The following is a 53,896-nucleotide window of genomic DNA, read 5'->3' on the forward strand; positions in this document are numbered from 1 at the left end:
CCCTGGACAAGCGTCTGCGGGAGCAGATGCAGCTGGAGATCAAGCAGCTGCACGAGACGATGGGCATCACCATCGTCTACGTCACCCACGACCAGAGCGAGGCGCTGACCATGTCGGACCGCATCGCCGTCTTCAACGACGGCATCGTGCAGCAGATCGACAGGCCCGATGCGCTGTACGAGCATCCGGTGAACAGTTTCGTTGCCCACTTCATCGGCGAGAACAATGTGCTGGCCGGCACCGTCGAGACCATCGACAAGGACTATTGCCGCGTCGCGCTGGCCGGCGGCGGCGCCGTGACCGCACGGGCGGTCAATGTCTCTGGCGCGGGCGCATTGACCTCGCTGTCGGTGCGGCCGGAGCGTGTCGCCATTGCCCCGGATGGCAGCTCCAGCGAAGGACCGAACCGGCTGCCGGCGAAAGTGCAGAACACCATCTATCTCGGCGATCACGCGCTGGCCGTGCTGGATGTCTCGGGGAATGCCGACTTCATGGTCAAGCTTCAACCGGGAGCGCATCACAGTCTCACACCTGGCGAAGGCGTGTTCGTCACCTTTCGGCCCGAGGATTGCCTGGCCCTCGATCCCGTCTGATCCAGACCTGCATCGATCAACTTCAACGTAACGCACAGGTAGAAGGAACAAGGACCATGCTGAAGCGCAAGATTGGCAAGATCGCTCTGGGTTTCGCCGCGGCACTGGGCGCCGGCGCTGCGCTGGCCACGGTCGCAGAGGCGCGTGACCTCACCGTCGTGTCGTGGGGCGGCGCCTATCAGGATGCCCAGAAGAAGGTCTATTTCGAGCCGTTCAAGAAGGCGTCCGGCGTTGCCATGAACGACGAATCCTGGGACGGCGGCGTCGGCGTGTTGCGCGCCAAGGTGCAGGGAGGCGCCGCAACCTGGGACGTCGTCCAGGTCGAGAGCGACGAACTGGCGGTCGGCTGTGAGGAAGGCCTGTTCGAGAAGCTCGACTATTCCAGGATCGGCGGTGAGGCCGCCTATATCCCGCCGTCGGTCAATCCTTGCGGCGTCGGCGCCATCCTCTACGATTTCGTTCTCGGCTACGACAGGGACAAGCTGAAGGAAGCACCAAGCGGCTGGGCCGACTTCTTCGACACCAAGAAGATTCCCGGCAAGCGCGCGCTGCGTCAGGGCCCGAAGACCACGCTGGAGATCGCGCTGATGGCCGACGGCGTCGCGCCGAAGGACGTCTACAAGGTGCTGGCGACCGACGAGGGCGTCGATCGCGCGTTCAGGAAGCTCGACACCATCAAGGGCGACATCGTGTGGTGGAAGGCCGGCGCCCAGCCGCCGCAATTGCTCGCCTCCGGCGAGGTGGCGATGACCTCGGTCTACAATGGCCGCATCGATACCGCGAACAAGAACGAGAAGAAGAACTTCGGCATGGTGTGGGATGGCGCGCTCTTCACCCTCGACAGCTGGGTCATCCTGAAGGGCAGCCCGAACAAGGATGCGGCCTACAAGTTCCTCGACTTCGCAGGCAAGGCGGAGAACCAGTCCAAACTGTCGGAGAACATTGCCTATGGCACCTCGAACAAGGACGCAGCCGCTCTGCTCGCGCCCGCCGTTCTGAAGGATCTGCCGACGGCGCCCGACAACATCAAGAACGCGGTCGAGATCAACGTGGCCTTCTGGCTCGAGAACATCGATCGCCTGACCGAGCGCTTCAACAAATGGGCCGCGAAATAGCGCGCGACAGCACCGCGGTGCGGCGCAGGCGGAAAGAAAGGTGGCTGATAGCTCCCCGCAGCGCGCCCGCCTGTGGCGGGCCCTCAGGATGAGGTCTGAGTCTGTGGCAGCGACTTTACAGACACTGATGTCGAGGAGCCTCATCCTGAGGAGACCGCGAAGCGGTCGTCTCGAAGGGCGAGGCGCGCGCTCAGGTCGCTATACCATTGCCCGCGCCGAAATGCCGAGGTACGTCCGGTCAAAGAGGTTCGCGCCATGACAATGGCGTCCCTGAGTGAGGCCGAGGTACCGCTCAAGCGCCGATTGAGGCGGGCGGAGCGGATGCGCCAGGTCAAGGCATTGGCGCTGGTCATGCCGCTGCTCGTCTTCCTGCTCTTCACCTTCGCAGGCCCCATCGCCGGCATGCTGTGGCGCGCGGTCGATGACCGCGAGGTGCGCCAGGTCCTGCCGCAAACCATCGCCGCTCTCGCCGACTGGGACGGTAGGGACCTGCCGGATGAAAAGGCCTATGCGGCGCTGGTCAGCGACATCCTGGCGGCGCGCACCGCGGGCACCATTGCGATTGCGGCCAAACGGCTCAATTACGCGCTGAACGGTTTTCGCACGATCCTCACCAGCACGGCGCGCAATCTGAAGTCGGCGCCGGAGCCTGGGACGGCCAAGGAGACGCTGGGCAAGATCAATCCGGCCTGGCGCGAACGCACGACCTGGACGACGATCAAGGACGCCAGCGGCCCGGTGACCGGCTTCTATCTTCTGGCAGCGCTCGACCTGACGCGGAACGCGGACGGCGCGATCGTCGCGGCTCCGCCGGACCAGGCCATCTATCGCGATATTTTCGTCCGCACCTTCCTCATCAGCCTCGGTGTCACGGCCCTCTGCCTGATCCTCGGTTTTCCGGTGGCTTACCTCCTGGCGACGCTGCCGCCGGGCCGGTCGAACCTCTTGATGATCTTCGTACTGCTACCGTTCTGGACGTCGCTTCTGGTCCGCACCTGCGCCTGGATCGTCCTCTTGCAGAGCAAGGGCGTCGTGAACGACAGCCTGCACTGGCTCGGCATCATCGACGAGCCGTTGCGCCTGATCTACAACCGCTTCGGTGTCTGCGTGGCCATGACCCACGTTCTGCTGCCGTTCATGATCCTGCCGCTGTACAGCAGCATGCAGGCGATCTCGCCCGCCTATATGCGCGCCGCGGCCTCGCTCGGTGCCCCGCCTCTCGCCGCCTTCCTGCGCATCTACCTGCCGCAGACGCTGCCCGGCATCGGGGCGGGAAGCCTGCTCGTTTTCATCCTGGCGCTCGGCTACTACATCACACCGGCGCTCGTCGGCGGCGCCGCCGACCAGATGATCAGCTATTTCATCGCGCTCTACACCACCGAGACGGCCAATTGGGGCCTTGCTTCGGCGCTCGGTGCGGTGCTGCTGCTGGCCACCGTTCTGCTTGCCCTCGTCTACGGCAAGCTGGTGCAGGGGCAGCAGGTCACGGGAGGCATGAAGAATTGAGCGACAATTCTTCTCTCCGCACGCCCAGCCAGCGCATCGCCTGGAGCGCGACCATCGTTCTCTCGACGCTGGTGTTCGTCTTCCTGATCGCGCCGATCCTTGCGATCATGCCGCTGTCCTTCAGCTCGGGCTCCTACCTGACCTATCCGCTGCCGGGTCTTTCCTTGCGCTGGTACGACGACTTCTTCACTTCGCCGCGCTGGATCAATTCGCTGAAGAACAGCATGATCATCGGCATCGCCTCGACCCTGCTGTCCATGGTCCTGGGCACGCTGGCCGCGCTGGGGCTCGCGCAGTGGAAGAGCCGGTTCAAGCCGCTCGTGCTGGCTTTCGTGCTGTCGCCGGTCGTCGTGCCCGGCGTCATCACTGCGGTCGGCCTGTATTTCTTCTTCGCGCCGATCGGCCTTACCGGCAGCTATCTCGGCCTGATCCTGGCCCACACCGCGCTGGCGACGCCCTTCGTGGTGATCACGGTCGGCGCGACGCTGCAGAGCTTCGACACCAATCTGGCGCGCGCCGCCGCCTCGCTCGGCGCCTCGCCGCTGCAGGCGTTCCGCCGCGTGATCCTGCCGCTGATCCTTCCGGGCCTCGCCTCGGGCGCGCTGTTCGCCTTCGCGACCAGCTTCGACGAGGTGGTGATCGTGCTGTTCATGGCAGGTCCGGAGCAGCGCACTTTGCCCCGCGAGATGTTCAGCGGCATCCGCGAGAACATCAGCCCGACGATCACGGCAGCGGCGGTGATCCTGACGACCGTGTCGGTCATCCTCCTCGCGACGCTGGAAGCCTTGCGCAGGCGCAACGAACGGCTCAAGGCGGGCGGGGGCTGATGACTTCCCTCTCCCCGCCTGCGGGGAGAGGCGAAGGGAACACCGCCCGCCCCTTCCGATTTTGCATTCCGCTATGCCGCGCGCCGCTTAGCTGCCGCGGCCGATAGCCGCTACAACGGTCCCCGCAAACAACGCCCGAACAACAAAACCCAGGGAGAAAACAACATGCAAAAACTCATCGCTGCCGTCGCGGCCGGCATCGCGCTCGCCGCCACGTCAGGTGCCGCGCAGGCACAGATTTCCGACGATGTCGTCAAGATCGGCGTGCTCACTGACATGTCGAGCCTCTATGCGGATGCGACCGGCAAGGGCTCGCTCGCCGCCGTCGAGATGGCGGTGGCCGATTACGGCGCCAAGGTCGCGGGCAAGCCCGTTCAGGTGGTCGCCGCCGATCACCAGAACAAGCCCGACGTCGGCGTCAACATCGCCCGCAACTGGTACGACAACGACAAGGTCGACGCGATCTTCGACGTGCCGACATCGTCGGTGGCGCTGCCGATCTCGGCGCTGACGCGCGAGAAGAACAAGATCAACATCAATTCGGGCGGCGGCTCCTCCGACATCACCGGCGTCGCCTGCTCACCCAATACCGTGCACTGGACCTACGACACCTACGCGCTGTCCAACGTCGCCGGCAAGGCGATGGTCAAGCGCGGCGAGGACACCTGGTTCTTCGTCACCGCCGACTACGCCTTCGGCATGGCGCTGCAGCGCGACGCCGCGAACGTCGTCAAGGAAAGCGGCGGCAAGGTGCTCGGCGAGGTCCGCCATCCCCTCAACTCGTCCGATTTCTCCTCGTTCCTGCTGCAGGCCCAGGCCTCCAAGGCCAAGGTGGTCGCGCTGGCCAACGCCGGCGGCGACACCACCAACGCGCTGAAGCAGGCGGCCGAGTTTGGCCTGACCCAGGGCGGCCAGAAAATGATCGCGCTCTTGCAGGAGATCACCGACACCCATTCGCTCGGCATCAAGGCGACGCAGGGCCTGATCGTCACCGACGCCTTCTACTGGGACATGAACGACGAGACGCGCGCCTTCTCCAAGCGCTTCAACGAGAAGGCAGGCCACATGCCGACCATGATCCAGGCCGGCCTCTATTCGGCCACCATGCACTATCTGAAGGCGATCGAGGCCATCAACACCGACCAGGCGCCGAAGGTGATGGAGCAGATGCGCAAGACGCCGGTCAACGACTTCTTTGCGAAGAACGGCAAGATCCGCATCGACGGCCGCATGGTCCACGACATGTATCTGTTCGAGGTCAAGAAGCCCGAGGAGTCCAAGGGCGAGTGGGACCTCTACAAGCTGATCGCCACCGTGCCCGGCGACGAGGCCTTCCGTCCGCTCGACAAGGGCGGCTGCCCGCTGGTGACGCACTAGTCTCCGTTGCGAGCGCGCGAAGCAATCCAGAATCCCTCCACGGCGACAGTCTGGATTGCGTCGTTGCAAGAGCTCCTCGCAATGACGAAGACGCGACGGCGCGCCGGGTGAAAACCAGGCGCGCCTCGCTCAGCCGATCAGAGCCGCATTACTCCGAGTACTTGAACTCGGGCATGTTCTTCAGCTCGTCCTTGCTCGCATTGAACACGGCGTGGTCCGGATACCACTTCGACGTGGACGACGTCGTGGTCGCCGCAGGCCTGTCGGTGCCGGTCGCAGCGCCCGTCGTCGTCGTCGCGGCGGGCTTGGCGCCCGGGTTCGTGCTGGCGCCGGTATAGGCCACGGCCTCGTTGACGAACTTCAGCTTCTCGTAGGGAACGGCGACCAGATGCTCGCCCATGCCGAGGAAGCCGCCGACGCCGATCACGGCGATCTTGACGGCGCCGCTCTTGTCCATCAGCAGGTCGTTGATCGAGCCGATGTTTTCGTTGGCATCGTTGTAGACCTTCAGGCCCGACATTTTCGAGACACGCCATTCACCGGACGCCGCGGTGGTCGTCGTTGTCGCGCTGGCCGCCTTGTCGGCGGTAGCCGTCGGGTTTTGCGCGAACGCAACGGTTGCAAGCAGTGCGGTGCCGGCGAGGCCGGCAGCGATCGATTTCATCAGCATGTTGTCCTCTCCTTCAAACAAGAAACCTTGTGCGGAGAAAACAGCGCCGAACATCAGCAGTTCCGAGCGCGGGGCAATTTCGTCGCGCGATACGCGAGGTGAACGTGCTCGGCGAATGTTCCTGAGTCACCCAGGAACATTTTGCGGCGCACTGTTCCCCCCGGCGATCATGCGCCCGCGTCACCAATCTGGTCGAGAGCGCGGTGCGCTTCGGCGCCGAGGTCACGATCCGCCTCGACATATCCGGCACCAGGCTCGTCATCGACGTCGAGGATGACGGCCCGGCATTTCGGATGCGCAAGCAGGAGATGCTGGAGCCGTTCGTGCGCGGCGACGACGCGCGCACCATGGGCGAGTCCACTGGCTTCAGCCTCGGCCCCTCGATCGCGCGCGCGATCGAGGCAATTTACGCCGCGAGCGGCGGATGCTCGATCGCGTGCTCATCGAAGATCGCGATCGCCTCGAAGCGGTAGCCGCAGGCCTGGCACTTCCAGAGATAGGAAACGCGCCCCTCACCCGGCTCGATCCAGTCCGGGAACGGGATCGGCGTGCCACATTGTGCGCACGGGTTCTGCATGGGGATGTCGCCGATGTCTGCTCGGGTCATGGACGTCCTCCCAAATGCTGGCTTTGAATCGCACATTTTGGGCGGATGCGCGAATGGACAGACCTGCTGTCGCGCAAGGCGCTCCGCCAGCTCGAAGCTTAACCCAGGTTTGAGTCGTAAAAGCGACAGGCCGGCGAAAATCCCCGCTGGTGACATTTCGCCACATCATCGCCTTGTTCCCACGGCCTAACGCGCGGGGGCGGGCCCGTTCTGCCGAGGAAATATTTCGATGAAAATTTTGCGTATTGCCGTGCTTGCTGCAGCAGGGCTGATGATGACGCAGGCGGCGAATGCCGGCGAAGCCGAATATGCCGAGATGGTCGCGATGCATGCCCGCGCCAATGGCGTGCCGGAGGCGCTGGTGCATCGCGTCATCATGCGCGAAAGCCGCTATCAGCCCGGCCTCGTCGGACGTGGCGGCACCATCGGGCTGATGCAGATCAAGCTCGCGACCGCCCGCGGCGTCGGTTACACCGGCGATGCCGCCGGCCTGCGCGATCCCAACACCAATCTCACTTATGCGGTGAAGTACCTCGCCGGCGCCTATCGCGCCGCCAATGGCGACCACGCGCGAGCTGTGCGTTATTTCGCGGGCGGCTATTACTACGCTGCAAAGCGCCAGCGCCAGGAAGCCATGCAGGTCGCCAATGCGGGCGAGACCTGGCTCGAGCCGAACGGCAATCCGCAGCCGATGTTCGGCACAGTGCCGCACAGGAAGCTGGCGCCAGGCGTGCGCAACGCGCGGGCGCAGGCCGTGGGGTTCCGGGCCAAGCGTTGACCACCCCGCCTCCCTGGCATACATTAGAGGCGTTCCGAGGGGTGCTCCGAGGAGGAGCTGAGATACCGCTAAATGGGCAAGGCCGCCCAAGATCGGCTGCCCAAGTCCGCGGTGACCCTTTGAACCTGATCCGGGTCATGCCGGCGAAGGGACAGGGATGTTGCAGACCATCAAGCGGCCGGATTCACCGGTATCCATCATCGGCGCAGGCATTGCCGGCGCCTGGCAAGCCTTGTTGTTCGCGCAGGCCGGCCACACCGTGACGCTGCACGAGCGCGGTGATGCCGCCGTGACCTGTTCCACCAGCCACTGGGCCGGCGGCATGCTGGCGCCCTATTGCGAGGCCGAGGTCGCCGAACCCATCATCTCCCGCCTGGGCCTGCGCTCCCTCGACATCTGGCGGCGCGAATTGCCGGACACCCCCTTCAACGGCTCCCTCGTCGTCGCCCATCCGCGCGAGCGCAACGATTTCGAGCGCTTTGCCCGCATGACCGAAGGCCATCGCCGGCTCGATGCCGCCGCTCTCGCCGAGCTCGAGCCCTCGCTGGAGGGCCGCTTCCGCGATGCGCTGTTCTTCCCGGCCGAGGGCCATGTCGAGCCTCGCCGCGTGCTGCCGAAGCTGCACGAGCGCATCAAGGCTGCCGGCGGCACCATCAAGTTCGACAGCGACGTTTCCGCAAAAGATCTCGCAAACCTTGATCCTAAAAGCATCGTGATCGACTGCCGCGGCCTCGGTGCACGCGAGGAGCAGCCCGGCTTGCGCGGCGTCAAGGGCGAGATGATCCTGATCGAGACCAACGAGGTGCAGCTCGCACGCCCCGTGCGGCTGATCCATCCGCGCTGGCCACTCTACGTGATCCCGCGCGAGCAGAACCTGTTCATGCTGGGCGCGACCTCGATCGAGGCCGAGGACACCGGCGTCAGCGTCCGCTCGGCGCTGGAGCTGCTGGGCGCGGCCTACGCGGTGCATCCCGCCTTCGGCGAAGCCCGCATCGTCGAGTTCGGCTCGGGCCTTCGTCCCGCCTACCCCGACAATCTGCCGCGCATCGGCATCCGTGGCGAGACCATCGCCGTCAACGGCCTCTACCGCCACGGCTTCCTGATCGCGCCGGCGCTCGCCGAGCTGACGCTTGCCTATGTCCAGCGCGGCCAGATCGACAATGAGGTGATGCAATGCGCGTGATCATCAACGGCGAACAACGCGAGGTGAACGCGGCCAGCGTCGGCGCGCTGCTCTCCGAGCTCGACTACGAGGGCACCCATTTCGCCATCGCGCTGAACTACGACGTCGTGCCGAAAAGCCGCTGGGCCGAAACGAGCCTGAAGGCCGGCGACGAGATCGAGATCATCACCCCGCGGCAGGGAGGGTGATGATGATGAATGAAGCTGTCGCCTTCCTTCGCCTCTCGCCGCCTGCGGGGAGAGGCCGGAATTTGCAAAGCAAATTCCGGGTGAGGGGGACTCTCCGCGAGTCCAACTCTCACCGTCCCCGCGGAGGCTCCCCCTCACCCCAACCTTCTCCCCGCAAGCGGGGCGAGGGAGCACACTGAATGCGAGGAGACGCCTCACACATGGTGACCTTCTACGGCAAGACCTTCGCCTCGCGCCTGCTCATCGGCAGCGCGCTCTATCCTTCGCCCGCGATCATGCAGGAGGCGATCCGCGCCTCCGGCTCGAACATCGTCACGGTGTCGCTGCGGCGAGAGGCCGCCGGCGGCAAGACTGGCGACGCGTTCTGGAAGCTGATCCGCGAGCTCGACGTCACCGTGCTGCCGAACACCGCCGGCTGCCGCACCGTGCGCGAGGCGGTGACCACCGCAAAGCTCGCGCGCGAATTGTTCGGCACGAGCTGGATCAAGCTCGAGGTCATCGCCGACAACGACACGCTGCAGCCCGACGTCGTCGGTCTCGTCGAAGCAGCAAGCATCCTGATCAAGGACGGCTTCGAGGTGTTCCCCTATTGCACCGAGGACCTCTCGGTCGCCAACCGCCTGGTCGACGCCGGCTGCAAGGTGGTGATGCCATGGGCCGCCCCCATCGGCAGCGCCAAGGGCATCACGAACCGCGACGCCCTGAAGCTCCTGCGCGAGCGCCTGCCGGACGTCACGCTGGTGGTCGACGCCGGCTTGGGCGCGCCCAGCCACGCCGCGCAGGCGCTCGAGCTCGGCTACGACGCCGTGCTGCTCAACACGGCGATCGCCAAGGCCGCCGATCCCGTCGCGATGGCCAATGCCTTCCGCCTCGGCTGTGAGGCCGGCCGCACCGCATACGAAGCCGGGCTCATGAACGCCCGCGACTTCGCCTCCCCCTCCACCCCTGTCGTTGGGACCCCGTTCTGGCATGCCGTATCCTGATCGCTTCTATCCCGTCGTCGACAGCCTCAACTGGGTCGAGCGACTGACAAAGCTCGGCGTCGGCACCATTCAGCTCCGTGCGAAGGAGCTGCACGACGCCGACGCGCTGCAGATCGTCGCCGACGCTTTGGCGATCACCAAAGGCACGCAGGCCAAGCTGGTCGTGAACGACTACTGGCGCGCGGCGATCGTCGCCGGCGCGAAATATCTGCATCTCGGCCAGGAGGATCTGGCGGATGCCGACCTCAAGGCCATCCGCGAGGCCGGCCTGTCGCTCGGCATCTCCACCCATGACGATGCCGAGCTTGAAACCGCGCTCGCGGCCAAGCCCGACTACGTCGCGCTAGGCCCGATCTTCTTCACCACGCTCAAATCGATGCGCTTCGAGCCGCAGGGCATCGCGAAGATCACGGAATGGAAGAAGCGCATCGGCAACATCCCGCTGGTCGCGATCGGCGGCATCAAGTTCGAGCACGCAGCGGAGATCTTTGCGGCGGGCGCGGATTCCATCGCCGTCGTCAGCGACGTCACCCAGAATGCCGACCCCGACGCACGCGTGCGGCAGTGGCTCGGCGAGTCGAAGGAGGCGGCATGACCGAAACCCTCCCCGCTCCTCATTGCGAGCGAAGCGAAGCAATCCAGAATCTCTCCGGAGAGGCAGTCTGGATTGCTTCGTCGCAAGAGCTCCTCGCAATGACGGAGCAAGAATTCACCGCCGTCGCTCAAACGTACGCACCACAGAATTAACCGGAGGATCCCATGAACATCCGCTCCAACCCCGAAAAGACCGTCCCCGCCGTCACCACCGGCCCGCTGCCCTCCTCGCGAAAAATCTTCGCGACGCCCGATGCCGCGCCAGACATCCGCGTCCCCTTGCGCGAGATCATCCTGTCCGAAGGCGCCGGCGAGCCGAACCTGCCGGTCTACGACACCTCGGGTCCCTATACCGATCCGTCCGTCACCATCGACGTCAACGCCGGCCTTGCCCGCAACCGCAAGCAATGGGTGCTGGAGCGCGGCGGCGTCGAGGAATATGAGGGCCGGCAGATCAAGCCGGAAGACAATGGCAGCGTCTCGACCGACAAGGCCGCGCGCGCCTTCTCGGCCTATCACAAGCCTTTACGCGGCCTCGACGGCCACAAGGTGACGCAGCTCGAATTCGCCCGCGCCGGCATCATCACCAAGGAGATGATCTACGTCGCCGCCCGCGAAAACCTCGGCCGCAAGCAGCAGCTCGAGCGCGCGGAAGCAGCGCTCGCTGACGGCGAGAGCTTCGGCGCATCGGTCCCCGCCTTCATCACCCCGGAGTTCGTGCGCGACGAGATCGCGCGCGGCCGCGCCATCATCCCCTCCAACATCAACCACTCCGAGCTCGAGCCGATGATCATCGGCCGCAACTTCCTGACCAAGATCAACGCCAATATCGGCAACTCGGCGGTGACCTCGTCGGTCGAGGAAGAGGTCGAGAAGATGGTGTGGGCGATCCGCTGGGGCGCCGACACCGTGATGGACCTGTCGACCGGCCGCAACATCCACACCACGCGTGAGTGGATCCTGCGCAACTCGCCGGTTCCGATCGGCACCGTGCCGATCTACCAGGCGCTGGAGAAGTGCAACGGGGATCCGGTCAAGCTGACCTGGGAGCTCTACAAGGACACGCTGATCGAGCAGTGCGAGCAGGGCGTCGACTATTTCACCATCCACGCCGGCGTGCGCCTGCAATACATCCACCTCACCGCCAACCGCGTCACCGGCATCGTCTCGCGCGGCGGCTCGATCATGGCGAAGTGGTGCCTCGCGCATCACAAGGAAAGCTTCCTCTATACGCATTTCGACGAGATCTGCGACCTCATGCGCAAGTATGACGTCTCGTTCTCGCTCGGCGACGGCCTGCGTCCGGGGTCGATCGCCGACGCGAACGACCGCGCACAGTTTGCCGAGCTCGAAACGCTCGGCGAACTGACAAAAATCGCGTGGGACAAGGGCTGCCAGGTCATGATCGAAGGCCCCGGCCACGTGCCGATGCACAAGATCAAGATCAACATGGACAAGCAGCTCAAGGAGTGTGGCGAAGCCCCGTTCTACACGCTTGGACCGCTGACCACCGACATCGCGCCGGGCTACGACCACATCACGTCGGGCATCGGCGCCGCCATGATCGGCTGGTTCGGTTGCGCCATGCTCTGCTACGTCACGCCGAAGGAGCATCTTGGGCTACCCGACCGCAACGACGTCAAGACCGGCGTCATCACCTACAAGATCGCCGCCCACGCCGCCGACCTCGCCAAGGGCCACCCCGCCGCGCAATTGCGCGACGACGCCCTCTCCCGTGCCCGTTTCGAATTCCGCTGGACCGACCAGTTCAACCTCGGCCTCGATCCGGACACGGCGAAGAACTTCCACGACGAGACCCTGCCGAAGGAAGCCCACAAGGTCGCCCATTTCTGCTCGATGTGCGGCCCGAAGTTCTGCTCGATGAAGATCACGCAGGACGTGCGGGATTACGCGGCGACGCTGAATGATCCGAACAGCGTGGGCATGTCGATCAGCGGCACCGCCGAGGACGGCATGGCCAGGATGAGCGCGAAGTTCAAGGAGATGGGCTCAAGCGTTTATCTGGATGCGGAGAAGGTGAAGGAGAGCAACAAGGTGCTGTGAGGGGCCGGCTCCAGAGATCTCATTGCAAGCAAGGCCGGGCCCATGCCCGGCCTTGCCACTAGGTATCATTCCTCGAACAACTCCTTGAACAGCCTCTTCGCGCGTTCGAGCCCCTCCTCCGTGAACACCACGGACTTCACCTTGCCGACGGGATCATCAATCATTCCCTTGTGATGAAGCCGGCCGAGCACCTCCCAGTCGAATCCCTTCCATGCCCGGTAACCATTGTGCAGTGTCAGATAGAGCAAGGGCAACGCCGCGTCATCGAACTCCTCCTTGTTGACCGCCATCTTGATCTCCCACTACCGGCCGCGCAGGATTGCGTTCACGAGCAAGAAGGCGGCGCCCCATTGCGTCCACCACCACACCCCTGCATGCTGGCCCCGCCAACGGAGGAGCCGCCCCATGCTGACGCTCTATTCCTACCCGGAACTGTTCGGCGTTGCCGACAACAACGGCTACGGCCTCAAGGTCTACGCCTTCCTGAAGCTCGCGGGCGTGCCGTTCGTGCACGAGCACATCTTCGATGCCTCCGCGGCGCCGCGCGGGCAGTTGCCTTACACCGTCGACGACGGCGAGACCATCGGCGACAGCGAGACCATCATCGCGCATGCGACCAGCAAGTATCGCCTGACCATCGATGCCGCGCTCTCAAGCGAGCAGCGGCGCACCAATCATCTCGTCACGCGCATGCTCGACGATCTCTACTGGGTGATGTCGTATTCGCGCTGGAAGGACGAGCGCTTCTATCCCGCGTTCCGCGACGGTTTCATCGCGCAGCATCCGCAAGTGAGTGCCGAGGGGTTCGAGAAGGCGAAGGCGTACAACGCGCAGCGCTATCACTACCAGGGCATCGGCCGCTACGCGCCCGAACAGGCCTATGCGCGGGGGCTCGCCGACCTGCAGGTGCTGGCGGAGATCGTGCCGGCCAAGGGCTTCGTGCACGGCGCCGCGCCGACCAGCTGTGATGCCGGGATCTACGGCTTCGTCGCCAACATCTATTATTTTCCGATCCCGACGCCGCTGAAGGCCTTCGTCGATGCGCACGCAAACCTCGTCGCGCATTGCAAGCGGATTCATGCGGCGGTGACGGGAGCGTAGCCCGGATGAGCAAAAGCGACATCCGGGACTGAGACTTGCCCGCATGTCGCTGGCGCTCATGCGAGCTACGAAGTGAGGCGAAAGCTGCCTACCGCATCGTGATCGCAAGACCACTGAGATCCGCATTTGCCATCAGGCCGACCTGCGTGCCGGTCAGCTCCAGCACCGCGCCCTTCTGGTTGGTGAGCACGATGGCGCGGGCGCCGCGGCCGACCGCAAGGCCCGCTCCGGCCGCGCCATAGACGCCGGCGACGTCGGAGGGACGGTTGATGTTGGAGACGCGGCCGCGCAGCACGGTCTTGGATCCCCCGAACACGAGGCCGTAGTCGAGCCCGCCGGTCGAGAGCCCGTAGGAGCGGCCGTGGAAGTTCAGCACGCCGCTCCCGCCGGAGCCGCCGATGATCCAGCCCGCCTTGTAGATCGTCAGCACCACGGTGCCGCCGTCGGCCAGCGCCGAGGTCGAAGGGCCGGCGAGCGCGGCAACGGCGACCAACGCGGCGCGAAGGGTGCTAGCGATCTTCATGTAAGGCTCCGGGGCTATTTTTTGGAGGGAAACGAATCAGACGCGGCCAATCTATCCGATCGATCGCGGCGGCAACATGATGGCAGGGCGTTTCCGCAAGTACGGTGGCGGCTAGACTCGTGGAAGGTGCCTCATTCTCCGTCATTGCGAGCGCAGCGAAGCAACCCAGAGTCCCTCCACGGAAAGACGCTGGATTGCTTCGCTGCGCTCGCAATACGGGGTGGATGCATTCCGGCCTCGCCTGCCAGCGGCTGCATGCGGGGAGAGGCGGACCACTGCGCTCGCAGACAACCGTCTCCATCGTGCCATTCTGCCCCTGTTTTGCCCGACGGAGCAAGCGATTGTTTCGGACTTGCCGAATCTCAAAAGAGCCCGATGTTTTCGGCCTGACCTCTACTGTGCATGGGCTTGTTTTCGCATTTTTGTTTTTGCCCACCCGATTGCAACTCCCCCGCATCCCGCTACGCTCCTGCTCCCGACACGCCCCGAGAGGTGATCCCATGCCGATCCAGCATTTCGCAGCCCCGCCGCACGTCAAGGCGCCGCCGCTGTCCTTTGCGACGCGCGTCGGCGACTTGCTGTTCGTCTCGGGCATTCCCGGCTTCGATGCCCACGGCGCGCTGCCTGATGGCTTCGAGGCGCAGTTCGCCAATGTCGTCGTCAACATCAGGCGCGTGCTGGACGAGGCCGGAGCTGGTATCCGCGACCTCGCCAAGGTCAACGTGCTCTTGACCCGCGCCTCGGACGTTGCCGCCATGAACGCGCTCTATGCCGGCGCGTTCGGCCCGCCGCCTTACCCCGCGCGCACCACATGCGTGGTGCAGGCGCTACCCGATCCGAAGATGCTGATCGAAATCGAGGCGGTCGCGTCGCTGGCGAAATGAGCACGTGTGGCTTGCCGGGCACGCTCTAGGCTTGACGCGACAGATCGGATTGAAAAGGGCGCGTCGCCCTGGCGGGACGCGGCCTCACGCGTCCTTGTGCGCGCCGGGATGGATCAGGACGTCGCGCGCGGCAGCGAGGTCGATGAAGGCTTGCGCGGTGCCGCCCTGGTCGGGATGCATGCCCTTGGCGGCGCGGCGGTAGGCCTGGTTGATGTCGTCGCAGGTGAGCTGCACCGCGAGCGGCAGGCCCAGCATCTTGCGCGCGCGATCCTCGCTGGAAAGCTTCTTCGGCATCGCGTTGCGGCGGCCGAACCGCGGCGCGGCGAGACCATGGAGAACCTCGAGCACCACACCGAGGCGGCGCTGGGCCGCCAGCGTGACGCTGTGATCATCATTGACCAGAGCCTGGCGCAGCACCGGCAGCGCCTGCTCGGCCGCCTGCCGCAGCGTGCCATCCGTGCTCATCCGCCCGATTTCGGCCACGACCCGGCCGGCCTCGGCCCAGTCGGCCGGCTGTGCCGACCGCAGGCGTTCGAGCGCGAGTTTCCAGGATTCAAGCCGTTCCATCATGCGCGCAACGTTTAGCAATGAAGATCAGTATGCCAAGGCCGCCGTTTCCGACCCCTTAATTTCGGGTTAGCCTTTCATGAAACTTAGAAACGAAATCGGGAGGAAAATGTCATGGCATTGCTCGCAAACCACATCGCCGTCATCACGGGCGCCGGCTCCGGCATCGGCCGGGCGATCGCAGCCGGCTACGCCCGCGAGGGCGCGCAAGTGGTGCTGCTCGACGTGAACGGGGACACGGTCGCGGAAGCCGCGCAGGAGATCCAAAGATCGGGCGGAAACGCCGACAGCTTCGCGCTCGACGTGACCCGACGTGATGATTGCTTTGCGCTGGCAAAACAGGTCGCGGGCAAGGTCGGGCAGGTCTCGATCCTCGTCAACAATGCCGGCATCACCCGCCGCAACGCCTTCACGGCCGAAACCGAGACGGTGGCCAAGGACTGGAACGACATCATCTCGCTCAACCTCAACGGCGTCTTCAACATGACGCAGGCCTTCCTCGCGCCCTTGCGCGCGAGCAAAGGCCGCATCGTCAATATCGGCTCGATCCAGTCCTTCGTGCATCTGCGCACGCCGAGCTCGGCGGCGTATACGACCTCCAAGCACGGCGTGCTCGGCTTCACCAAGGCGCTCGCGGTCGAGCTCGGCAAGGAGGGCGTGCGCGTCAACGCGATCGGGCCGGGCTTCATCGAAACCAACATCAACGCCCAAGTGCGCGCGACCAATCCGGCGCTGGTGCAGGCTTTCGTCGACCACACCCCGCTGGCGCGCACCGGCAAGCCCGAGGACATCGTGGGCCCCGCGATCTTCCTCGCCTCGGACATGTCGGCCTACGTCACCGGAACGATCGTGATGGTGGACGGCGGCTACCGGACGGTGTGAGCGAAGCGCCCCACTCGATTGGTGGTATAGCGCGCTGCGCGAGGCATGATGGTCGAAAAAGCGGATCGAGATAGGTCCGCATCGCCATGCATCTTCTGCCAAACGCGGCCGCTTCGCGGCATTCCTGAGGTCAATTTGGTGCGATCGTCCGCGATTAACCTTTCATTAACCAAACCCGCCCACCGTAGATCTACGGCCTGGGGGTCGTTTGTTCTCGATCCGCTTCCGACGAAGGAAGCGGGCGTTGATCGGGGGTATGTTGATGACCACTGTTCATGTCGCGGCGCCGCAGGACGCACAATTCCTCGCTCCGAACCAGATCGTTCCACTGCTGATCGGCGCAACCGTCGACGAGGTCGAACGCGAGCTCGTGCTCCAGACGCTCGCCCGCTGCGACGGCAACCGCACACGCGCATCGCGCGTGCTCGGCCTGTCGGTGCGCACGCTGCGCAACAAGATCAGGCTCTATGCCGCCTCCGGCATCGAGGTGCCGGCCTGTCAGGACTAGTGCGCGACTGCGTGCGGATGATCAGTCGACTTGCGCGGCCGTGCCGCCAGACGGGCGGCGCAGCCCGCGCTGCGCACCCATGCCGACCGGCATCGCAAGCGCGATGACCGCGACCGCCGCCATCTCAGCTCGATGGCGCGAAGGACGAAAGCCGTCATGACAGCCCATGACGGCTGCGGCTCCTCGGCGAAGGCAACCGGCACGATATCAGGCACGAGCAGGCGGGCGATGACGATGGACACGGCAAGGACAGGCAGAACTTCTCCATGCTGCGCGCATCGATCGCTCCTCGCGACGATCATCGCCCTCACAACTCGATGACACGACGGCGCGTCCCGTCGCTTGATGTTGATCAAGCGCAGCATGGTGCGCGGGTGGAATTGCTGCTGTCGTCAAACGCCGGTAATTAGCTTGCTTCCGGCCACAAGAGCTGACGACGTGCTCGCGCCCAGACGCAGCGTAGCGCGCGTGGGATACATGCCGATCAAGAAGCCCTGGAGGAGTCATCCCGGCGCGGCAGCATGTCCATGCGCTCGAACTGCCAGCGCATGGCGCGGTACCAGAGATAGCCGACCGCAGCGCCGCACAGGGCCAGGATCACGACGGTCGCGCTCGAGAAGGAGCCGCTCCACCACATCATCCACGCGGTCCACAGCAGCGTGAAGATGATGGCACCTGCCTTGAGGGGAAGAAGGGGGCGGCTCATGGTCGTACTCCGGGCTGTCAAAACCCCGGCAGGCATCATTGCAAGTCGAGGCGACCCGTACCGTGAGCCAGATCACGGAAGGGACCCTGGAGCCACTAGCCGAACCGCAACCGCGAACGCTCCTTCGCCTTCTCCGCCTCGACCTCGCGGTCGCGCGCCGGGGCATGGGTATGCAGCGATGTCAGGAGCTTTCGCGCGACGTCCGAAACCTCTGCGACGGCGCGGTCGAAGGCGGCCTCATTGGCCTGCGACGGCTTGTTGAAGCCGGACAGTTTGCGCACGAACTGCAACGCCGAGGCATGGATCTCATCCTCCGTCGCCGGCGGCTCGAAGTTGAACAGCGTCTTGATGTTGCGGCACATGCAGCGTCTCTCCGGGGTTTCCATAGGACGATCGACGGAGCTGAAATCCTACATCCTTCCCCGCACTTCTGCTAAGTTCCGTCGCAAGGCGGCCGACGACCATGAGCCGCACGGGGAGAGAGACATGAAAGCTTCTTGCGCCGCGATGGCAGGCGTTCTGCTGTCCTTTTCGACATGGGCGATGGCTGCCGATTATCCCGCGCCCAAGCAGGGCGACTGGATCGCCAGGGACTTCAAGTTCCACACCGGCGAGACCATGCCGGAGTTGAAGCTGCACTTCACCACCGTGGGCGAGCCGACCGGCCAGCCCGTGCTGGTACTGCACGGAACGGGCGGCTCGGGCGCGAGCATGCTGACGCCGTCCTTTGCCGGCGAGCTGTTCGGCGCGGGGCAGCCGCTCGATGCGTCCAAATATTACATCATCATTCCCGACAGCATCGGCCATGGCAAATCGTCCAAGCCATCCGACGGCATGAAGACGAGCTTCCCGAAATACGATTACGACGACATGGTCGAGGCACAATACCGCTTGGTGACGGAGGGCCTCGGCGTCAAGCATCTGCGGCTCGTCATCGGCAATTCAATGGGCGGCATGCACACGTGGCTGTGGGGCGAGAAATATCCGAAGGCGATGGACGCGCTGATCCCGATGGCCTCGCAGCCGACCGAGATGGCATCGCGCAACTGGATGCTGCGGCGGATCATGCTCGACACCATCCGCAACGATCCCGACTACAACGGCGGCAACTACACCAGCCAGCCGCGCATGATGAAGTTCGCCGTCACCGCTTACGGCATCGCCAGCATCGGCGGCACGCTGGCCTATCAGCAACAGGCGCCGACCGCGGCCAAGGCCGACAAGATCGTCGACGAGCGGCTGGCGTCGCCGATCACGGCCGACGCCAACGACTTCCTCTACCAGTGGGAATCTTCGCACGACTACAATGCGAGCGAGAAGCTCGAAGCCATCGAAGCCTCGCTGCTGCTGATCAATTCCGCCGACGACGAGCGCAATCCGCCCGAGACCGGCATCACGGACGCCGCGATGAAGCGGGTCAAGAACGGCCGCCTCTACCTGATCCCCGCCAGCACCGAGACGCGCGGCCACGGCACGACCGGCAACGCAAAGTTCTACAGCGAGGAAATCAGGCAATTGCTGCAAACGGCGCCGGAGCGGACGATGTAAGACGACGGGGCGCAGATCCTCATATCGCGATGCATAATATGCGACGCCTTTCGCGCCGCATATTATTTGAGCATGCAATGCGCCGGCAGCTCGGGCTTAATCGCATCAACCATACGAATCGACGCGCGGGACAGTCGCGCGCCAATGAACGATGCCCGAGGAGGAAGTTCGCATGCACAGGCTTGCGCTGTGCGTCTGGCTGGCCGGAGCGACGGCGCTGACGAGCGCCGCCTTCGCGTTCGACAACGGGCAATATGATCACGTCCCCCCTGACATCCGCGCCTGGTTCAAAAGCGTGATCGCGCCGAACGGCGTGCCCTGCTGCGACATTTCCGACGGCCATCGCACCGAGTACGACGTGCGCGGCGGCACCTATTGGGTGCCGATCGAGGGCGAGTGGATGGCGGTGCCCGAGCGCGCCGTCATCCGCGATCAGGGCAATCCGGTCGGTCAGGCCGTGGTGTGGTACGTCCACCATCGCGGTGCCATTATCATCAGCTGTTTCGTGCCGGCGGATGCCGTGTAACGCGCCTGGACGGATTGCATTGGCTGGCGGCGGTGCGATCAGGTAGTTTGACGCCGAGCCGACAGGGAGGCACGCCGTTGACCGATCTTTGCGCCGAAGACCTCGCCACCATCTATCCCAAGCCGACCCCGCGGGTGATCGCGAAGGCACGTCCCGCGATCGATGCGCATGCGAAGAAGTTCATCGAGATGTCGCCGTTCTGCGTGCTCGCAACGTCGGGCACAGACGGAAGCGTCGACGCCTCGCCGCGCGGTGGTGGCATCGGCTTCGTCCGCGTCGCCGGTCCCAACCAGTTGCTGATGCCGGACCGCTCCGGCAACAACCGGCTCGACAGTTTTCGCAACGTCGTCGAAGGCTCGGGCTTCGTGCACCTGTTGTTCTTCGTCCCCGGGATCGACGAGACGCTGCGCGTCGGCGGACGCGGCACGCTCTCGGTCGATCCGGATCTGCTCGCCTCCATGGTGGAATTCGGCAAAGCTCCCCGCGCGGTGCTGAATGTCGCCGTCAATGAAGTCTATTTCCACTGCGGCAAGGCGCTGATGCGCTCGAAGCTATGGTCGGCGGACAAGGTGCAGCGCGCGGTGATGCCGAGCATCACCGAGGTCATTCACGAGCAGACCGGTCTCGGCGAGCCGGAGAGCCAGGCGATGACGGAAGAGCGCTACAAGGCGCAGCTGTAGCTGTTTCAGATGCGGTGTCGTCCCGGACAACCGCAGATGCCGACGACGCCGGGACAACACCGACTATGCGACTGGCGTCGGAGGTTAATGCCCCTCGCCCTCGAGCCCGCCGACGTGCTTCTGGGTGTAGAGCTCGAGGCCGATGCGGCCGATCAGGTCGAGCTGGGTCTCGAGGAAGTCGATGTGATGCTCCTCGTCGCTCATCAGCTTCTCGAACAGGTCACGCGTCACGTAGTCCTTGACGCTGTGGCAATAGGTGGCCGCTTCCTGATAGAGCGCGCGCGCGCTCATCTCGGCGGCGAGGTCGCACTCGATGATCTCCTTGACGTTCTGGCCGACGCGCAGGGGATCGAGCACCTGCATGTTCGGGAAGCCGTCGAAGAACAGGATGCGCGCGGTGAGCTTGTCGGCGTGCTCCATCTCCTCGATGGACTCCTTGCGCCAGACCTTGGCCATGTCGAGGAGGCCCCAATTGTCGAGGAAGCGGTAGTGCAGCCAGTACTGGTTGATCGCAGTCAGCTCGTGACGCAGTGCCTTGTTGAGATAGTCGATGACTTTTGCGTCGCCCTGCATGGTTCACTCCAGCTCTTGCATTCCAAAACGGCCCTAACCGTATTTAGAATGCTTCTAAGTCAGTTCAAAGACCAGCGCAACCGGCCACGGAGACGCCGCCGGGGAAAAGCTCAGTCGACAGTGCAGAAGATTTCAGCAGGCCGCGAGGGCGAATTCGGCGAGCTCGGCCGTCTCGTCATTGGCGGCCCCGGTGTAAGTATGCGGGCAGCCGGCACAGCACTTCTTGGCGCAGGGGCCAAGCGCTTCGTCGATGATCGTCTTGATGGTCCGCGCGCAGCGGCCGCATTCGGCGTTGCAGCCGAGGCATCCATAGACCTGCTTGGCATGACGCACGGCGTCGTCCGACTCGGCGACGGCGGCGCGGATATCATCATCGCTCAATACGTTACAGGAACAAACGATCATGGAAGCGGCGGGCCCTTCGGTGATGCGCCATCATCGATATTTAACGGGCCCGCCGGATGCAAAGGGAAAAACCGGTATTTGAAGCTATTCCAAACTGGCCCGGAAACAGCCTAGAACGGCTCTAATGTAGGGTATTGCGGTGGATCAAGGTTGCACGCCTAGTCGCCGCCACCGCCTCCCCCACCGTCGCCGCCACCCCCGCAATCTCCACCACTGCTGCCGCTGTCACCGCTCGAACAGCTGCCGCTGTCGGTCGCGCGGCCCGAACTGTCGCTGGAGAACCAGCTGCCCAGCGAGAAGCCGTCACTGGTCCCCGAATAGCTGTCGCCACCAGCTCCGCCATGACCGCCGGCCCCTGCGCGCGAGCGGCGCTGACCGCGATTTTGCAGATGGGTGATCCAGCCGTAACCGATGGCGAAGATCACCCCGGCCGCAATCAATGCATTGATCATCGCGTTGCCCATCATCGTCTCCTGACGGAGCTGTAGTCCATATCAATTGGTCGCCCCCGGCAAAGGTGCCGTTCATTGATCATTCAAGCGAAGTATGGAACTCTGGTCCCAAACAGTTCCCCCGTGCTTGTGCAAAGGTTCCATTGATGAAGAAGTCGCTCCTGGCAGTCGCTGCCCTCGCCACATTGGCCCTGACGGCCGGAACCCCGGCCCATGCCCAGCGTGGCGTCGCTGCCGGCGTGGCGGCGGGGATCATCGGCGGCGCCATCGTCGGCGGTGCGCTGGCCTCTCCGTATTATTACGGATCAGGGCCGGGCTATTATGAACCAGGCTACTACGCGCCGCGCTACTATGCGCCGGGCCCCGGCTATGTCGCCGACGACTATTACGGCGGCTGCGTCTGGCAGAAGCAGCGCTTCTGGGACGGCTATGCCTGGCGCGCCCGCCGCGTCCGGGTTTGCGGCTGAGACCCTTGAGCCGGCTCCTTTGCAGCGCTTGCCTGAACCGGTTCACTACGGGTATGCCGTTCATCCTGGGGCCTGAAAAAGACCGCTTTTTCTCGTCACAGCTCCGTGTGCGTTTACCATGGATTGACCATTTGCGCGCTTCCTAGCCAACGGTCAATTCCATCAGAGTGTGCGTGAACCTTTGAACCCCGGGCGCCTCTAACTAGAGGAACCCATCTCCCAGGAGAGCCAAGAGCATGAAGAAGACTTTCGTTGCCGCCCTCACGGTTGCGACGGTTGCCGGTTCGCTGGTGACCGCCACTCCGCCCGCCAAAGCGGGTGACGGCGTCGGCGCCGGCATCGCAGCCGGCCTGATCGGCGGCGCCATCGTCGGCGGCGCCATCGCGTCGAGCCGCCCCGCCTATGGCGGTCCCGTTTACGTCGCCGAGCCGCCGCCGCCCGCGCCCTGCTACTGGCGTCGTGAGCGCTATTGGGACGGCTACGGCTGGGTCAGCCGCCCGGTTCGCGTCTGCTACTGATCTGATCGCCTGATTGATTGCCCTGGCGCATACGCGCCGCGATCAAGAAGCCCGGCCGAGAGCATCGACCGGGCTTTTTTCTTGGGTCACCCGCTAAAGCATGATCCGGAAAAGTGCGAAGCGGTTTTCCGGAAAGATCATGCTCATCGCGCTTTAGCGCGCCGCCTGGATCGAGCGCAGCACCTCTTCGCTCGGCCAGCAATCGACCTTCAGTCCCGCCGACTTCTGATAGGCGCCGAGCGCGGCACGGGTCTGCATGCCGGCCTTGCCGTCGATCTTGTCCTTGTAGAGCCCGACGCGGGTGAGCCCGCGCTGCATGGTCTCGACATCCTTGGTGCGCAATTGCTTCGAGGCCGACCAGGGCGTTGCAAACGGCAGCGGGCTCGTCATGCGGTCGCTGAGATGGCCGACGAACAGCACGTAGAGGTCGGAGAAGTTGTATTCCTTGATGACGAAGTAGTTCTTCGTCGTGAGGAACGACGGACCATAGACTCCTTCCGGTTGCAGCAGCGAGGCCGGCTGCGCCTGCTCGGCAGCGCTCAGCTTCTGCCCGCGCACCGGCACAAAGCCTTCGCGTAGCCACTGGCCGATCGGCTTCGTCACCTCCGGCACACCGGTGGTGCAATCGACTGTCGCTGGCGCCTGCACCTCGTAGGCCCAGCGCACGCCGCTCTGCCAGCCCTTGTTGACGAGCTGCTGCGCGGCCGAGGCCAGCGCGTCCGGCACCGAATGCCAGATGTCGATGCGGCCGTCGCGGTCGAAATCGACGCCGTGCTTGTAATATTCGGACGGCAGGAATTGCGTGAGCCCGGTCGCGCCCGCCCAGGACGAACGCATGTCCTTGCGCGTCACCACGCCTGCGCCGAGGATCTTCAGGGCCAGGATGAACTCGTTGCGATAGGTATCCTTGCGCCGGCCGACATAGGCCTGCGTCGCCAGCACGCGAACCAGATCATAGGGCAGCGTGTAGCGGCCGTAATCAGTCTCTCGCCCCCAGATCGCCAGCATGACGGTCGCGGGCACGCCGGAGCTTTTCTCGATCTCGTTCAGCGCTGGACGATATTTTTGCAAGAGCCGCTGGCCCTCGCCGGCCAGCCGCGCGATCGATGCTTCCTTGACGTAGTCCGCCGGCACCTGCACGAACTCGGCCTGCGACGGCGCGCCGGTCGCGGGCCGTCCCGGCAGGATCAGGTCAGGCAGCTTGTAGTCGGGCTCGAGCCCGCGCGTCTGCTCGTCGAACGTCGCGCGCGAGACGCCGGCGGCCTGCGCCTCCGGCCAGAGCGAGGCGATGAACTGCGTGAAGGCCGCGTCGGCGGCGCGGGCGGACGACCAGCCGCAGGTGATCACGATCACCGCAGCGATGAGCGCCCGCCACATCATGCCGAAATCACCGCGTCAGCTTCTTGTACTTCACGCGGTGCGGAATGATGCTGTCCTGACCGAGCCGGCGCATCTTGTCCTTCTCATAGTCCTGGAAGTTGCCCTCGAACCATTCGACATGGCTGTCGCCCTCGAAGGCCAGGATGTGGGTCGCGATACGGTCGAGGAACCAGCGATCGTGGCTGATGATGACGGCGCAGCCGGCAAAATCCTCCAGCGCCTCTTCCAGCGCGCGCAGCGTGTCGACGTCGAGGTCGTTGGTCGGCTCGTCGAGCAGCAGGACGTTGGCGCCGGACTTCAGCATCTTGGCCAGGTGAACGCGGTTGCGTTCACCGCCCGAGAGCGCGCCGACCTTCTTCTGCTGGTCGGCGCCCTTGAAGTTGAACGACGAGCAATAGCCGCGCGAGTTCACTTCCTTCTTGCCGAGCAGGATCAGCTCGTTGCCGCCGGATATCTCCTCCCAGACGGTCTTCTTGCCGTCGAGCGCGTCCCGCGACTGGTCGACATAGCCGAGATGCACGGTCTCGCCGATCGTGATCGTGCCCTTGTCCGGCTGTTCCTGCTTCGTGATCATCTTGAACAGCGTGGTCTTGCCGGCGCCGTTGGCACCGATCACGCCGACGATGCCGCCGGGAGGCAGCTTGAAGGTGAGATCGTCGATCAGGAGGCGATCGCCATAACCTTTGCTGAGACCTTCGAAGTCGACCACGTTGGCGCCGAGCCGCTCCGCGACCGGGATGATGATCTGCGCGGTCTGGGTCTGCTTCTCGCTGGCCTGCTTGAGCAGTTCCTCATAGCGCTGGTAGCGGGCCTTCGACTTGGCCTGGCGCGCCTTGGGCGAGGACGCAACCCACTCCTGCTCGCGGGCGAGCGTCTTCTGGTGCGCGGCGTCCTCGCGGCCTTCCTGCTCGAGCCGCTTCTGCTTCTGCACCAGCCAGGACGAGTAATTGCCCTCGTAGGGGATGCCGCGGCCGCGATCGAGTTCGAGGATCCACCCCGTGACGTTGTCGAGGAAGTAGCGATCGTGGGTGACGATCAGGATCGCGCCAGGATAGTTGCGCAGGTGGCCTTCCAGCCACGACACCGACTCGGCGTCGAGATGGTTGGTCGGCTCGTCCAGCAGCAGCAGTTCGGGCTGGTCGAGCAGCAGCCGGCACAGCGCGACGCGGCGGCGTTCACCGCCCGAGAGTTTTGTGACGTCGGCATCGTCGGGCGGACAGCGCAGCGCGTCCATGGCCTGGTCGACCTTGCTGTCGAGATCCCAGAGGCCCTGGGCCTCGATCTCATCCTGCAGCTTGGTCATCTCGTCGGCGGTCTCGTCCGAATAGTTGACGGCGAGTTCGTTGTAGCGGTCGAGGATCGCCTTCTGTTTGGCGACGCCCTGCATGACGTTCTCGCGGACCGTGAGCTTGGGATCGAGCTGCGGCTCCTGCTCGAGATAGCCGACGCGGGCGCCCTCGGCGACCCAGGCCTCGCCGGTATATTCCTTGTCGAGCCCCGCCATGATCTTGAGCAGCGTCGACTTGCCGGAGCCGTTGACGCCGAGCACGCCGATCTTGGCGTCCGGGTAGAAGCTCAGATGGATGTTATCGAGCACCTTCCGGGTCGGGTAGCTCTTGGTCAGGCCCTGCATGAAATAGATGAACTGGCGCGCCATCGGTCCCGTGAAACCTTCGATTTGAGGAAATTTGCTTGCCGCCGATGTAACGATCCCGCCCGCAAAGGGCAACGTTTTCCCTCCGTTCACCACGGATGAATACGGGATGGACACCATCCCGAGGTAGATCCGGACAATTGAAACCATTTTTTAATAAAGCAGGCCAAAGCTCGGTTTCGCGCGGAAACAGCGCCGCCCGCTCAGAACGAACGGGGAGCACAGCGAGGCCGCATCATGGCTCTGACCGAGACCCATTCCCATCCCGTTCCGGCAGAAGCCGGCCACGTCTCCGGCTTCGTCGCGGAGATCAAGGCCTTCTGGAAGCGCTTCTTCACCACCGCCTTCAACCCCTACCGGCCCGAACTGCACTACATGCGCGGCCCCGGCCCCGCCTGGCGCGCCAAGCACGGCCTCGATGCGCCGATCCGGCTGAGGCCCCGCGACCTCTGAGCGAGGCCCCCCTATCGGATTTTTGAAGACGCAGGCTGCTTGCGCACGAGGCTGATTGCGCGCAACCATGGACCGGTGTCCCGACAACGGCGCCCTCGCCCAGCGCCGTCACCTCTCGCCATGGATGAATGCTGATGAGCCGGCTGCGCTGCGCGATTCTCGACGACTATTTCAACCTTGCCCTCGACGTCGCCGACTGGCCGAAATTGTCCGACCGCATCGACGTCACCGTGTTCAACCATCCCTTCGCCTCGGAGCAGGCCGCGGCGAGCGCGCTGGCCGATTTCGAAATCATCTGCGCAATGCGCGAGCGGACGGCGTTCCCCAAGAGCCAGTTCGACAGCCTGCCGAAGCTGAAGCTGCTGCTGACGTCGGGCATGCGCAACGCCTCGATCGACATGGAGGCGGCAAAGGCGAAGGGCGTTGCGATTGGCGGCACGCAATATTCGCGCGATCCGACGGCGCCGCTGACCATGGGCCTGATCCTGGAGCTGACCCGCGGCATCGGCCGGGAGAACGCGCGCATGCATGTGGGCGAACCCTGGCAGACCTTTCCCGGCGTCGAGATCGAGGGACTGACGCTTGGCATCGTCGGGCTCGGCAAGCTCGGCAGCAAGATGGCGGGCATTGCCAAGGCGTTCGGCATGAACGTGATCGCCTGGAGCCCGAACCTGACGCCGGAGAAGTGCGCGGCGGCCGGCGTCGGCTACGCCACCAAGGAGGAGTTGTTCGCCAAGGCCGACATCGTCACAATCCACGTCGTGCTGAGCGATCGCTCGCGTGGCCTGGTGAGCCGCGCCGACCTCGCGCGGATGAAGCCGACGGCCTTCCTCGTCAACACCGCGCGCGGGCCGATCGTGGACGAGCAGGCACTGCTGGAGGCCTTGCAGCAGCGCAAGATCGCCGGCGCCGGCATCGACGTGTTCTCGGTCGAGCCGCTGCCCGTCGATCATCCCTTCCGTAAGCTCGACAACCTCGTGCTGACGCCGCATCTCGGCTACGCGACCAAGGACGGCTTGCGCATCCATTACGGCCAGATGGTCGAGGCGATCGACGCCTTCACCAAGGGCAGCGAACTGCCGCGCAAGCTGGCCTGAAACAAAAAGGGCGTGCCGACGGCACGCCCTTGCAATCTGAATACTCGCGGAAGCGATTAGCGCACGGTGACCGGCGCGGGCAGCGGCGGCACGACCGTCGGCTGCGTGCCGGGGACCGGGCCGGCCTGGGCCGACATCGGGGCCGGCGCGGGCGCTGCAGACGCGGTCGCCGTTCCCGGCGCCGGACCGCCCGGCAACACCACCACGCGGGTGCCGACCTTGACGCGATCGAACAGGTCCGAGACGTCCTCGTTCAGCATGCCGATACAGCCCGAGGAGACGAACTTGCCGATCGTCGAGGGCTGGTTGGTACCGTGGATGCGGTAGACGGTCGAGCCGAGATACATCGCGCGGGCACCGAGCGGATTGCCGGGGCCGCCGGCCATGAAGCGCGGCAGATAGGGCTGGCGCTCGATCATCTCGGTCGGCGGATGCCAATCCGGCCACTCCGCCTTGCGGGTGATCTTCTGCACGCCGGTCCAGGTGAAGCCGTCGCGGCCGACGCGGACGCCGTAGCGGATCGCGCGGCCATTGCCGAGCACGTAATACAGGTAGGTATTGGGGGTATCGACCACGAGCGTGCCGGCCGGCTCCTTGGTCTGGAACGAGACCTCCTGGCGGCGCAAGTTCGGCGGCAGCTGCACCGGCGCAGCATCGGGCTGCTCCTCGGGCGGCAGCGAGGCCAGTGTCATCGGCCGGCCGTCGGCGCCGACGGGCGGCTGGGCGGCCTGGACCGTTCCGGTCGCGGCGGGACCACCAACGGCTTCCGGCGGACGCAAGCCGTCATTGGCAGGCGCCTGGGCCGGGCGGTCGGCATAGATCACCGGCGGCGGGCCGGCTGGGCGGCCATAGCGGGGATCGTCGGGCGACATCACGGGGCCCTGCGGCGGAGCCGACGAATAGACCGGCGGAGCGCCGGCCGGACGGCCGTAGCGCGGATCATCCGGCGACATCACCGGCCCCTGCGGCGGGGCGGCGGAATAGACCGGCGGGCCGGCTGGGCGGCCGTAGCGCGGGTCGTTGGGCGAGGTGATCGGACCGCCAGGGCCGGGCGGCGGCAGCGAGGCCTGCGGAATCGCGTCGTCTTCGTCGTCCAGCGCGTCGAAATTCGGCATGCGGTCGCCGGGGCGATATTCGGCCGGCGGGCCATAGCCCGGCACCTGCTGGACCGGATAGCTTTGAGCCTGCACGAGCGAGGTTCCCGCCGCAGCGACTGTTGCGGCAGCGCATATCGTCAGAAAATGTTTGATCATCATCGCTCTTGTATAGCCCCGGGGCCCCATCAGGACCGTTAACGGCCAGATGACCGAAGATAGCGGCACATTCAAGACATATCAGGCCGATTTGCGCCCGATCTGCCGATTTGTGATCCGCAAGACGACCGTTGCCCCGTTACATCAGGGGGCGGAAATCCACTTATGTCCGAGACGCCGCAGTTTCCGGCCCCGTTTTTTACGGAACGCCTCTGAATCGTTGCGGTATGTTCGAATCAGCCTGATTCGCCACCGCCTTGAGCTCCGATCCCCGCGTGGCGAACGCGGCAAGCAGTACCGTCACCGCGTTCAGATGGCTCTTGGGTCCCGGTCGCCACCCGCCGGGGCGGAAATTCGTAACCCGTCCGATGCTTCCCGGCTTTCGCTTCCTGCTTGCCGCGATCGTGCTGTCAACCTCCATCCTGGTGTTCGGCCTAGGGGCTGCCGCGCTGCTGCGGGCGACCCATGAGCAATATGTCAACAACCCGTCCTGGCGGAACGGCCCGCAGGAGCAAGTGTTCGCGCAAGCCTCCGAGCCCGCCCAGCCGGTGCTCGCGGCCTTGCGCGCGGAGCCGGCCGAGCCCGCGCCGACGCTGCGCGACCAGGTGCCGACCATCGGACTGCCGATCCAGGAGCCCGAACGGACGGCCGCGGTGGCCAGCGAGGCCGATGCCGCGCCGCAGGTCGCCGCGCCCGCAGCTGACACCCCGGCCACCGAGCCGTCCAAGGCCGAGACCACGGCGGAAGCCGCCGCCGCAACAGACACGCTCACTGCCGCCGATGCCGCGGCATCGATTCCCGAGACGGAACCCGCCGCAACCGCCAGCGTGCCGACACCGGCTGATCCCGGTGCCGCTCCGGCCTCCCCGGCACTCGACACCGCGCCGGCCAAACTGGCCGCATTGAACGATCCCGCCACAACAGCCGCGAAGGATCCACCGGCGAAGCGCAAGGCCGATGCGAAGGCCGACGTGAAGGCCGGCGCCGGCAAGCCGGAGAGCAAGGCGACCAAGCCCAAGCCGAAGAAGCGGCACCGCGTGGAGCGGCGTCCTCCACCTCAGCAGTTGAGGCAGCAGTTCGATCCATTCGGCCAACAGCAGGTATTTGCGACGACGCCGGCCACGAGGGCGCGCTGATCTTCACCTCTCGGATCGCCGCCGGCGATGCGAAGCATCGTCCGGCGCGATCCGGGTGACGGGGGTACAGCCCCCTCCCCCAACCCTCTCAGCGCGAGCGAAGCGCGTCGCGTCCCCGCAAGAGCGGGGCGAGGGAGCGCACCTTCAACCGGCCATAGCGAAGTGGCCTACGCCGGCCCGGTCGCGATCGGCGGGCCGCCGGCCTGGCCCCATTCCGACCAGGAGCCGTCGTAGAGCGCGGTGCCGGTAATCCCGAGCCGATACAGCGCGAGCGTGAGCACGCCCGCGGACACACCGGAGCCGCAGCTCGTCACGATCGGCGCATCAAGCTTGACGCCGGCGCCGGTGAAGGCGGCGCGGAGCTCTTCGAGCGGCTTCATCTCGCCGGACGCGGCATCGAACAGCAGATTGTAGGGCACGTTGCGGGCGCCGGGGATGTGGCCGGAACGGATGCCGGGCCGCGACTCGGGCGCGCGGCCCTCGAAACGATCGGCGGCGCGCGCGTCGATCACCTGCTCGGCACGGCTTTCTACATTGGCGATCAACTGCTGCATGCTGCGCACGCGCTTCGGATCGTAGCTCGCTTTGAAGGTTTGCGGCTTCGGCTTCACCTCGCCGCTCTCGACGGCGCGCCCCTCGGCACGCCACTTCTTCAAGCCGCCATTGAGGATGCGCACATTGGCGTGGCCATAGGACAGGAACATCCACCACGCGCGAGGAGCGGCGACCCAGCCGCCGGCATCGTAGAGCACGACGGTGTCGGCGTCGGAGATGCCAAGATTGCCGACGTCGCGGCCGAACTGCTCGGCGCTCGGAAACATGTGTGGCAGCGGGTTGGAATGATCCGACACCGCATCGACGTCGAAGAACACGGCGCCGGGAAGATGAGCGGTGAGGTAGTCGTCCTTCGGCAGCGGCAGCACGCCCGGCAGCTTGAAGCTGGCGTCGAGGATCTTGACGTTGGCGTCGCCCATGTGGGCGGCGAGCCATTCGGTGGAGACGAGGGGGTCGGTGGTCATCGATGCTTCCTTGTGGTCATTCCGGGGCGCCCGGAGGGCGAGCCCGGAATCCATCGTGCGGCTGAGTTGGTGGATGAATGGATTCCGGGTTCGCGCTTCGCGCGCCCCGGAATGACAAGTGGGGAGAGCGGGGCCCTCACCCCTTCTTCTTCGGCTCCCACTTCTCCGTCGGACCACCGGCGTCACGCCAGGCGGCGTAGCCGCCGGCGATGTGGGCGACGGGCTTTAAGCCCATATCCTGCGCGGTCTTGGCGGCGAGCGCGGAGCGCAGGCCGCCGGCGCAGTGGAACACGAACTTCTTGTCCTCCTGGAAGATCGGCTTGGCGTACGGGCTCTGCGGATCGATCCAGAATTCCAGCATGCCGCGGGTGCAGGCGAAGGCTCCCGGGATGCGGCCGTCGCGCTCGATCTCGCGGGGATCGCGAATGTCGACGATGACGACATCGCCGTTCCTGGAGATCTCGATGGCATCCTTCGCGGTGAGCGTCTCGATCTCCGCATTGGCCTCGTCGATCAACGCCTTGATGCCGCGGGTGATGGTCTGGGGCATATGGTTCTCCCTCTTGTTACGTCGTCGCCCCCCCGGGCGATGCGAAGCATCGTCCGAGCGCGGCGGGTGAGGGCTCTCTCCTCTTGGGGAGCCTCGCTGGTGGAGAGACCCTCTCCCCAGCCCTCCCCCGCAAGCGGCGCAGTCCCGTCGCCGATGGAGCCGGACTCAATCATGCATCAGTGCGTCAATTCCTTCATCGCACTTTCGAGACCTTCGATCGTGATCGGGTACATGCGGTTGGCAAAAATGCGTTTGATGATGGTGGTCGATTCCGAATAGTCCCAGTGCTTCTGCTGCACCGGGTTCAGCCACACCGCATGCGGATAGGTGCGGATGATGCGGTCGAGCCAGACCGAGCCGGGCTCCTCGTTGACGTGCTCGACCGAGCCGCCGGGCACCATGATCTCGTAAGGCGACATCGAGGCGTCGCCGACGAACACGACCTTGTAGTCGTGCGGATATTTATGCAGCACGTCCCAGGTCGGCGTGCGGTCGGTGAAGCGGCGCTTGTTCTGCTTCCACACGCCTTCATAGAGGCAGTTGTGGAAGTAGAAATACTCCATGTGCTTGAACTCGCTCTTCGCCGCCGAGAACAGCTCCTCGACCTGCTCGATATGCGCGTCCATGGAGCCGCCGATGTCGAAGAACACCAGCAGCTTCACCGCATTGCGCCGCTCGGGGCGCATGTGCACGTCGAGATAGCCGTGATTGGCGGTCTCGCGGATGGTGGTGTCGAGATCGAGCTCGTCGGGCGCGCCGGTGCGCGCGAACTTGCGCAGGCGCCGCAGCGCCACCTTGATGTTGCGGATGCCGAGCTCGACATTGCCGTCGAGATCCTTGAACTCGCGCTTGTCCCACACCTTCACGGCGCGGTTGTTGCGGTTCTTCTCCTGGCCGATGCGCACGCCTTCGGGATTGTAGCCGTGGGCGCCGAACGGCGAGGTGCCCGCCGTGCCGATCCATTTCGAACCGCCCTGGTGGCGGCCCTTCTGCTCCTCGAGGCGCTTCTTCAGGGTCTCCATGAGCTTGTCCCAGCCCATGGCCTCGATCTGCTTCTTCTCTTCCTCGGTGAGATACTTTTCGGCGAGCTTCTTCAGCCACTCCTCGGGGATCTCCGCCTTCTCCATCGCGTCGAGCAGGCTTTCCAGTCCCTTGAACACCGTGCCGAAGACGCGGTCGAACTTGTCGAGATTGCGCTCGTCCTTCACCAGCGAGGCGCGCGACAGATAGTAGAAGTTCTCGACCGTGTAGTCCGCAAGGTCGGCGTCGAGCGCCTCCATCAGCGTGAGGTATTCGCGCAGCGTCACGGGGACCTGCGCGTCGCGCAGAGAGGTGAAGAATTGCAGGAACATGGGTGACAGATTGCCCGTCGGGGGGCGGACGTCAAGGGGCGCAGGTCGTCCTTGGGCGCTGGACCGGGAGGCATTTTGCTCTAGAATTGACCGCCTCAAGGGGTTGTTTTGGGGACGTTTGCAATGGGAATTCTCGCGGCGCTCATCATCGGCGCGATCGCCGGCTGGCTTGCCGGCAAGATTGTCCACGGGGCGGGATTTGGGCTGGTCGGCAACATCGTTGTCGGCATCATCGGCGCGCTGGTGGCGAGCTGGGTGCTGCCCCAGCTGCACATCGGGCTGGCCACCGGCACGGTCGGCGCCATCGTTGACGCCACGATCGGCGCGGTGATTGTGCTGGTGATCCTTTCGCTGATAAAACGGGTTTGAAAGCCTGACCGAACCAGGAACGGCCGCCGCGAGCGGCCGTTCGCTTGTCGTGACCAAGGCAACAGCCTCGCGACGACGACCAACAAGGACGTGCGATGAAATTTACCGGCACCAAGGACTATGTTGCGACCGACGATCTCAAGGTCGCCGTCAATGCCTCGATCGTGCTCGAGCGCCCGCTCCTGGTGAAGGGCGAGCCCGGTACCGGCAAGACGGTGCTGGCGGAGGAAGTGGCGAAGGCGCTGAACGCGCCCCTTTTGACCTGGCACATCAAGTCCACCACCAAGGCGCAGCAGGGCCTCTACGAATACGACGCGGTGTCGCGCCTGCGCGACAGCCAGCTCGGCGACGCGCGCGTGTCCGACATCAGGAACTACATCAAGCGCGGCAAGCTGTGGGAGGCGTTCACCGCCGAGCAGCGCCCGGTGCTGCTGATCGACGAGATCGACAAGGCCGACATCGAATTCCCGAACGACCTGCTGCTCGAGCTCGACCGCATGGAATTCCATGTCTACGAGACCGGCGAGACGATCAAGGCGAAGCAGCGCCCGATCATGATGATCACCTCCAATAACGAGAAGGAGCTGCCTGACGCTTTTCTCCGCCGCTGCTTCTTCCACTACATCAAGTTTCCCGACGCCGACACGATGGGCCGCATCGTCGACGTCCACTTCCCCGGCATCAAGAAGCGCCTCGTCGAGGAAGCCTTGCGCATCTTCTTCGAGGTGCGCGAGGTGCCCGGCCTGAAGAAGAAGCCCTCGACCTCCGAACTGCTCGACTGGCTCAAGCTGCTGCTCAACGAGGACATGAGCGTCGAGCAGCTGCGCGAACGCGACCCGCGAAAACTGATCCCGCCGCTGCACGGCGCGCTGCTCAAGAACGAGCAGGACGTGCATCTGTTCGAGCGGCTGGCGTTCTTGAGCCGACGGGAAGTGTAGGCTCACTGCTGCTCCCGTCATCCTGAGGTGCGAGGCATGGGACGCAAGGTGCCCCATGGGCGAGCCTCGAAGGATGAATGGCCGAGACGCAGCCGGGCCGTCGCCCTTCGAGGGCCGCTGAAGAAGCGGCCGCCTCAGGATGACGGAGATGGATTGGGGCGCGCTCTCTCCACACCGTCATTGCGAGCGCAGCGAAGCAATCCGGAGTCTTTCCGCCGAGGGATTCTGGATTGCTTCGCTGCGCTCGCAACGACGGAGCAAGGGGCAATGGCGTCGTTCTCCGACTGACAATTCAAATTGCAGACACACGCTCGCATCCTCGCGGCTCATCTCGCCCGAGCTTTGCTTCATTCCATCGCCCCAAAAAAGATAGAGGGCGCAGGGAAGGCCGGGTGCCGACTGGCACCCGCGGTCTGCTGCGCGAATGAGGCGCAGAGAAACCGCACAGCAGCATACAGGTGTAGCCAATCACTCGGCCTTCCCTGCGCAGTGGTCGGACGGCTTATGCCGCGCTCTCCCGGGAGCCGAGTTCGTTCTGGCCTCCCTCGCCCCTGCGAATTGACGATGCCGTCTACCCGGTTGGGCTCGCGCACATCTCCGCGAGAGGCTTGACCGTAGCAACGACGGCCAGGACCACACGGTTTTGCCGTACGCGTTCAGCGCCGTTCGTCCGCACGCGGTTCCGGGCTCACAGGGACTACCCGCCCTGCCCACACCCTCTCGTGCCGACGCTGCCGCGTCCACCGCAACCCGGCCCGCGTTTCGAACGACTCGCGAATCGCCCCTCTTCGTCGGGCCGGGCTGTTGCGACTTATGCCGCAATTCCGAATTTCGGTAAAGTGGAATATTTTTAATGGCAGGGGTTGACGGGCGGCGACACAGCAAAGCTCGTAGGTGGGTTAGCGTCAGCGTAATCCACCTCCTTCGTTTCGGCATCGGCAGAAGTGGTGGGTTACGGCAGCGGACTGCGCTTCGCGTAACCCACCCAACGCAGTTGCGCTGCTCACGCCACCGCCGCATCCGGGATGCGCGCGGCTTCCATCGGCTGCTTGCCGCGGATGAGGTCCGAAGCGCGGTCGGCGATCATCATCGTTGACGCATTCAAATTCGCCGAGATCATGCGCGGCATCACCGAGGCGTCGATGACGCGCAAGCCCTCCAGGCCGTGGACGCGGAGCTGGTCGTCGACGACGGCCCAGGTCGAGTCCGCGGGGCCCATGCGGCAGGTGCAGCCGGGGTGGAACGTGGTGGTGCCGCGCTCGGTGGCGGCTGCTAAGAATTCGTCGTCGGTGTTGACGTTGGGGCCGGGGAAATCCTCGTAGGCGTAATAGGGCGACAGCGGCGCCGACTTCAAAAGCCGCCGCGCGAGCTTCATGCCGCCGACGATGACGCGGCGGTCGAGCTCGGCAGCGAGATAATTGGTCTGGATGATCGGCGGCGCGAAGGGATCGGAGGAGCGGATGCGGACATAGCCGCGGCTCTCCGGGCGCTGCTGCCAGGAGGCCACGGTCATGCCGGGTTCGTCCTCGAGTTGGCCCTGCACGCCTTCCTTGTAACTCGCGGGCGTGAAGGTCAGCTGGAGATCGGAACTCTCGGCGCTCTCGCCGGAGTGCCAGAAGCAATAGACCATGGTCGGCGACAGCGACAGCAGGCCGCGGCGCGCGGTGGCCCATTTCATCGCCTCGACCCAGAGCCGCCAGCCGCGGCGGAGCTCGTTGATGGTCTTGATGTCCTTGACCCGCGCCACCGTGCGCGGGGCGTAATGGTCCTGCAGGCCCTCGCCGACCGGCAGCGCGTGACGCACCGTAATGCCGTGCTGCTGCAAGAGATCCGGCGAGCCGATGCCGGAGAGCTGCAACAGCTGCGGCGAATTATAGCTGCCGCCGGAGAGGATCACTTCCTTGTTGGCGCGCACTTCCACGGACTGGCCGCCTCGGCCGCCCTTGCTGTAGCGCACGCCGACGGCGCGCTTGCCTTCAAAAATGATCTCGGTTGCGTGCGCATGGGTGTGCACATGCACGTTCGGCCGCTTCATCGCCGGCTTGAGGAATGCGGTAGCGCCGGAGACGCGCAAGCCGTTGTTGATGGTGCGCTGGCAATAGGAGACGCCTTCCTGGGTCTTGCCGTTGTAATCGGGGTTGCGGGGGATGCCGAGCGAGACCGCGCCTTCCATGAAGGCCTCGCAGAGCGGATCGCGCCAGTTCATGGTGGTGACGATGAGGTTGCCGTCGCGCCCGCGATAAGTGTCCTCGCCTTCGCCGATCCGCTTCTCCAGCCGGCGGAAGTAGGGCAGCACGTCGGCATAGCCCCAGCCGCGATTGCCCATCTGCGCCCAGGTGTCGAAGTCCATGCGCTGGCCGCGGTTGTAGATGTGGCCGTTGATCGAGGACGAGCCGCCGAGCGTCTTGCCGCGCGGCGCGTAGATGCTGCGGCCGCCGGTGTAGGGGCCCGGCTCCTGCTGGTAGGCCCAGTTGATGCTCTTCATGTGGAAGGTCTTGATGAAACCCGCCGGCAGATGAATGTAGGGGTGCCAGTCGCTCGGCCCCGCCTCGAGCACGCAGACGCTGATATCAGGGTCTTCGCTCAGCCGGCTGGTGAGCACGCAACCGGCGGAGCCCGCGCCGACGATCACATAATCAAATCTATCCATGGTCCCTGCGCCTCTAAAGCGAAATGAGTCATGATTGAAGCGGCGCCAGAAGCAGGCGCTCGATCACCTCTCCCGGAGGGAGAGGTGATCGAGCGCGCGGCCAATTCGGTGCACATCATATTAGATATTAGCGCGGCTTGTCGTTGAGTTGAAATTCCAGATGCGCCTGCACCGTCGGCCATTCGGCGGCGGTGATGCTGTAGACGACAGTGTCGCGCAGCGTGCCGTTCGGCGCAATCTGGTGGCTGCGCAGGATGCCGTCCTGCTTGGCGCCGAGACGCTCGATGGCGCGGCGGCTCTGGTGGTTGAAGAAATGCGTGCGGAACTCGACCGCGATGCAGTTCAGCGTCTCGAAGGCGTGCCGAAGCAGGAGCAGCTTGCACTGCGTGTTGAGCGGACCGCGCTGCGCGCTCTTGCCGTACCAGGTCGAGCCGATCTCGACGCGGCGGTTGGTGGCATCGATGTTCATGTAGGTGGTCATGCCGACGATGTTGCCGCCGGCGTCGAACACGGTGAAGGGCAGCATCGAGCCGGCGGCCTGCAAGCCGAGGCGGCGGTCGATCTCCTTGCCCATGTTCTCCGGCAGCGGGATCGCGGTGTACCAGAGCTTTGACAGATCGCCGTCCTTGACGGCCTCGACCAGCCCCCCGCGATGCTGATGCGACAGCGGCTCGAGACGGGCGTGCTGTCCACGCAGGGTGATGGGATCAGGCCAGGGCATTGAAATCTCTCTCCGTTGTCATTGCGAGGAGCGAAGCGACGAAGCAATCCAGACTGCCTCTGCGGACGCATTCCTGGATTGCTTCGCTTCGCTCGCAATGACGGTAACTAGCACCGTTCATTTGTTTAGGAAATTGAGAGGCAAACCGCCGCGCGGCCAGTCCATGGCGATCAGCTCGCCCTTGCCCGACAGCGTGATGTAGGCGGTCTTCAGCCCGGGGCCGCCGAAGGCGATGTTGGTGGTGACGCGGTCGCCGGTCGGGACCTGCTCGACCAGCGTGCCGTCGGGCGCAATCACCGAAATGCAGCCGGAGACGAGGGTGGCGACGCAGACATTGCCGTTCGCTTCGACCGCGAGCGAGTCGAACATCTGGTAGCCGCCGAGGCCGCAGATCGGCTTGCCCCGCTCACCGCGATAGATCGCCTCGCGCGGTTTCAGCGTGCCGGGCGCGGAGAGCTCGTAGGCCCACAGCCGGCCGGTCGGCGTCTCCGCGATATAGACGGTGCTCTCGTCCGGCGACAATCCGATACCGTTGGCCGGCAGCACGCCGTGCACGATCTCGACGATCTCGGACATGCCGGGCTTGAGGTAATACATGCCGCCGACATCCATCTCGCGCGCGCGGCGCTTGCCGAGATCGGAGAACCAGAGGCCGCCCTGCCGGTCGAACACGAGATCGTTCGGCCCGCGCAGATCGTGCTCGCCGCATTTGGTCACGACGGTCTCGACCCTGCCGGATTGCAGGTCGACGCGCTGGATCGAGCCGCCGAGATAGTCCCCCGGCTGCGGGCCGGGCATGATCATCTTGCCGGTCGGAATCCAGGAGAAGCCGCCATTGTTACAGATGTAGATCTTGCCGTCGGGGCCAAGCGCCGCGCCGTTCGGGCCGCCCGGGACCTTGGCAACGATCTCCTTGCGGCCGTCGGGGTAGACGCGGGTCAGGCGCTGGCCGCGGATCTCCACCAGCACCACCGAGCCGTCCGGCATCACGACCGGCCCTTCGGGAAATTCGAGGTCGGTGGCGAGAACGCGGACGTTGGACATGTGGGACCCTCCCGGCTGCTTGTTATGGCTTGCACGGGATGTCCGGCACGGGCCCCACACGCAAGATTTGCCTGCGGTTATGACAAAGTCACCAGGGCTTGCCAAGCAAGCGGGACGGTATGCCAGCCTTGCGCTACTCTTTCACTGGTATCCAAATCTCGAAGCCGCCATTGCCGGTGACAGGATCGAATTTCTCGTCGTAGCGCTCGAAATTCGGCGCGTCGGCGGCCTTCAGACCCGAGGCCGGCAGCCATTGATTCCAGATCGTATTCACGGTGCGGCGGATCGAGGCGACGTGCTCGGTGTGGGTGAACACCGCATAGCGCTGCTCGGGGATGCGGATGCGACCGAAGCGGCGCGGCAGGTCGGAGAAGTCGGCGACCTCGACGCCGGCGATGTAGTCGAAATTGCCGGCATCATCGCCGTTGCAGCAGACGCCATAGGCGACATTGCCGACGCGCGCCGGAATATCGGCGACCTCCTGATGGAAGCGGTGCCACAGGCCCGGGATCATGGCGCCGCTGTCGCAGGAGATGCGCTCGGTGGGGCCGGCGACGAGGAACGCTTTCGCGGTCGCAAAACGCCGGGCTTCGAGATGGTCGAGCATGGTGGAGTCCATGAGGATCGGCGCCTGAAGTTTGAGGTGGCTGACGCATGTCGCGGTCCGCACCGCTTCGGGCGTGGTGCCGAAGTGCTCGCGGAACGCGCGGGTGAATGCCTCGTGCGAGCCGTAATCCGCCTCCAGCGCGATGCTGAGGATGTCGGGTGCGCCATTCGCAAGGCTGCGCGCCGCCTCGCTCAGCCGCCGGGCGCGCACGTAGCGCATCGCCGACAGGCCGGTAGCCGCGGCAAACGCACGCACCAGGTGGAACCGCGACACGCCTGATACCGCAGCGATGTCGTCAAGCGTCATCGGCTCGGCCAGGTGGCTCTCGATGTACCAGAGCGCGCGCTGGGCTGGATTCATGACGGTCGGACCTCGTTCGCGAAGCAAAGACCATGATGCGCCGAAGCCCGCCGGCTTCGCTTGATCGGCGTTGCGGTCCTTATCGAGGATAACGCCGGAACAGCCGCTGGCAACGTGCGGGCGTTCGTGTCTACATTCGCATTCGGAGAACCGCTCACGAGAAAGCAGGAGGAACCGCGCCATGACGATCACCGATGTGCGGGCGCACCATATCCGTGTTCCCTATGACGCCGGTGTCGCGAGCTTCCGCCAGGGCGCCTCCGCCATCACCGCCCTCGACATGGTGATCGTTGAGGTCACGACCGATGCCGGGCTGACCGGCTGGGGCGATGCCTTCGCCTATGTCTGCCCGCGCACCACGCGCAGCGCCGTCGAGGAGATGATCGCGCCGCAGGCCGTCGGCCTGGAGGTTCCTGATGCGGCTGGCATTCCCGCGGCGATGGAGCAGATCCAGCGCAACCTGCATCTGTTCGGCCGCTACGGCATCACCATGTTCGCGATCTCCGGCCTCGATATCGCCTTGTGGGACCTCGCAGCCAAGATCAAGGGTGTGCCGCTGCACCGCCTGCTCGGCGAGATCAGGCGCCCCGCCATTCCCGCCTATGCCAGCCTGCTGCGGATCGGCTCGCCCCACAACATCGCCGGCGAATGCCGGAAGGCGCTCGCGCTCGGCCACGGCGCGATCAAGCTGCATGAGACCACGACGCCGGCGGTGTTCGCCGCGCGCGAGGCGATCGGCCCCGCCATTCCGCTGATGGTCGACATGAACTGCCCGCTGTCGGGCGAACAGGCGATCGCATTCGCGAAAGCCTGCCGCGACGCCCGGCCGATGTTCCTGGAGGAGCCGGTCTGGCCGCCGGAGGATTTTGCCACGCTGGCCGAGGTCCGCAGAAAGGGCGGGCTCGGCATCGCCGCCGGCGAGAATGCCTGCACAGAATATCAATTCCGCCAGATGATGGAGGCGGGCGCGGTCAGCCACGCCCAGCCGTCGGTGATCAAGGTCGGCGGCATCACGGAATTTTTGAAGATCGCGGCGCTGGCCGATCGGCTCGGCGTCAAGATCGTTCCGCATTCCCCGTATTTCGGCCCCGGCCTGCTGGCGACGCTGCACCTGCTCGCGACACGCGAGGACGGGCTGGTCGAGATGTTCTACCTCAAGCGCGAAGCCTGCCTGTGGGGCGGCCGCGCCGATGTCGATGCCACTGGCCATGTCGCGGTGCCCTCGGGACTCGGGCTCGGCTATGAGCCCGATCGCGGTGTGATGGAGCGCTATCGGGTGGCGTGACCGCCACGCTTATTTCGCCGCGTCCTTCGGCGGCACGTCCTGCTTCTTCTTCAGGTCTTCGGCGGTCTTCGCCTGCGCAGCCTGGAGATCGCCGATCGTTTTCTGCAGGCCGGCGAGGCTCGTCTTCAGCGCGTCGATCTGGCGACCCGCCGCATCCAGCTTCTGCTGGTGGTCGAGGTTGAGCTTGGTGATCGTCTTCTGGAGGAAGTCGATATTGCTCTGCAGACAGCCGGTGCGGCGCTCCATGGTCTTCTCGACGGTGCAGATCTCGATGCCGGGCACGTCCTGCCCGCGGAGCGGCGCAACCGCCAGCGTCGCGAGCAGCAACATCGGGAAAAGAATGCCGGCGCTTCGAAGCGGCATGCGGGGTTCCTCGCCAAATGATCACAGCAATGTGCGCCGATTGCGCGCAGCGGCCGAAGGCTACCACACTCGTACCGCATTCTCGGGTTGAGCTTGGCTTGTTCCCTGGGACAGGGAGCATTGGACCGCGCGCGGAGGAAGGGGGCGCTCTTTCGCGGCTTTGATTAGGGGAGATTTTTACAATGGCAACGCGCGATAGACGTCTGGCGGAATTTGACGGCGCCGGCGAACCGCCACCCGGCCTGCCTGTCGAAGTGCTGTGCGAGGATCACAGCGGAACGTACCAACTCCCGTTCGCCTGCCGCTATGTCGGAGGACGCTGGCAGAACCACGAGGCCGGCATCGCGGTCGAGGCGACGGTCATTGGGTGGCGCCTGCCGCGGGTGAAGCACTCCGGCGTCGCCTGACTGCGGCTTGTGTTCCAAAATGCGACGGGGCCGCGCTCCGCCTTAACCAACGGAACGCGGCTCGAACGAATCACGTCCGAATCAGCGGACCGGCCCCGTACGCAGCTGTTCACGGCTAGATGTCGCCACCGGCCCGCGGGGCCACACAATATCTGCGCACGATGAGGGGCCGCCTCGTCGCGGGACGGGCGCCAAAAGTTAACGGCTTCAATGACATGGCTGCCGGGGGGCGGCGCCGCAAGGCCGCGCTCCCAAAACAGGCAGGGCGACGCCGCCCCTGCCTAATATTCGACCTCGAGCTCCTCGATCTCGGCCGGCTCCTCCTTCGCCGCCGCGATCCATTCCTTCATCTCGGGCATGGCCATGATGGTATCGGCATAGGCCCTGAGGCGCGGCTCGAGCTTGACGTCATAGGTGACGAAGCGCGTCACCACTGGCGCGTACATCGCATCCGCCATGGTGCGCCGCGCGCCGAACAGGAACGGGCCGCCCGACTTCTCCAGACAGTCGCGCCAGATGAACCAGACGCGGTCGATGTCGGCCTGCGCGCGCGACCAGATCTTGAAGCCGGGGAAGTGCCCCTTCAGGTTGACCGGCAGCGAGGCGCGCAGCGTGGTGAAGCCGGAATGGATTTCACCGCAAATCGAGCGGCAATGGGCGCGCTGAAGACGATCATCCGGCAACAACCCGGCATCGGGCATGACCTCGTTGAGATATTCGGCGATCGCCAGCGTATCCCAGACCACCGCGCCCTCGTGCCGCAGGCACGGCACCAGGATCGACGACGAGAGCAGCAGGATCTCCGCGCGCGCCGACGCATCGTCCGGCGCGGTCACAACTTCCTCGAAGTCGAGCCCGGAAAATTTCGTCAGCAGCCAGCCACGCAGCGACCAGGACGAGTAGTTCTTGCTGCTGATGGTCAGTGTCGCTTTCGCCATATGGCCCCTTCCCTCACGCCTTTGACCCGCACCCCGCTCGGCCGCGGACTGCTCATTCGCTGAGCTTCCCGGTGTCCTCACTCCACTTCCGGAGCAAGCGATGTGCCAATTTTGCGGGCGGCCCTGCTCCCGTCTGGCTTCGATATTGCATGACGACAGCGGGACAGGGTGGGCGTTTCAGTATGATGTCGATGTATTATCAAGCCTTTCAGAACCATATGGATCTGACGGCGCCGTGGCGGGCGGGCGCCTCGTCCGCGCTGAAATTCCTCAATCTGGCGCCCCAGGGCATGTCGCACCAGGTGGTCGGCCGGCTCTCGGCGGCGCTGGAGCTGATCTCGCGCTCCACCCTCACCTATGACCGCCCGGCCTACGGCATCGACGGCGTGATGGTCGGCAACCGCGAGGTCGCCGTCCGCGAGGAGATCGCCTACGCGACGCCGTTCGGCTCGCTGCTGCACTTCAAGAAAGACGACGTGGGCGAGCAGCCGCGCATGCTGCTGGTGGCGCCGATGTCCGGCCATTTCGCGACGCTCCTGCGCGGCACCGTGCAGACGCTGCTCCAGGACCACGACGTCTACATCACCGACTGGCACAATCCGCGCGACATTCCGCGCAGCGAAGGCCGCTTCGGGCTCGACGACTACACCGAGCATCTCATCGACTTCCTGGGACAGCTCGGGCCGCGCCCACACATGGTCGCGATCTGCCAGCCCTCGGTCTCGGCGCTCGCGGCCGCCGCGATCATGTGCGAGGACAATCATCCGTCCCGACCGGCGACGCTGACGCTGATGGCAGGTCCGATCGACACCCGGATACAGCCGACCAAGGTCAACGAGTTCGCCAAGAGCAAGCCGATCGAGTGGTTCGAGCGCAACCTGATCAACTATGTTCCGGTGCAGTGCCGCGGCGCGCTGCGCAAGGTCTATCCCGGCTTCGTGCAGCTCACCGCGTTCGTCTCGATGAATCTCGAGCGTCACATCAAGCAGCATCTCGACCTCGCCAACCACATCGCCAAGGGCGAGAAGGAGAAGGCGGCAACCATCAAGACCTTCTACGACGAATATTTCGCCGTGATGATTTGCCTGCGGAGTTCTACATCGAGACCGTTCGCGACGTGTTCCAGGAGCACCTCCTGCCGCAAGGCAAGCTGATGCATCGCGGCCGTCCCGTGAACACCAGGGCCGTCAGCCGCATGGGGCTGATGACGGTCGAGGGCGAGAAGGACGACATCTGCTCGATCGGCCAGACGCTCGCGGCGCAGGACCTCTGCACCGGCGTGCGCGCCTATCGCCGCGTCCACCACATGCAGGCCGGCGTCGGCCATTACGGCGTGTTCTCGGGCAAGCGCTGGAACAACGAGATCTATCCGCTGCTGCGGGATTTCGTGCACGTGAATTCGTGACGGTCATCTCTGTCCAAACGACGACCGGCCAAGGGAAACGGCACGCGCCTCGTGCTCTTGCGCGAGCAACTCTTTCGCTTCCAGGAGCTCCGGAAGATCTCGCTCCGCCTCGAATTCGGCGATGATGGGAGCGAGCAGTTCAGACATCGCACCCGCTCGGCCGTTTGACTTGCACAGGCGTGCAAGCTCAAGCGCGCTACGCAGCTCGAAGGTCTTCGTCTGCTGGCGTCGCGCGATGTCCAGCGCTCGCCTGAGATCGTCTTCGGCACCGCTCGACGAACCATGGCGCGACAAAAGTTTGCCGCGGACACGATGCAGTTCGGCATCGAGCCAATGCTGACCGGACTGTCCGGACCGGGCGATCAGTTCGTTCAGGATTTCCAGCCCGGTCTCGACCTGGCCGACCTCTGCATTCGCCACCGCGACATGCATCCCCCAAAACGGTTCGCAGAGGTAGCAATCGTTCTCGTGCAGCAAGGTCCAGCCCTGACGCATGTCCGCCAGCCCGGCCATCCGATCGCCGGCACGCCACTTGGCCAGGCCATTCAGGTAGGTGCCCGCGGCAACGTACAGCGGCATGGTGTGGTCGCGCGCGAGACCGAGCGCCAGGATCGTCTCCGTTTGCTGCAACATGCCCCCGCATACCCCGTCGAACACGGCGCGATGAACCAGCGCATTGGCCTGGGACAGCGCCCGCTTTTCTCCCGAAGACCCCACCGCTTCGGCAGCGAGCTTGCGCGCGCGAGCGATGATACCGAGCGGCCAGAGGACCAGGGCAAGGAATCTCATGATCACGAACGGCAGATCCAGCGCCGAAGCCCTGAACGTCGCAGGATCCGGTTCGGCACCATAGATCGCCAGCGCCTGCTCGAGATGCGTTCGCGCGCTCACGTAATCGCCGGAAAACCAGCAGGTGACGCCGCCGGTCCAATGGGCGACGACGGCGGCCACCGGCGAGTCCGGTCGTCGGTGCGCGGCGCTCCTGATGGCATCCGCCAGCTCCCGCATCGGAGCGAGTTCGCCGTGTGTCAGGCAGGCATTGAAGAGCCCCGAATGGATCGGCGCAAGTTCAACGGGATCATCGATGTCGGCTGCGAACTGGCGCGCACGCGTCCACGCCGCGACCGTTTCAGGCGCGCTGTGCCCGAGGCTGCCCCGCAAGGCACGGCCATATGAGATTTGAAGATGCAGCCTGCTGATCATCCGGCGGGGATCGTCAGGCAACTCGTCGGCGGTCGCAATGGCCTTGCCGAGATGTGCGATCGCCTCGGAATAGGCAGAGCGTTTCAGCGCCTGCTGGCCCGCCTTGCGCCACCATTCGAGGGCGACCTCGCTCAGCCCCGCTTCGGTGAAGTGGTGCGCGAGAACCTCCGGCTCGGTCTCGGCGACGACTGGAAACTTCTCGCGCAGCACATCGCCAATTCGCGTGTGAAGCAGCTGCCGTTTGCTCTTGAGCAGGCTCTCGTAGGCCGCTTCCTGAACGAGGGCGTGCTTGAAACTATAGTTCGCTTCCGGCGGAGCCCCGCGACGCAACAGCAGTTCGGCCTCTTCAAGCTGTGCCAGCGCATTGGTCAGCGTCAGATCATCGCGTCCCGCCACGTATTTCAGCAGCGCGTAAGAGAAGTCGCGCCCGATGGCGGCGCCTATCTGCGCCACCTCCTTGACCGGAGCGAGCCGGTCGAGCCGCGCCATCAGCGAGTCCTGCAGCGTCGCGGGAATGGCAAGCGGCGGGAGCGGACTACTCAGGCGATAGCGCCCGGCATCCTCGACGAGCAGGCCGGACTCCAGCACCATCTTGGTCAACTCCTCGACGAACAGCGGCACGCCATCGGTCTTGTCGATGATCTGCTTCATCATCTCGCGCGGCAGCTGGCGACCGACGACCACCTGTTCGACCAGCGCGCGTGTGTCCTGCCGATCGAGCCGGTCGAGTCGCAACAGTCCGACATTGGCAAGGCCCGACCAGGAAGGCTCGAACTCCGGCCGGGATGTCATGAGCACGAGGATCGGCAATGCCCTGATCCGATCGACCGCGAGATCGAACAGTTCGAGTGTGGTGGCATCTGCCCAATGCAAATCCTCGCAGATGATCAGCAGAGGCTGATCTCGCGCCAACCCCTCGAGCTGATCGAGAAGGGCGGCAAATGTCTGTCGCCGCTGCTGCGCCGGGCTCAAGCCAAGGGGCGGGCAATGGTCGCCGGTTGGAATCGAGAGCAGAGCCGCAATGAGCGGCGTTGCCCGGGCGACCTGCTGGGTTCCAAGCGCCAGCATTGCCTCGAGCCTGTCGAGCTTTTGTTCTGGCGTGTCCTGCGGGCGGATTCCGGCGGCGCGCTCGAGCTGCGCGACAAAGGGATGCAGCGCAGTGTTGGTATGGTAAGGCGAACACTGATACCGCACCCGACGGTGCACCCCCAACGAGGGACTTTCGGACAGCGTTGCGACAATGCGCGACTTGCCGATGCCCGCTTCGCCGGAAATCAATACAATCTGGCCCTGGCCCCGCCATGCCTCCCGCTGGCGCGAGAGAATGAATTCGATCTCGTCCTTGCGGCCGACAAAGCCGATCGAGCGCGCGGCGCGGACCGCCTCGAAGCGGCTCTCGGATGCGGTCGCTCCTTCCACCGCCCACACCGCGATGGGTTCGCCTATCCCCTTGACTTCGCGGCGGCCGAGATTGCGGAAGGTGAAGAGATCCCCAAGCAGCCGGCGCGTCGACGATGCAACGACGACCACTCCCGGTTCCGCAAGGCTCTGAAGCCGCGCAGCGAGGTTTGGCGTATCGCCGACGGTTGCGTGCTCCTCCGACGCATCTCCGCTGATGAGGTCGCCAACCACCACAAGCCCGGTCGCAATTGCGATCCGCAGCTCAACCTTTTCGCCCGCGCCTGTCCTGAGCTGGCAAACCGCGGAGATGACGTCGAGGCCCGCTCGCACTGCGCGCTCCGCATCGTCTTCGTGGGCGCGCGGATAGCCAAAATAGACGAGTATCCCGTCACCGACGAACCTGGCTATCCTGCCGTCATAAGCAGCAATGACGCGCGCGCATGCGGCGCGGTAGGCCCGGATCACTTCCCACATATCCTCGGGATCGAGGCGCGCGGAGAGCGCAGTCGAGCCGACCAGATCGCAAAACATCACGGTGAGGTGGCGCCGCTCGGCGTCATGACGAGGAGCCGGCGATGCGATCAACGCGGCTGGATCGAGCTCGGCAATGGCACGCAGCATCTTGCGGCGATGACCGAGCAGGACTCCGAGCTTTTCAAAGTCTTCGTCCATCAGCTCGGGGAGGACGCCCACATCGATCCCATTTTGGGCAAAACGCTCTGCGTATTGCCCAAGCCCCAATTTCTCGAGCCACTCCGCAATCTGCATTGGCTCCACCGATCGTGTGGCTGGCGGTTAGCAGAATTTTGGACCACGGCGCGGGAACAATATCCCAACGCCGCCGTGATGGCACGTCTTGTTTGTTGTGCGAGAATTTAGGTTACTCGGTACCGGTACGGTTTCGACCAGGACAGTGCTCGATGCGAACGGCTGCGCTACCAAAATCGCTGACGCGCCGCGTTGCTCGGCAGAGGTTGCGAAGAGCCTCACGACTCGTTCCGGGCTCGAAGCCGAACCGAGGCTGCGGCTATCGTTCACATACAATTCCGAGCGGACTTTCGTGAGCGGACCTCCTTCATCCCTCGTTCGTGGGCGCGTCGTGGCTGCGAGCCATCGTGCCCGCCGCAACTTGAAGCGAAGAACCAACCACCCAGCAGCCGGCGACAAAGCCTATCAGGCCGTTCGGCAGATTTTGATCAAGGACAAGGATGCTGACCGACAGAGTTGCGGCAACCGCCGCGCCGAACGTTCCGGCGGCACTCATGATCTCAGCCGGCTCGGAGCCGTTCCATTCTTCCGAGATGCTCGATGTCGGCTTGCGTGCGACATTTCCGGACAAGTCAATTCCGACATAATAACTGAGAGCGCCGTAGAGCATTGTCAGGAGCACGATCCAGCCGCTTTCGAACAGTTCGCCCTTCTGACGCAGCAGGGCTGCACCCACATAGAGGCCGCAAGAGGCTCCAACGGCCGCCAGCCCGATTCTTTCGAGAACATGGGCCGACTTGATCAGACTCGAGCGGGCGATCCGAAGACCGCCGACGTGCCTTCTTAGGGAAAAGGCGCTGGAAATTGCGCTACTTATCTTCATTGGGGGCTCCTTCTGAGTAATTGGCAGCCTCTTGCCGACCCCAAATAGAAGCTGCCGGGACGCGTTTCTCGATGCCCTTGATTCCAATTTCTGAAAGATCTGTGCTGAGTGATGGGGCTGGCTTGCTCGTGAGCAAGACGAGGAGCCAATCCAAAGCTGCGAGCACGCGGCTGCGCAGTCATTGCAACTCACCCGCGTCGTCAATTAAATCCGGGTGCGGCAATTTCTTGCGACAAGTGTTAGTTCAAATTGTAAGGGACCGACTATGAAGCGGTTCACAGACCGGCGCTTCCTGTCGCTCCATGCGGTCACGATTTCCGGAGGACGCGTGGAACTCGCGGTCAGACCGACCACTCCTCACCCCACACCTGCACCACGTGGCCAGGCGAGACTTCCCGATATTGCCGCACCGGCGGCTGGTAATCCGGTGCGCGCACCGGGCTTCTGATCTCGTCGTTGGAGGCTTCACGCTTCGTGCCGCGACGCGACGGATCGGGCACCGGCACGGCGGCCATCAGCTTTTTCGTGTAAGGATGCTGCGCATTGCCGAACACGGCAGCGCGCGGGCCGATCTCGACGATCTCGCCGAGATACATCACCGCGACCCGGTGGCTCATCCGCTCGACCACCGCGATGTCGTGGGAGATGAAGAGATAGGCAAGGCCCATGCTGGCCTGAAGGTCGAGCATCAGATTGACGACCTGCGCCTTGACCGAAACGTCGAGCGCGGACACCGCTTCGTCGGCGACGATCAGCTTCGGCCCGAGCGCGAGCGCGCGCGCGATGCAGATGCGCTGGCGCTGGCCGCCGGAGAATTCATGAGGGAAACGCGTGGCCATGTCGGCCGCAAGTCCGACACGCACGAGCAGGTCGGCGACCTTGTCCCGGGCCTGCGCGGCAGTGGCGAGCCCGTTGGCGAGCAGCGGCGCGGCGATCGCCGCGCCCACCGACATGCGCGGATTGAGGCTCGCGAACGGATCCTGAAACACGATCTGCATATGCTTGCGGAAGTCCCGCAAGGTGCGACCGCTCATCGCCAGCACGTCCTGGCCGTCGATCAGGACGGTGCCGCTGTCGGGCTCCGTCAACTTGAGGATGGAGCGGCCCGTGGTCGACTTTCCGCAACCGGACTCGCCGACCAGCGCCAGCGTCTCGCCGGCGCGCAGGTTGAAGGAGACGTTCTCGACGGCGTGCACGCGGCCGGAGACCTTTCCGAACAGTCCCGAGCGGATCGGAAAGCGCGTGGTGAGGCCTGAGACTTCCAGCAGCGGCCGCTCGGCGATCGAGACCGTATCGGGGGTCTCCATCGGCTCGTCCGAGGTGCCGGTCACCTTGTCGACGATTGGGAAACGCATCGGCCGCGGCCGTCCGTCCATCGAACCGAGCCGCGGCACGGCAGCAAGCAGCGCGCGCGTATAGGGATGCGAGGGCGCGGCGAAGATGCGCGAGGTGGCGTCCGTCTCCACCGCCTGCCCGCCATACATCACCACGGTGCGATCAGCGATCTCGGCGACCACACCCATGTCGTGGGTGATGAAGAGGATCGACATCTCCTCCTCCTGCTGAAGCTCCTTCAGCAGTTCGAGGATCTGCGCCTGGATGGTGACATCGAGCGCCGTGGTCGGCTCGTCGGCGATCAGAAGCTTCGGCTTGCAGGCGAGCGCCATCGCGATCATCACGCGCTGGCGCATGCCGCCGGAGAAGCGGTGCGGATGCTCGTGGAAGCGCGATTTCGCCGCGGGGATGCGGACGCGATCGAGCAGACGGATAGTCTCCGCCTCCGCCGCCGCCCGCGACAGGCCGCGATGCTGGATCAGCGCCTCCGCGATCTGGAAGCCGATCGTGAGCACGGGATTGAGGCTCGTCATCGGCTCCTGGAAGATCATGGCAACGTCGTTGCCGCGGACGTCCTTCATGCTTGCTTCCGGCAGCGTCAGGAGATCGCGCCCGGCGAGCCCGACGCTTCCCTCGACGCGGCCGATCTCTTTCGGAACGAGCCGCATGATCGAGAGCGCGGTGACGCTCTTGCCCGAGCCGGACTCGCCGACGATCGCCACGGTTTCTCGTGGCGCGATGTCGAACGAGACGTTGCGGACGACGGGGACCCATTGCCGCTCGAGCATGAAGGACGTGGTCAGCCCGGCGACCGACAGCACCGGCAGCACCGGCGCCTGTGCTTCGGCAGCAATCTGGTCGGATGCGTTTGCGCCGATGCTCATGCGAAAACCCTAGCCTGCCGCGGAGAAGGTGTGCTCCCTCCCCGCTCGCGGGGGAGGGTTGGGGAGAGGGTGCTTCGACAATCGAGAACCCCCAAGAGGAGAGAGCCCTCACCCGCGCCTTCGGCGCGACCTCTCCCGCTTGCGGGAGAGGTGTGCTGAGCGCGTGGCTGCACCGATGCTCTCATGACCATCGAGCCCTCAGTATCCACGGCTGCGATCGACCAGCCCCGGCAACGACTCGCCGCGGCGGTGTCGCGCGATGGTATCGAGCACGTAGTCGACCGCCGTTTCCGGCTTTGTCGTGCTGGCGATGTGCGGCGTCAGGAGAATGCGCGGATGAGTCCAGAACGGATGGCCCGCCGGCACCGGCTCGGGCTCGGCGACGTCAAGCACTGCAGCCGACAGCACACCGCTGTCCAGCGCCGCGAGGAGGTCCGCCTCGACCAGATGCCCGCCCCGCCCCACATTGAGCAGCCGCGCACCGCGCGGCAAGCGCGCGAACAGCTTTGCGTTGAGGATGCCGCGCGTCTCCGAGGTCAGCGGCAGCAGGCAGACCAGAATGTCGGCTTGCCCCAGGAACTCCGGCAAGGCGTCCGCGCCCGCATAACAAGTGACGCCGTCGATCTCCCGCGGCGAGCGGTTCCAGCCGGAAAGCGAGAAGCCGAACAATTTGATCCGTTCGAGCACCGCCTGACCGAGCAGGCCGAGTCCCATTATGCCGACACGCCGCTCGCTCGTGTACGTCGCCGGAAGCTCGCGCCAGACCTGATCGCGCTGCTGGGCGATGAACTGCACGAGATCGCGATGCAGCGCCAGCACCGACAGGCAGGCATATTCGACCATGCGATCGGTGATGCCGGGCTCCATCATGCGGACCAGCGGAACATGCGGCGGCAACTTGGTGATGTCGAACTGGTCGACGCCGGCACCGACCGAGAAAACCAGCTCGAGATTGGGGAACGTCGCCGCGATATCGTCCGGCGGCACCCAGGTCACGAGATAGCGCACCTCCGCCGGATCGCCGATGTCGGGCCAGAGCCGGAACGGCATGTCGGGGGCGCGCTCCGCGAAGAAGCGGGCCCACTCCGCGCCGCGCACCATGTTGGCCTTGTAGAGAACCGTCATGTCACGGGCATCCTCAGAACGGGCTGACCGGCGCGAGCCGGCGGCCGTCGATCATGCGCTTGTGGCTATAGGCGGCGGGATCGACCAGCGGCATCGAGCCGGTCACGATATCGGCGGCGAGCTTGCCGGCTGCAGGGCCGATGCCAAAGCCGTGGCCGGAGAAGCCGGTGGCCAGGAAGAAGCCCGGCAGCGCATCGACCGGCGAGATCACCGGAATCGTATCCGGCGTACAGTCGATCGTGCCGCCCCAGGCTTCCGCGATCTCGATGTCCTTCAGCTCCGGGTTCGACTTGATCAGCGAAGCGAGCGCCGCATTGACCAGCGACATGTCGGGCGCGGGATCGCGCACGCGCTCGGCCTCGAACGGCGACGGCTTGTCGAAGCTCCAGCTCGTGCCGCGCATGAGCTGGTCGAAGAACGACTTGCCGAACGACAGCTTCAATCCGTTCTTGCGATGCTGGTAGGTCGGCCAGAAGGTCCGTGCGTAGCGGAACAGGTCGGGCGACAGCTCGACCGTGCCGCGGTTGCGCAGCGCCAGCGTGAAGCCGCCGTCGAGCCGGCGGCGGATACAGTAGAAGTCGGTGCCGAGCGCGCCCGAGGTGATCTCCGGCGCCGGCGTGGTCCGGCAGGCGGTCGCGTTGACGAGACCGATCGGCAGCTCGATGCCGTGGCGCCGGCAGAACAGCGACGACCATGCGCCGCCCGCCAGCAGCACGGATTGGGTGCGAATGGTGCCCTTCTCGGTGACCACGGCACTGACCCTACCGCCTGTCGTCTCCAGCCCGCGCGCGGCGCAGCCCTGGTGAATGGTCACACCCTGCTTGCGCGCGGCGGTGGCGAGCGCGGGTACGGCCATTGACGGCTCGGCGCGGCCATCGCTCGGCGTGTGCAGACCGCCCACCCATTTGTCGGCATTGCCCGGCAAGCGCTCGGCGACTTCGGCCGGCGTCAGCACTGTGGAGTGCACCTGCTGCTCGCGCGCGATCGCGGCCCACCGCTCCCAGCCGGCGAGCTCGTCCTTGCTCTTGGTGAGGAACAAGACGCCGGTGCGGCGGAAGCCGGCGTCGACGCCGGCATCGTTCTGCATGTCCTCCCACAGCCGCAGCGCCTCGCGCGCGAGCGGAATCTCCTCGCGGGCGCGGCCCTGCTGGCGGCACCAGCCCCAGTTGCGGCTCGACTGCTCGCCGCCGAGATGGCCTTTCTCGACGAGGGCGACGGAATGGCCCTTCTTCGCGAGATGATAGGCCGCGGACACCCCGATGACGCCGCCGCCGATGACGACGACGTCGGCCTGCGCCGGCAGGCGTTCGTCGCTGTTTATACGGTTGAGCGGCGGGGACATGGGGAACTCCTGGCATTCAGTTCGGTCGAGCTCTTGCTCGTCATGGGACGTTCATTCGTGGATCGAGCGCATCGCGCAGCCCGTCGCCGAGAAAGTTGAAGCTGGTCACCGCGAGCGTGATCGCGACACCCGGCACGATCGCGAGCCACGGCGCGCTGGTAAGATAGATCTGCGCGTTGTTGAGCATGTTGCCCCAGCTCGCGGCCGGCGGCTGGATGCCGAAACCGAGGTAGCTGACATAGGATTCGAGCAGGATCGCCTTGGCGACGTTCAGCGTCGCGGCCACCACGATCGGCGCGATCGCATTGGGCACGAGCTCGCGAAACATGATCCGCAGGTTCGACGACCCGAAGGCCAGCGCGGCGACCGCGAATTCACGTTCGCGCAGCGACCGCACCTGGGCTTCGACGACGCGGGCAACGGCCATCCAGGCGGTGGCCGCGATCAGCACGGTGGTGGTGACGAGGCCGGGCTCGGTGAGCGCCGCGAGCGCAAGCAGCAGGAATATCGTCGGAAAGCACAGCACGGCGTCGACGAGCCGCATCAGGACCGCACCGACGGCGCCCCCATGGAAGCCGGCGAAGGCGCCAACCACGATGCCGATCGCCATCGCCATCACCATGGCGACGATGCCGATCGAGAGCGAGACGCGCCCGCCCATCATCAACCGCGCCAGCACGTCGCGGCCGAGCTCGTCGGTGCCGAGGATATGCGCGCCCGACAGCGGCGGCGCGAACCGCTTCATGATGTCGATATAGGTGTCGTCGAACGGCAGGAGATAGGGCCCCAATGCCGAGCCGAGAAGGAGGACGAGAATGATCAGCGCACCCGCAAGCGCAAGACGGTGGCGGCAGAAGCGCCGCCACGCGGCCTGACCGGGCGTGCGCTGGACAGTGGAGAGAGTCGCAGTCGCCATCGGCTAGCCCACCCGGATACGCGGATCGACGACGGCATAGAGGATGTCGGCCAGCAGCGAGCCGATCAGCACCATGGTCGCCGAAAACATCAGGATGCCCATCACCACGGGATAGTCGCGGTAGCCGATGGAATCGAGGAAGAGACGCCCCATGCCGGGCCAGGTGAACACGGTCTCGGCCACCAGCGCACCGCCCAGCAGTGTCGGGAACTGCAGGCCGGCCACCGTGATGATCGGCAGCAGCGCGTTGCGCAACGCGTGCACGGTGAGGATGCGCCATTCCGGCATGCCCT

General features: G+C 65.0%; 57 protein-coding genes, 2 pseudogenes and 1 riboswitch (2 of these 60 cut by a window edge). Of the genes and pseudogenes, 29 read left to right on the top strand and 30 right to left on the bottom strand.

Annotated features, from left to right (window positions below; genetic code table 11):
* The 5 genes from ACNJYB_RS29465 to ACNJYB_RS29485 all read left to right on the top strand — a co-directional run.
* Positions 1–593, top strand: partial view of an ABC transporter ATP-binding protein gene (locus ACNJYB_RS29465; protein WP_439375675.1) — the 3' portion only. Its footprint begins 517 nt before the window's first position; the window shows 593 of its 1,110 coding nt (coding positions 518–1,110); its start codon lies beyond the left edge, outside the window; it ends in the stop codon at positions 591–593.
* A gap of 56 nt (positions 594–649) precedes the next feature.
* The gene (locus ACNJYB_RS29470; protein ID WP_439370070.1) at positions 650–1,708 is read left to right on the top strand and encodes an ABC transporter substrate-binding protein; all 1,059 of its coding nucleotides are present in this window, start codon (positions 650–652) and stop codon (positions 1,706–1,708) included.
* A 255-nt stretch (positions 1,709–1,963) separates the two neighbouring features.
* A complete protein-coding gene (locus ACNJYB_RS29475; RefSeq protein ID WP_439370071.1) occupies positions 1,964–3,214 on the top strand; it encodes an ABC transporter permease in 1,251 nt (416 codons plus the stop codon).
* On the top strand, positions 3,211–4,041 hold the full coding sequence (locus tag ACNJYB_RS29480) for an ABC transporter permease (protein ID WP_439370072.1): 831 nt from the start codon (positions 3,211–3,213) through the stop codon (positions 4,039–4,041). The genes ACNJYB_RS29475 and ACNJYB_RS29480 overlap by 4 nt, the downstream gene beginning before the upstream one ends.
* A gap of 165 nt (positions 4,042–4,206) precedes the next feature.
* Positions 4,207–5,418 carry an ABC transporter substrate-binding protein gene (locus tag ACNJYB_RS29485; protein ID WP_439370073.1) on the top strand — a complete coding sequence of 404 codons (1,212 nt, stop codon included), beginning with the start codon at positions 4,207–4,209 and terminating at the stop codon, positions 5,416–5,418.
* A 148-nt stretch (positions 5,419–5,566) separates the two neighbouring features.
* Here ACNJYB_RS29485 and ACNJYB_RS29490 read toward each other — a convergent pair whose 3' ends face one another.
* Positions 5,567–6,088, bottom strand: a complete 522-nt coding sequence (locus ACNJYB_RS29490; RefSeq protein WP_439370074.1) for a PRC-barrel domain-containing protein — start codon at positions 6,086–6,088, stop codon at positions 5,567–5,569.
* Between the two features lie 179 nt (positions 6,089–6,267).
* On the opposite strand from ACNJYB_RS29490, the pseudogene ACNJYB_RS29495 reads away from it, so the two are divergent.
* Positions 6,268–6,486: pseudogene (locus tag ACNJYB_RS29495) on the top strand (ATP-binding protein); the annotation flags it as partial.
* Between the two features lie 8 nt (positions 6,487–6,494).
* On the opposite strand, the gene ACNJYB_RS29500 reads toward ACNJYB_RS29495, so the two are convergent.
* The gene (locus tag ACNJYB_RS29500) at positions 6,495–6,695 is read right to left on the bottom strand and encodes a hypothetical protein (protein ID WP_439370075.1); all 201 of its coding nucleotides are present in this window, start codon (positions 6,693–6,695) and stop codon (positions 6,495–6,497) included.
* Between the two features lie 229 nt (positions 6,696–6,924).
* Between ACNJYB_RS29500 and ACNJYB_RS29505 the strand changes: the two genes are divergently transcribed.
* The 6 genes from ACNJYB_RS29505 (at position 6,925) to thiC (ending at position 12,485) form a co-directional block, all read left to right on the top strand.
* Positions 6,925–7,473 (top strand): transglycosylase SLT domain-containing protein, encoded by a 549-nt coding sequence (locus tag ACNJYB_RS29505; protein WP_439370076.1) that lies wholly within the window; start codon positions 6,925–6,927, stop codon positions 7,471–7,473.
* Positions 7,474–7,500: 27 nt separating this feature from the next.
* Positions 7,501–7,643, top strand: a riboswitch (TPP riboswitch).
* Positions 7,631–8,656, top strand: coding sequence for an FAD-dependent oxidoreductase (locus tag ACNJYB_RS29510; protein WP_439370077.1), 1,026 nt, complete (start codon positions 7,631–7,633; stop codon positions 8,654–8,656). It overlaps the preceding riboswitch by 13 nt.
* Positions 8,647–8,844 carry a sulfur carrier protein ThiS gene (gene thiS, locus ACNJYB_RS29515; RefSeq protein ID WP_439370078.1) on the top strand — a complete coding sequence of 66 codons (198 nt, stop codon included), beginning with the start codon at positions 8,647–8,649 and terminating at the stop codon, positions 8,842–8,844. The genes ACNJYB_RS29510 and thiS overlap by 10 nt, the downstream gene beginning before the upstream one ends.
* Before the next feature lie 200 nt (positions 8,845–9,044).
* Positions 9,045–9,827, top strand: coding sequence for a thiazole synthase (locus tag ACNJYB_RS29520; protein WP_439370079.1), 783 nt, complete (start codon positions 9,045–9,047; stop codon positions 9,825–9,827).
* The gene (locus ACNJYB_RS29525; RefSeq protein WP_439370080.1) at positions 9,814–10,422 is read left to right on the top strand and encodes a thiamine phosphate synthase; all 609 of its coding nucleotides are present in this window, start codon (positions 9,814–9,816) and stop codon (positions 10,420–10,422) included. The genes ACNJYB_RS29520 and ACNJYB_RS29525 overlap by 14 nt, the downstream gene beginning before the upstream one ends.
* Before the next feature lie 164 nt (positions 10,423–10,586).
* Entirely contained in the window at positions 10,587–12,485 is a 1,899-nt protein-coding gene (gene thiC, locus ACNJYB_RS29530; RefSeq protein ID WP_439370081.1) for a phosphomethylpyrimidine synthase ThiC, read from the top strand.
* 65 nt (positions 12,486–12,550) lie between these two features.
* Here the strand turns inward: thiC and ACNJYB_RS29535 are convergent, their stop codons facing one another.
* Positions 12,551–12,775 carry a DUF6429 family protein gene (locus ACNJYB_RS29535; RefSeq protein WP_439370082.1) on the bottom strand — a complete coding sequence of 75 codons (225 nt, stop codon included), beginning with the start codon at positions 12,773–12,775 and terminating at the stop codon, positions 12,551–12,553.
* 115 nt (positions 12,776–12,890) lie between these two features.
* Here ACNJYB_RS29535 and ACNJYB_RS29540 point away from each other — a divergent pair, with 115 nt between their 5' ends.
* Positions 12,891–13,586 carry a glutathione S-transferase family protein gene (locus ACNJYB_RS29540; protein WP_439370083.1) on the top strand — a complete coding sequence of 232 codons (696 nt, stop codon included), beginning with the start codon at positions 12,891–12,893 and terminating at the stop codon, positions 13,584–13,586.
* A gap of 88 nt (positions 13,587–13,674) precedes the next feature.
* Here the strand turns inward: ACNJYB_RS29540 and ACNJYB_RS29545 are convergent, their stop codons facing one another.
* Complete coding sequence (locus tag ACNJYB_RS29545) at positions 13,675–14,109, bottom strand: hypothetical protein (protein WP_439370084.1); 435 nt, start codon at positions 14,107–14,109, stop codon at positions 13,675–13,677.
* A gap of 500 nt (positions 14,110–14,609) precedes the next feature.
* Here ACNJYB_RS29545 and ACNJYB_RS29550 point away from each other — a divergent pair, with 500 nt between their 5' ends.
* Entirely contained in the window at positions 14,610–14,993 is a 384-nt protein-coding gene (locus ACNJYB_RS29550; RefSeq protein WP_439370085.1) for a RidA family protein, read from the top strand.
* Between the two features lie 84 nt (positions 14,994–15,077).
* Here the strand turns inward: ACNJYB_RS29550 and ACNJYB_RS29555 are convergent, their stop codons facing one another.
* Positions 15,078–15,563, bottom strand: coding sequence for a J domain-containing protein (locus ACNJYB_RS29555; protein WP_439370086.1), 486 nt, complete (start codon positions 15,561–15,563; stop codon positions 15,078–15,080).
* A gap of 111 nt (positions 15,564–15,674) precedes the next feature.
* Here ACNJYB_RS29555 and ACNJYB_RS29560 point away from each other — a divergent pair, with 111 nt between their 5' ends.
* Both ACNJYB_RS29560 and ACNJYB_RS29565 read left to right on the top strand, forming a co-directional pair.
* Positions 15,675–16,442 carry an SDR family NAD(P)-dependent oxidoreductase gene (locus tag ACNJYB_RS29560; protein ID WP_439370087.1) on the top strand — a complete coding sequence of 256 codons (768 nt, stop codon included), beginning with the start codon at positions 15,675–15,677 and terminating at the stop codon, positions 16,440–16,442.
* A gap of 262 nt (positions 16,443–16,704) precedes the next feature.
* Entirely contained in the window at positions 16,705–16,950 is a 246-nt protein-coding gene (locus tag ACNJYB_RS29565) for a helix-turn-helix domain-containing protein (RefSeq protein WP_439370088.1), read from the top strand.
* A 21-nt stretch (positions 16,951–16,971) separates the two neighbouring features.
* On the opposite strand, the gene ACNJYB_RS29570 is transcribed toward ACNJYB_RS29565, so the two are convergent.
* From ACNJYB_RS29570 to ACNJYB_RS29580, 3 genes are all read right to left on the bottom strand, one after another.
* Entirely contained in the window at positions 16,972–17,118 is a 147-nt protein-coding gene (locus ACNJYB_RS29570; protein WP_439370089.1) for a hypothetical protein, read from the bottom strand.
* A 316-nt stretch (positions 17,119–17,434) separates the two neighbouring features.
* Positions 17,435–17,656: a hypothetical protein gene (locus tag ACNJYB_RS29575; RefSeq protein WP_439370090.1), complete on the bottom strand. Its 222-nt coding sequence runs from the start codon at positions 17,654–17,656 to the stop codon at positions 17,435–17,437.
* A gap of 95 nt (positions 17,657–17,751) precedes the next feature.
* Positions 17,752–18,018, bottom strand: a complete 267-nt coding sequence (locus ACNJYB_RS29580) for a DUF2277 domain-containing protein (protein ID WP_439370091.1) — start codon at positions 18,016–18,018, stop codon at positions 17,752–17,754.
* Positions 18,019–18,142: 124 nt separating this feature from the next.
* Here ACNJYB_RS29580 and ACNJYB_RS29585 point away from each other — a divergent pair, with 124 nt between their 5' ends.
* From ACNJYB_RS29585 to ACNJYB_RS29595, 3 genes are all read left to right on the top strand, one after another.
* Positions 18,143–19,204, top strand: coding sequence for an alpha/beta fold hydrolase (locus ACNJYB_RS29585; RefSeq protein ID WP_439370092.1), 1,062 nt, complete (start codon positions 18,143–18,145; stop codon positions 19,202–19,204).
* 172 nt (positions 19,205–19,376) lie between these two features.
* Complete coding sequence (locus ACNJYB_RS29590) at positions 19,377–19,730, top strand: hypothetical protein (protein WP_439370093.1); 354 nt, start codon at positions 19,377–19,379, stop codon at positions 19,728–19,730.
* Between the two features lie 77 nt (positions 19,731–19,807).
* Positions 19,808–20,410 carry an MSMEG_1061 family FMN-dependent PPOX-type flavoprotein gene (locus ACNJYB_RS29595; protein ID WP_439370094.1) on the top strand — a complete coding sequence of 201 codons (603 nt, stop codon included), beginning with the start codon at positions 19,808–19,810 and terminating at the stop codon, positions 20,408–20,410.
* Between the two features lie 84 nt (positions 20,411–20,494).
* Here the strand turns inward: ACNJYB_RS29595 and bfr are convergent, their stop codons facing one another.
* From bfr to ACNJYB_RS29610, 3 genes are all read right to left on the bottom strand, one after another.
* On the bottom strand, positions 20,495–20,983 hold the full coding sequence (gene bfr / locus ACNJYB_RS29600) for a bacterioferritin (RefSeq protein WP_439370095.1): 489 nt from the start codon (positions 20,981–20,983) through the stop codon (positions 20,495–20,497).
* A gap of 132 nt (positions 20,984–21,115) precedes the next feature.
* Positions 21,116–21,388 carry a (2Fe-2S)-binding protein gene (locus tag ACNJYB_RS29605; RefSeq protein ID WP_439370096.1) on the bottom strand — a complete coding sequence of 91 codons (273 nt, stop codon included), beginning with the start codon at positions 21,386–21,388 and terminating at the stop codon, positions 21,116–21,118.
* A gap of 158 nt (positions 21,389–21,546) precedes the next feature.
* Complete coding sequence (locus ACNJYB_RS29610; RefSeq protein WP_439370097.1) at positions 21,547–21,855, bottom strand: hypothetical protein; 309 nt, start codon at positions 21,853–21,855, stop codon at positions 21,547–21,549.
* A gap of 131 nt (positions 21,856–21,986) precedes the next feature.
* Here ACNJYB_RS29610 and ACNJYB_RS29615 point away from each other — a divergent pair, with 131 nt between their 5' ends.
* Positions 21,987–22,307: a hypothetical protein gene (locus ACNJYB_RS29615; RefSeq protein ID WP_439370098.1), complete on the top strand. Its 321-nt coding sequence runs from the start codon at positions 21,987–21,989 to the stop codon at positions 22,305–22,307.
* A gap of 236 nt (positions 22,308–22,543) precedes the next feature.
* The gene (locus tag ACNJYB_RS29620; RefSeq protein ID WP_439370099.1) at positions 22,544–22,825 is read left to right on the top strand and encodes a hypothetical protein; all 282 of its coding nucleotides are present in this window, start codon (positions 22,544–22,546) and stop codon (positions 22,823–22,825) included.
* Between the two features lie 153 nt (positions 22,826–22,978).
* On the opposite strand, the gene ACNJYB_RS29625 is transcribed toward ACNJYB_RS29620, so the two are convergent.
* Positions 22,979–24,205 (bottom strand): lytic murein transglycosylase, encoded by a 1,227-nt coding sequence (locus ACNJYB_RS29625; RefSeq protein WP_439370100.1) that lies wholly within the window; start codon positions 24,203–24,205, stop codon positions 22,979–22,981.
* A 7-nt stretch (positions 24,206–24,212) separates the two neighbouring features.
* Positions 24,213–25,862 carry an energy-dependent translational throttle protein EttA gene (gene ettA / locus ACNJYB_RS29630; RefSeq protein WP_439370101.1) on the bottom strand — a complete coding sequence of 550 codons (1,650 nt, stop codon included), beginning with the start codon at positions 25,860–25,862 and terminating at the stop codon, positions 24,213–24,215.
* A gap of 234 nt (positions 25,863–26,096) precedes the next feature.
* On the opposite strand from ettA, the gene ACNJYB_RS29635 reads away from it, so the two are divergent.
* Together ACNJYB_RS29635 and ACNJYB_RS29640 are read left to right on the top strand one after the other, a co-directional pair.
* Positions 26,097–26,312 carry a hypothetical protein gene (locus ACNJYB_RS29635; RefSeq protein ID WP_439370102.1) on the top strand — a complete coding sequence of 72 codons (216 nt, stop codon included), beginning with the start codon at positions 26,097–26,099 and terminating at the stop codon, positions 26,310–26,312.
* 134 nt (positions 26,313–26,446) lie between these two features.
* Positions 26,447–27,409 carry a D-2-hydroxyacid dehydrogenase family protein gene (locus ACNJYB_RS29640; RefSeq protein WP_439370103.1) on the top strand — a complete coding sequence of 321 codons (963 nt, stop codon included), beginning with the start codon at positions 26,447–26,449 and terminating at the stop codon, positions 27,407–27,409.
* Positions 27,410–27,465: 56 nt separating this feature from the next.
* On the opposite strand, the gene ACNJYB_RS29645 is transcribed toward ACNJYB_RS29640, so the two are convergent.
* A complete protein-coding gene (locus ACNJYB_RS29645; protein ID WP_439370104.1) occupies positions 27,466–28,662 on the bottom strand; it encodes a L,D-transpeptidase family protein in 1,197 nt (398 codons plus the stop codon).
* A gap of 368 nt (positions 28,663–29,030) precedes the next feature.
* Here ACNJYB_RS29645 and ACNJYB_RS29650 point away from each other — a divergent pair, with 368 nt between their 5' ends.
* Positions 29,031–29,798 carry a hypothetical protein gene (locus ACNJYB_RS29650; protein WP_439370105.1) on the top strand — a complete coding sequence of 256 codons (768 nt, stop codon included), beginning with the start codon at positions 29,031–29,033 and terminating at the stop codon, positions 29,796–29,798.
* A gap of 167 nt (positions 29,799–29,965) precedes the next feature.
* Here the strand turns inward: ACNJYB_RS29650 and sseA are convergent, their stop codons facing one another.
* The 3 genes from sseA to ACNJYB_RS29665 form a co-directional block, all read right to left on the bottom strand.
* Positions 29,966–30,817, bottom strand: coding sequence for a 3-mercaptopyruvate sulfurtransferase (gene sseA / locus ACNJYB_RS29655; protein ID WP_439370106.1), 852 nt, complete (start codon positions 30,815–30,817; stop codon positions 29,966–29,968).
* A 136-nt stretch (positions 30,818–30,953) separates the two neighbouring features.
* Entirely contained in the window at positions 30,954–31,367 is a 414-nt protein-coding gene (locus ACNJYB_RS29660) for a rhodanese-like domain-containing protein (RefSeq protein WP_036013188.1), read from the bottom strand.
* Between the two features lie 176 nt (positions 31,368–31,543).
* The gene (locus ACNJYB_RS29665; protein WP_439370107.1) at positions 31,544–32,719 is read right to left on the bottom strand and encodes a vWA domain-containing protein; all 1,176 of its coding nucleotides are present in this window, start codon (positions 32,717–32,719) and stop codon (positions 31,544–31,546) included.
* Positions 32,720–32,842: 123 nt separating this feature from the next.
* Here ACNJYB_RS29665 and ACNJYB_RS29670 point away from each other — a divergent pair, with 123 nt between their 5' ends.
* Together ACNJYB_RS29670 and ACNJYB_RS29675 are read left to right on the top strand one after the other, a co-directional pair.
* Positions 32,843–33,088, top strand: coding sequence for a GlsB/YeaQ/YmgE family stress response membrane protein (locus ACNJYB_RS29670; protein ID WP_439370108.1), 246 nt, complete (start codon positions 32,843–32,845; stop codon positions 33,086–33,088).
* Between the two features lie 95 nt (positions 33,089–33,183).
* On the top strand, positions 33,184–34,026 hold the full coding sequence (locus ACNJYB_RS29675) for an AAA family ATPase (protein ID WP_080134205.1): 843 nt from the start codon (positions 33,184–33,186) through the stop codon (positions 34,024–34,026).
* 1,003 nt (positions 34,027–35,029) lie between these two features.
* Here the strand turns inward: ACNJYB_RS29675 and ACNJYB_RS29680 are convergent.
* The 4 genes from ACNJYB_RS29680 to ACNJYB_RS29695 form a co-directional block, all read right to left on the bottom strand.
* Positions 35,030–36,676 (bottom strand): GMC family oxidoreductase, encoded by a 1,647-nt coding sequence (locus ACNJYB_RS29680; RefSeq protein ID WP_439370109.1) that lies wholly within the window; start codon positions 36,674–36,676, stop codon positions 35,030–35,032.
* Between the two features lie 127 nt (positions 36,677–36,803).
* Positions 36,804–37,397 (bottom strand): GNAT family N-acetyltransferase, encoded by a 594-nt coding sequence (locus ACNJYB_RS29685; protein WP_439370110.1) that lies wholly within the window; start codon positions 37,395–37,397, stop codon positions 36,804–36,806.
* A 117-nt stretch (positions 37,398–37,514) separates the two neighbouring features.
* Positions 37,515–38,441: an SMP-30/gluconolactonase/LRE family protein gene (locus ACNJYB_RS29690; RefSeq protein ID WP_439370111.1), complete on the bottom strand. Its 927-nt coding sequence runs from the start codon at positions 38,439–38,441 to the stop codon at positions 37,515–37,517.
* Positions 38,442–38,574: 133 nt separating this feature from the next.
* Positions 38,575–39,408, bottom strand: coding sequence for a GyrI-like domain-containing protein (locus ACNJYB_RS29695; protein WP_439375676.1), 834 nt, complete (start codon positions 39,406–39,408; stop codon positions 38,575–38,577).
* Positions 39,409–39,589: 181 nt separating this feature from the next.
* Here ACNJYB_RS29695 and ACNJYB_RS29700 point away from each other — a divergent pair, with 181 nt between their 5' ends.
* The gene (locus tag ACNJYB_RS29700; RefSeq protein WP_439370112.1) at positions 39,590–40,693 is read left to right on the top strand and encodes a mandelate racemase/muconate lactonizing enzyme family protein; all 1,104 of its coding nucleotides are present in this window, start codon (positions 39,590–39,592) and stop codon (positions 40,691–40,693) included.
* A gap of 9 nt (positions 40,694–40,702) precedes the next feature.
* Here ACNJYB_RS29700 and ACNJYB_RS29705 read toward each other — a convergent pair whose 3' ends face one another.
* Positions 40,703–41,056, bottom strand: coding sequence for a hypothetical protein (locus ACNJYB_RS29705; RefSeq protein WP_439370113.1), 354 nt, complete (start codon positions 41,054–41,056; stop codon positions 40,703–40,705).
* 182 nt (positions 41,057–41,238) lie between these two features.
* Here ACNJYB_RS29705 and ACNJYB_RS29710 point away from each other — a divergent pair, with 182 nt between their 5' ends.
* A complete protein-coding gene (locus tag ACNJYB_RS29710) occupies positions 41,239–41,463 on the top strand; it encodes a hypothetical protein (RefSeq protein ID WP_211406954.1) in 225 nt (74 codons plus the stop codon).
* Positions 41,464–41,744: 281 nt separating this feature from the next.
* Here the strand turns inward: ACNJYB_RS29710 and ACNJYB_RS29715 are convergent, their stop codons facing one another.
* Positions 41,745–42,401 (bottom strand): glutathione S-transferase family protein, encoded by a 657-nt coding sequence (locus ACNJYB_RS29715; RefSeq protein ID WP_439370114.1) that lies wholly within the window; start codon positions 42,399–42,401, stop codon positions 41,745–41,747.
* Positions 42,402–42,619: 218 nt separating this feature from the next.
* On the opposite strand from ACNJYB_RS29715, the pseudogene ACNJYB_RS29720 reads away from it, so the two are divergent.
* Positions 42,620–43,806, top strand: a pseudogene (locus tag ACNJYB_RS29720) (polyhydroxyalkanoate depolymerase).
* Positions 43,807–43,809: 3 nt separating this feature from the next.
* Here the strand turns inward: ACNJYB_RS29720 and ACNJYB_RS29725 are convergent.
* The 7 genes from ACNJYB_RS29725 to ACNJYB_RS29755 form a co-directional block, all read right to left on the bottom strand.
* The gene (locus ACNJYB_RS29725; RefSeq protein ID WP_439370115.1) at positions 43,810–47,178 is read right to left on the bottom strand and encodes an adenylate/guanylate cyclase domain-containing protein; all 3,369 of its coding nucleotides are present in this window, start codon (positions 47,176–47,178) and stop codon (positions 43,810–43,812) included.
* A gap of 307 nt (positions 47,179–47,485) precedes the next feature.
* The gene (locus ACNJYB_RS29730) at positions 47,486–48,001 is read right to left on the bottom strand and encodes a hypothetical protein (RefSeq protein WP_439370116.1); all 516 of its coding nucleotides are present in this window, start codon (positions 47,999–48,001) and stop codon (positions 47,486–47,488) included.
* Positions 48,002–48,342: 341 nt separating this feature from the next.
* Positions 48,343–50,220 (bottom strand): ABC transporter ATP-binding protein, encoded by a 1,878-nt coding sequence (locus tag ACNJYB_RS29735; protein ID WP_439370117.1) that lies wholly within the window; start codon positions 50,218–50,220, stop codon positions 48,343–48,345.
* 198 nt (positions 50,221–50,418) lie between these two features.
* Positions 50,419–51,345, bottom strand: coding sequence for a 2-hydroxyacid dehydrogenase (locus tag ACNJYB_RS29740; protein ID WP_439370118.1), 927 nt, complete (start codon positions 51,343–51,345; stop codon positions 50,419–50,421).
* A gap of 13 nt (positions 51,346–51,358) precedes the next feature.
* Positions 51,359–52,687, bottom strand: a complete 1,329-nt coding sequence (locus ACNJYB_RS29745) for an NAD(P)/FAD-dependent oxidoreductase (RefSeq protein WP_439370119.1) — start codon at positions 52,685–52,687, stop codon at positions 51,359–51,361.
* Positions 52,688–52,727: 40 nt separating this feature from the next.
* A complete protein-coding gene (locus tag ACNJYB_RS29750) occupies positions 52,728–53,603 on the bottom strand; it encodes an ABC transporter permease (RefSeq protein WP_439370120.1) in 876 nt (291 codons plus the stop codon).
* 3 nt (positions 53,604–53,606) lie between these two features.
* Positions 53,607–53,896, bottom strand: partial view of an ABC transporter permease gene (locus ACNJYB_RS29755; RefSeq protein WP_439370121.1) — the 3' portion only. The gene runs 661 nt beyond the window's last position; only the last 290 of its 951 coding nucleotides appear in the window; its start codon lies off the right edge, out of view; its stop codon occupies positions 53,607–53,609.

Origin of the sequence: Bradyrhizobium sp. SMVTL-02 (assembly GCF_051853005.1) — a bacterium.
In the GTDB taxonomy this organism is placed as follows: domain Bacteria; phylum Pseudomonadota; class Alphaproteobacteria; order Rhizobiales; family Xanthobacteraceae; genus Bradyrhizobium.

Coding starts and splice junctions, on each gene's coding strand:
- ACNJYB_RS29470 (WP_439370070.1), top strand. CDS start 650: ATGCTGAAGCGCAAGATTGGCAAGATCGCTCTGGGTTTCGCCGCGGCA.
- ACNJYB_RS29475 (WP_439370071.1), top strand. CDS start 1,964: ATGACAATGGCGTCCCTGAGTGAGGCCGAGGTACCGCTCAAGCGCCGA.
- ACNJYB_RS29485 (WP_439370073.1), top strand. CDS start 4,207: ATGCAAAAACTCATCGCTGCCGTCGCGGCCGGCATCGCGCTCGCCGCC.
- ACNJYB_RS29490 (WP_439370074.1), bottom strand. CDS start 6,088: ATGCTGATGAAATCGATCGCTGCCGGCCTCGCCGGCACCGCACTGCTT.
- ACNJYB_RS29500 (WP_439370075.1), bottom strand. CDS start 6,695: ATGACCCGAGCAGACATCGGCGACATCCCCATGCAGAACCCGTGCGCA.
- ACNJYB_RS29505 (WP_439370076.1), top strand. CDS start 6,925: ATGAAAATTTTGCGTATTGCCGTGCTTGCTGCAGCAGGGCTGATGATG.
- ACNJYB_RS29510 (WP_439370077.1), top strand. CDS start 7,631: ATGTTGCAGACCATCAAGCGGCCGGATTCACCGGTATCCATCATCGGC.
- thiS (WP_439370078.1), top strand. CDS start 8,647: ATGCGCGTGATCATCAACGGCGAACAACGCGAGGTGAACGCGGCCAGC.
- ACNJYB_RS29520 (WP_439370079.1), top strand. CDS start 9,045: ATGGTGACCTTCTACGGCAAGACCTTCGCCTCGCGCCTGCTCATCGGC.
- ACNJYB_RS29525 (WP_439370080.1), top strand. CDS start 9,814: ATGCCGTATCCTGATCGCTTCTATCCCGTCGTCGACAGCCTCAACTGG.
- thiC (WP_439370081.1), top strand. CDS start 10,587: ATGAACATCCGCTCCAACCCCGAAAAGACCGTCCCCGCCGTCACCACC.
- ACNJYB_RS29535 (WP_439370082.1), bottom strand. CDS start 12,775: ATGGCGGTCAACAAGGAGGAGTTCGATGACGCGGCGTTGCCCTTGCTC.
- ACNJYB_RS29540 (WP_439370083.1), top strand. CDS start 12,891: ATGCTGACGCTCTATTCCTACCCGGAACTGTTCGGCGTTGCCGACAAC.
- ACNJYB_RS29545 (WP_439370084.1), bottom strand. CDS start 14,109: ATGAAGATCGCTAGCACCCTTCGCGCCGCGTTGGTCGCCGTTGCCGCG.
- ACNJYB_RS29550 (WP_439370085.1), top strand. CDS start 14,610: ATGCCGATCCAGCATTTCGCAGCCCCGCCGCACGTCAAGGCGCCGCCG.
- ACNJYB_RS29555 (WP_439370086.1), bottom strand. CDS start 15,563: ATGATGGAACGGCTTGAATCCTGGAAACTCGCGCTCGAACGCCTGCGG.
- ACNJYB_RS29560 (WP_439370087.1), top strand. CDS start 15,675: ATGGCATTGCTCGCAAACCACATCGCCGTCATCACGGGCGCCGGCTCC.
- ACNJYB_RS29565 (WP_439370088.1), top strand. CDS start 16,705: ATGACCACTGTTCATGTCGCGGCGCCGCAGGACGCACAATTCCTCGCT.
- ACNJYB_RS29570 (WP_439370089.1), bottom strand. CDS start 17,118: ATGGGCTGTCATGACGGCTTTCGTCCTTCGCGCCATCGAGCTGAGATG.
- ACNJYB_RS29575 (WP_439370090.1), bottom strand. CDS start 17,656: ATGAGCCGCCCCCTTCTTCCCCTCAAGGCAGGTGCCATCATCTTCACG.
- ACNJYB_RS29580 (WP_439370091.1), bottom strand. CDS start 18,018: ATGTGCCGCAACATCAAGACGCTGTTCAACTTCGAGCCGCCGGCGACG.
- ACNJYB_RS29585 (WP_439370092.1), top strand. CDS start 18,143: ATGAAAGCTTCTTGCGCCGCGATGGCAGGCGTTCTGCTGTCCTTTTCG.
- ACNJYB_RS29590 (WP_439370093.1), top strand. CDS start 19,377: ATGCACAGGCTTGCGCTGTGCGTCTGGCTGGCCGGAGCGACGGCGCTG.
- bfr (WP_439370095.1), bottom strand. CDS start 20,983: ATGCAGGGCGACGCAAAAGTCATCGACTATCTCAACAAGGCACTGCGT.
- ACNJYB_RS29605 (WP_439370096.1), bottom strand. CDS start 21,388: ATGATCGTTTGTTCCTGTAACGTATTGAGCGATGATGATATCCGCGCC.
- ACNJYB_RS29610 (WP_439370097.1), bottom strand. CDS start 21,855: ATGATGGGCAACGCGATGATCAATGCATTGATTGCGGCCGGGGTGATC.
- ACNJYB_RS29615 (WP_439370098.1), top strand. CDS start 21,987: ATGAAGAAGTCGCTCCTGGCAGTCGCTGCCCTCGCCACATTGGCCCTG.
- ACNJYB_RS29620 (WP_439370099.1), top strand. CDS start 22,544: ATGAAGAAGACTTTCGTTGCCGCCCTCACGGTTGCGACGGTTGCCGGT.
- ACNJYB_RS29625 (WP_439370100.1), bottom strand. CDS start 24,205: ATGATGTGGCGGGCGCTCATCGCTGCGGTGATCGTGATCACCTGCGGC.
- ettA (WP_439370101.1), bottom strand. CDS start 25,862: ATGGCGCGCCAGTTCATCTATTTCATGCAGGGCCTGACCAAGAGCTAC.
- ACNJYB_RS29635 (WP_439370102.1), top strand. CDS start 26,097: ATGGCTCTGACCGAGACCCATTCCCATCCCGTTCCGGCAGAAGCCGGC.
- ACNJYB_RS29640 (WP_439370103.1), top strand. CDS start 26,447: ATGAGCCGGCTGCGCTGCGCGATTCTCGACGACTATTTCAACCTTGCC.
- ACNJYB_RS29645 (WP_439370104.1), bottom strand. CDS start 28,662: ATGATCAAACATTTTCTGACGATATGCGCTGCCGCAACAGTCGCTGCG.
- ACNJYB_RS29650 (WP_439370105.1), top strand. CDS start 29,031: ATGCTTCCCGGCTTTCGCTTCCTGCTTGCCGCGATCGTGCTGTCAACC.
- sseA (WP_439370106.1), bottom strand. CDS start 30,817: ATGACCACCGACCCCCTCGTCTCCACCGAATGGCTCGCCGCCCACATG.
- ACNJYB_RS29660 (WP_036013188.1), bottom strand. CDS start 31,367: ATGCCCCAGACCATCACCCGCGGCATCAAGGCGTTGATCGACGAGGCC.
- ACNJYB_RS29665 (WP_439370107.1), bottom strand. CDS start 32,719: ATGTTCCTGCAATTCTTCACCTCTCTGCGCGACGCGCAGGTCCCCGTG.
- ACNJYB_RS29670 (WP_439370108.1), top strand. CDS start 32,843: ATGGGAATTCTCGCGGCGCTCATCATCGGCGCGATCGCCGGCTGGCTT.
- ACNJYB_RS29675 (WP_080134205.1), top strand. CDS start 33,184: ATGAAATTTACCGGCACCAAGGACTATGTTGCGACCGACGATCTCAAG.
- ACNJYB_RS29680 (WP_439370109.1), bottom strand. CDS start 36,676: ATGGATAGATTTGATTATGTGATCGTCGGCGCGGGCTCCGCCGGTTGC.
- ACNJYB_RS29685 (WP_439370110.1), bottom strand. CDS start 37,397: ATGCCCTGGCCTGATCCCATCACCCTGCGTGGACAGCACGCCCGTCTC.
- ACNJYB_RS29690 (WP_439370111.1), bottom strand. CDS start 38,441: ATGTCCAACGTCCGCGTTCTCGCCACCGACCTCGAATTTCCCGAAGGG.
- ACNJYB_RS29695 (WP_439375676.1), bottom strand. CDS start 39,408: ATGAATCCAGCCCAGCGCGCGCTCTGGTACATCGAGAGCCACCTGGCC.
- ACNJYB_RS29700 (WP_439370112.1), top strand. CDS start 39,590: ATGACGATCACCGATGTGCGGGCGCACCATATCCGTGTTCCCTATGAC.
- ACNJYB_RS29705 (WP_439370113.1), bottom strand. CDS start 41,056: ATGCCGCTTCGAAGCGCCGGCATTCTTTTCCCGATGTTGCTGCTCGCG.
- ACNJYB_RS29710 (WP_211406954.1), top strand. CDS start 41,239: ATGGCAACGCGCGATAGACGTCTGGCGGAATTTGACGGCGCCGGCGAA.
- ACNJYB_RS29715 (WP_439370114.1), bottom strand. CDS start 42,401: ATGGCGAAAGCGACACTGACCATCAGCAGCAAGAACTACTCGTCCTGG.
- ACNJYB_RS29725 (WP_439370115.1), bottom strand. CDS start 47,178: ATGCAGATTGCGGAGTGGCTCGAGAAATTGGGGCTTGGGCAATACGCA.
- ACNJYB_RS29730 (WP_439370116.1), bottom strand. CDS start 48,001: ATGAAGATAAGTAGCGCAATTTCCAGCGCCTTTTCCCTAAGAAGGCAC.
- ACNJYB_RS29735 (WP_439370117.1), bottom strand. CDS start 50,220: ATGAGCATCGGCGCAAACGCATCCGACCAGATTGCTGCCGAAGCACAG.
- ACNJYB_RS29740 (WP_439370118.1), bottom strand. CDS start 51,345: ATGACGGTTCTCTACAAGGCCAACATGGTGCGCGGCGCGGAGTGGGCC.
- ACNJYB_RS29745 (WP_439370119.1), bottom strand. CDS start 52,687: ATGTCCCCGCCGCTCAACCGTATAAACAGCGACGAACGCCTGCCGGCG.
- ACNJYB_RS29750 (WP_439370120.1), bottom strand. CDS start 53,603: ATGGCGACTGCGACTCTCTCCACTGTCCAGCGCACGCCCGGTCAGGCC.